This is a genomic window from Streptosporangium sp. NPDC049376 (genome assembly GCF_044466505.1).
Lineage (GTDB): Bacteria > Actinomycetota > Actinomycetes > Streptosporangiales > Streptosporangiaceae > Streptosporangium.
Map to the genome: position 1 here is coordinate 1 of NZ_JBITMT010000011.1, position 55,683 is coordinate 55,683.

Annotated in this window: 53 protein-coding genes, 1 tRNA gene and 12 pseudogenes (1 of these 66 only partly in view); 36 read left to right on the top strand and 30 right to left on the bottom strand. The window is 67.9% G+C overall.

Annotation, left to right across the window (positions count from 1 at the left end):
• Window positions 1-202: 202 nt before the first annotated feature.
• Complete coding sequence (locus tag ACIBVQ_RS25335) at window positions 203-367, bottom strand: hypothetical protein (RefSeq protein ID WP_399180396.1); 165 nt, start codon at window positions 365-367, stop codon at window positions 203-205.
• A 224-nt stretch (window positions 368-591) separates the two neighbouring features.
• Here ACIBVQ_RS25335 and ACIBVQ_RS25340 point away from each other — a divergent pair, with 224 nt between their 5' ends.
• Together ACIBVQ_RS25340 and ACIBVQ_RS25345 are read left to right on the top strand one after the other, a co-directional pair.
• Window positions 592-2,511, top strand: coding sequence for an amino acid transporter (locus tag ACIBVQ_RS25340; protein WP_399180398.1), 1,920 nt, complete (start codon window positions 592-594; stop codon window positions 2,509-2,511).
• A gap of 151 nt (window positions 2,512-2,662) precedes the next feature.
• The gene (locus ACIBVQ_RS25345; protein ID WP_399180400.1) at window positions 2,663-3,103 is read left to right on the top strand and encodes a tyrosine-type recombinase/integrase; all 441 of its coding nucleotides are present in this window, start codon (window positions 2,663-2,665) and stop codon (window positions 3,101-3,103) included.
• Window positions 3,104-3,301: 198 nt separating this feature from the next.
• On the opposite strand, the gene ACIBVQ_RS25350 is transcribed toward ACIBVQ_RS25345, so the two are convergent.
• Entirely contained in the window at window positions 3,302-3,802 is a 501-nt protein-coding gene (locus ACIBVQ_RS25350) for a hypothetical protein (RefSeq protein WP_399180402.1), read from the bottom strand.
• Window positions 3,803-4,205: 403 nt separating this feature from the next.
• Here ACIBVQ_RS25350 and ACIBVQ_RS25355 point away from each other — a divergent pair, with 403 nt between their 5' ends.
• The 5 genes and pseudogenes from ACIBVQ_RS25355 (at window position 4,206) to ACIBVQ_RS25375 (ending at window position 6,813) form a co-directional block, all read left to right on the top strand.
• The gene (locus tag ACIBVQ_RS25355) at window positions 4,206-4,586 is read left to right on the top strand and encodes a hypothetical protein (RefSeq protein WP_399180404.1); all 381 of its coding nucleotides are present in this window, start codon (window positions 4,206-4,208) and stop codon (window positions 4,584-4,586) included.
• A 237-nt stretch (window positions 4,587-4,823) separates the two neighbouring features.
• Entirely contained in the window at window positions 4,824-5,501 is a 678-nt protein-coding gene (locus ACIBVQ_RS25360; RefSeq protein WP_399180406.1) for a hypothetical protein, read from the top strand.
• A gap of 180 nt (window positions 5,502-5,681) precedes the next feature.
• Entirely contained in the window at window positions 5,682-6,017 is a 336-nt protein-coding gene (locus tag ACIBVQ_RS25365; RefSeq protein ID WP_399180408.1) for an NIPSNAP family protein, read from the top strand.
• 14 nt (window positions 6,018-6,031) lie between these two features.
• Window positions 6,032-6,376 (top strand): annotated as a pseudogene (locus ACIBVQ_RS25370) (transposase family protein); the annotation flags it as partial.
• A gap of 98 nt (window positions 6,377-6,474) precedes the next feature.
• Window positions 6,475-6,813, top strand: coding sequence for a transposase family protein (locus ACIBVQ_RS25375; protein ID WP_399180707.1), 339 nt, complete (start codon window positions 6,475-6,477; stop codon window positions 6,811-6,813).
• Between the two features lie 311 nt (window positions 6,814-7,124).
• On the opposite strand, the gene ACIBVQ_RS25380 is transcribed toward ACIBVQ_RS25375, so the two are convergent.
• The 3 genes from ACIBVQ_RS25380 to ACIBVQ_RS25390 all read right to left on the bottom strand — a co-directional run bounded on the left by ACIBVQ_RS25380 (window position 7,125) and on the right by ACIBVQ_RS25390 (window position 9,736).
• Window positions 7,125-7,472: a GNAT family N-acetyltransferase gene (locus ACIBVQ_RS25380; protein WP_399180410.1), complete on the bottom strand. Its 348-nt coding sequence runs from the start codon at window positions 7,470-7,472 to the stop codon at window positions 7,125-7,127.
• A 533-nt stretch (window positions 7,473-8,005) separates the two neighbouring features.
• Entirely contained in the window at window positions 8,006-8,365 is a 360-nt protein-coding gene (locus ACIBVQ_RS25385; protein WP_399180412.1) for a hypothetical protein, read from the bottom strand.
• A gap of 510 nt (window positions 8,366-8,875) precedes the next feature.
• Entirely contained in the window at window positions 8,876-9,736 is an 861-nt protein-coding gene (locus ACIBVQ_RS25390) for a ferritin-like protein (RefSeq protein ID WP_399180414.1), read from the bottom strand.
• Window positions 9,737-10,974: 1,238 nt separating this feature from the next.
• Here ACIBVQ_RS25390 and ACIBVQ_RS25395 point away from each other — a divergent pair.
• On the top strand, window positions 10,975-11,928 hold the full coding sequence (locus ACIBVQ_RS25395) for a hypothetical protein (protein WP_399180416.1): 954 nt from the start codon (window positions 10,975-10,977) through the stop codon (window positions 11,926-11,928).
• Between the two features lie 133 nt (window positions 11,929-12,061).
• Here ACIBVQ_RS25395 and ACIBVQ_RS25400 read toward each other — a convergent pair whose 3' ends face one another.
• From ACIBVQ_RS25400 to ACIBVQ_RS25450, 11 genes and pseudogenes are all read right to left on the bottom strand, one after another.
• Complete coding sequence (locus ACIBVQ_RS25400; RefSeq protein WP_399180418.1) at window positions 12,062-12,580, bottom strand: transposase; 519 nt, start codon at window positions 12,578-12,580, stop codon at window positions 12,062-12,064.
• The gene (locus ACIBVQ_RS25405; protein WP_399180709.1) at window positions 12,543-13,025 is read right to left on the bottom strand and encodes a WD40 repeat domain-containing protein; all 483 of its coding nucleotides are present in this window, start codon (window positions 13,023-13,025) and stop codon (window positions 12,543-12,545) included. The genes ACIBVQ_RS25400 and ACIBVQ_RS25405 overlap by 38 nt, the downstream gene beginning before the upstream one ends.
• Before the next feature lie 336 nt (window positions 13,026-13,361).
• Window positions 13,362-13,840 (bottom strand): annotated as a pseudogene (locus ACIBVQ_RS25410) (hypothetical protein); the annotation flags it as partial.
• Window positions 13,782-13,919: pseudogene (locus tag ACIBVQ_RS25415) on the bottom strand (hypothetical protein); the annotation flags it as partial. The pseudogenes ACIBVQ_RS25410 and ACIBVQ_RS25415, both read right to left, overlap by 59 nt.
• Window positions 13,900-14,304: a hypothetical protein gene (locus ACIBVQ_RS25420; RefSeq protein ID WP_399180420.1), complete on the bottom strand. Its 405-nt coding sequence runs from the start codon at window positions 14,302-14,304 to the stop codon at window positions 13,900-13,902. The pseudogene ACIBVQ_RS25415 and the gene ACIBVQ_RS25420, both read right to left, overlap by 20 nt.
• A gap of 670 nt (window positions 14,305-14,974) precedes the next feature.
• Window positions 14,975-15,277, bottom strand: a complete 303-nt coding sequence (locus ACIBVQ_RS25425; protein WP_399180422.1) for a hypothetical protein — start codon at window positions 15,275-15,277, stop codon at window positions 14,975-14,977.
• 104 nt (window positions 15,278-15,381) lie between these two features.
• Window positions 15,382-15,822 (bottom strand): hypothetical protein, encoded by a 441-nt coding sequence (locus ACIBVQ_RS25430; protein WP_399180424.1) that lies wholly within the window; start codon window positions 15,820-15,822, stop codon window positions 15,382-15,384.
• 207 nt (window positions 15,823-16,029) lie between these two features.
• Window positions 16,030-16,467: a hypothetical protein gene (locus tag ACIBVQ_RS25435; protein ID WP_399180426.1), complete on the bottom strand. Its 438-nt coding sequence runs from the start codon at window positions 16,465-16,467 to the stop codon at window positions 16,030-16,032.
• A 672-nt stretch (window positions 16,468-17,139) separates the two neighbouring features.
• Window positions 17,140-20,385, bottom strand: a complete 3,246-nt coding sequence (locus ACIBVQ_RS25440; protein ID WP_399180428.1) for an SGNH/GDSL hydrolase family protein — start codon at window positions 20,383-20,385, stop codon at window positions 17,140-17,142.
• A gap of 95 nt (window positions 20,386-20,480) precedes the next feature.
• Window positions 20,481-20,615: a hypothetical protein gene (locus ACIBVQ_RS25445; RefSeq protein WP_399180430.1), complete on the bottom strand. Its 135-nt coding sequence runs from the start codon at window positions 20,613-20,615 to the stop codon at window positions 20,481-20,483.
• 27 nt (window positions 20,616-20,642) lie between these two features.
• The gene (locus ACIBVQ_RS25450) at window positions 20,643-20,882 is read right to left on the bottom strand and encodes a hypothetical protein (RefSeq protein WP_399180432.1); all 240 of its coding nucleotides are present in this window, start codon (window positions 20,880-20,882) and stop codon (window positions 20,643-20,645) included.
• Between the two features lie 122 nt (window positions 20,883-21,004).
• Between ACIBVQ_RS25450 and ACIBVQ_RS25455 the strand changes: the two genes are divergently transcribed.
• From ACIBVQ_RS25455 to ACIBVQ_RS25485, 7 genes and pseudogenes are all read left to right on the top strand, one after another.
• A complete protein-coding gene (locus ACIBVQ_RS25455) occupies window positions 21,005-21,688 on the top strand; it encodes a response regulator transcription factor (RefSeq protein ID WP_399180434.1) in 684 nt (227 codons plus the stop codon).
• Window positions 21,678-23,390, top strand: coding sequence for an ATP-binding protein (locus ACIBVQ_RS25460; protein ID WP_399180436.1), 1,713 nt, complete (start codon window positions 21,678-21,680; stop codon window positions 23,388-23,390). Before ACIBVQ_RS25455 ends, ACIBVQ_RS25460 begins: the two co-directional genes overlap by 11 nt.
• Window positions 23,391-23,494: 104 nt before the next feature.
• Window positions 23,495-23,992, top strand: a pseudogene (locus ACIBVQ_RS25465) (recombinase family protein); the annotation flags it as partial.
• 719 nt (window positions 23,993-24,711) lie between these two features.
• A complete protein-coding gene (locus ACIBVQ_RS25470) occupies window positions 24,712-24,864 on the top strand; it encodes a hypothetical protein (RefSeq protein ID WP_399180720.1) in 153 nt (50 codons plus the stop codon).
• A gap of 8 nt (window positions 24,865-24,872) precedes the next feature.
• Window positions 24,873-25,097, top strand: coding sequence for a hypothetical protein (locus tag ACIBVQ_RS25475; RefSeq protein ID WP_399180722.1), 225 nt, complete (start codon window positions 24,873-24,875; stop codon window positions 25,095-25,097).
• Window positions 25,098-25,262: 165 nt separating this feature from the next.
• Window positions 25,263-26,120: a LysM peptidoglycan-binding domain-containing protein gene (locus ACIBVQ_RS25480; RefSeq protein ID WP_399180438.1), complete on the top strand. Its 858-nt coding sequence runs from the start codon at window positions 25,263-25,265 to the stop codon at window positions 26,118-26,120.
• A gap of 28 nt (window positions 26,121-26,148) precedes the next feature.
• Window positions 26,149-26,904 carry a hypothetical protein gene (locus tag ACIBVQ_RS25485; protein ID WP_399180440.1) on the top strand — a complete coding sequence of 252 codons (756 nt, stop codon included), beginning with the start codon at window positions 26,149-26,151 and terminating at the stop codon, window positions 26,902-26,904.
• A 185-nt stretch (window positions 26,905-27,089) separates the two neighbouring features.
• On the opposite strand, the gene ACIBVQ_RS25490 is transcribed toward ACIBVQ_RS25485, so the two are convergent.
• On the bottom strand, window positions 27,090-27,506 hold the full coding sequence (locus ACIBVQ_RS25490) for a DUF6223 family protein (RefSeq protein ID WP_399180442.1): 417 nt from the start codon (window positions 27,504-27,506) through the stop codon (window positions 27,090-27,092).
• 200 nt (window positions 27,507-27,706) lie between these two features.
• Here ACIBVQ_RS25490 and ACIBVQ_RS25495 point away from each other — a divergent pair, with 200 nt between their 5' ends.
• Both ACIBVQ_RS25495 and ACIBVQ_RS25500 read left to right on the top strand, forming a co-directional pair.
• Window positions 27,707-28,924, top strand: coding sequence for a sensor histidine kinase (locus ACIBVQ_RS25495; protein WP_386191488.1), 1,218 nt, complete (start codon window positions 27,707-27,709; stop codon window positions 28,922-28,924).
• Window positions 28,921-29,619, top strand: coding sequence for a response regulator transcription factor (locus tag ACIBVQ_RS25500; protein WP_362915413.1), 699 nt, complete (start codon window positions 28,921-28,923; stop codon window positions 29,617-29,619). The genes ACIBVQ_RS25495 and ACIBVQ_RS25500 overlap by 4 nt, the downstream gene beginning before the upstream one ends.
• A gap of 840 nt (window positions 29,620-30,459) precedes the next feature.
• Here ACIBVQ_RS25500 and ACIBVQ_RS25505 read toward each other — a convergent pair.
• Together ACIBVQ_RS25505 and ACIBVQ_RS25510 are read right to left on the bottom strand one after the other, a co-directional pair.
• On the bottom strand, window positions 30,460-31,530 hold the full coding sequence (locus ACIBVQ_RS25505) for a beta-propeller fold lactonase family protein (protein ID WP_399180445.1): 1,071 nt from the start codon (window positions 31,528-31,530) through the stop codon (window positions 30,460-30,462).
• Between the two features lie 184 nt (window positions 31,531-31,714).
• On the bottom strand, window positions 31,715-32,620 hold the full coding sequence (locus tag ACIBVQ_RS25510; protein ID WP_399180447.1) for a hypothetical protein: 906 nt from the start codon (window positions 32,618-32,620) through the stop codon (window positions 31,715-31,717).
• A gap of 483 nt (window positions 32,621-33,103) precedes the next feature.
• On the opposite strand from ACIBVQ_RS25510, the gene ACIBVQ_RS25515 reads away from it, so the two are divergent.
• The 4 genes and pseudogenes from ACIBVQ_RS25515 to ACIBVQ_RS25530 form a co-directional block, all read left to right on the top strand.
• A complete protein-coding gene (locus tag ACIBVQ_RS25515) occupies window positions 33,104-33,796 on the top strand; it encodes a helix-turn-helix domain-containing protein (RefSeq protein WP_352016566.1) in 693 nt (230 codons plus the stop codon).
• Between the two features lie 126 nt (window positions 33,797-33,922).
• Window positions 33,923-34,420, top strand: a complete 498-nt coding sequence (locus tag ACIBVQ_RS25520) for an HIT family protein (RefSeq protein WP_399180449.1) — start codon at window positions 33,923-33,925, stop codon at window positions 34,418-34,420.
• A gap of 105 nt (window positions 34,421-34,525) precedes the next feature.
• Window positions 34,526-35,644 (top strand): chromate efflux transporter, encoded by a 1,119-nt coding sequence (gene chrA / locus ACIBVQ_RS25525; protein ID WP_399180451.1) that lies wholly within the window; start codon window positions 34,526-34,528, stop codon window positions 35,642-35,644.
• A gap of 30 nt (window positions 35,645-35,674) precedes the next feature.
• A pseudogene (locus ACIBVQ_RS25530) lies at window positions 35,675-35,821 on the top strand (IS3 family transposase); the annotation flags it as partial.
• 12 nt (window positions 35,822-35,833) lie between these two features.
• Here ACIBVQ_RS25530 and ACIBVQ_RS25535 read toward each other — a convergent pair.
• Window positions 35,834-35,989: pseudogene (locus ACIBVQ_RS25535) on the bottom strand (transposase); the annotation flags it as partial.
• A 58-nt stretch (window positions 35,990-36,047) separates the two neighbouring features.
• Window positions 36,048-36,542: pseudogene (locus ACIBVQ_RS25540) on the bottom strand (transposase); the annotation flags it as partial.
• Window positions 36,543-37,038: 496 nt separating this feature from the next.
• Between ACIBVQ_RS25540 and ACIBVQ_RS25545 the strand changes: the two are divergent.
• Window positions 37,039-37,722 (top strand): hypothetical protein, encoded by a 684-nt coding sequence (locus ACIBVQ_RS25545; RefSeq protein ID WP_399180453.1) that lies wholly within the window; start codon window positions 37,039-37,041, stop codon window positions 37,720-37,722.
• 38 nt (window positions 37,723-37,760) lie between these two features.
• A pseudogene (locus ACIBVQ_RS25550) lies at window positions 37,761-37,905 on the top strand (IS1380 family transposase); the annotation flags it as partial.
• Window positions 37,906-38,028: 123 nt separating this feature from the next.
• Here the strand turns inward: ACIBVQ_RS25550 and ACIBVQ_RS25555 are convergent.
• Window positions 38,029-39,219, bottom strand: a pseudogene (locus ACIBVQ_RS25555) (IS256 family transposase).
• A 424-nt stretch (window positions 39,220-39,643) separates the two neighbouring features.
• Between ACIBVQ_RS25555 and ACIBVQ_RS25560 the strand changes: the two are divergent.
• On the top strand, window positions 39,644-40,243 hold the full coding sequence (locus tag ACIBVQ_RS25560; protein WP_399180455.1) for a DUF2637 domain-containing protein: 600 nt from the start codon (window positions 39,644-39,646) through the stop codon (window positions 40,241-40,243).
• A 149-nt stretch (window positions 40,244-40,392) separates the two neighbouring features.
• Here ACIBVQ_RS25560 and ACIBVQ_RS25565 read toward each other — a convergent pair.
• A pseudogene (locus ACIBVQ_RS25565) lies at window positions 40,393-40,476 on the bottom strand (hypothetical protein); the annotation flags it as partial.
• A 189-nt stretch (window positions 40,477-40,665) separates the two neighbouring features.
• On the opposite strand from ACIBVQ_RS25565, the pseudogene ACIBVQ_RS25570 reads away from it, so the two are divergent.
• The 4 genes and pseudogenes from ACIBVQ_RS25570 to ACIBVQ_RS25585 form a co-directional block, all read left to right on the top strand.
• Window positions 40,666-41,247, top strand: a pseudogene (locus ACIBVQ_RS25570) (AI-2E family transporter); the annotation flags it as partial.
• A gap of 91 nt (window positions 41,248-41,338) precedes the next feature.
• Complete coding sequence (locus ACIBVQ_RS25575; RefSeq protein WP_399180711.1) at window positions 41,339-41,944, top strand: TetR family transcriptional regulator; 606 nt, start codon at window positions 41,339-41,341, stop codon at window positions 41,942-41,944.
• 4 nt (window positions 41,945-41,948) lie between these two features.
• Entirely contained in the window at window positions 41,949-42,404 is a 456-nt protein-coding gene (locus tag ACIBVQ_RS25580) for a class I SAM-dependent methyltransferase (RefSeq protein ID WP_399180457.1), read from the top strand.
• A complete protein-coding gene (locus tag ACIBVQ_RS25585) occupies window positions 42,401-42,769 on the top strand; it encodes a hypothetical protein (RefSeq protein ID WP_399180459.1) in 369 nt (122 codons plus the stop codon). The genes ACIBVQ_RS25580 and ACIBVQ_RS25585 overlap by 4 nt, the downstream gene beginning before the upstream one ends.
• A gap of 132 nt (window positions 42,770-42,901) precedes the next feature.
• Here ACIBVQ_RS25585 and ACIBVQ_RS25590 read toward each other — a convergent pair whose 3' ends face one another.
• A complete protein-coding gene (locus tag ACIBVQ_RS25590) occupies window positions 42,902-43,843 on the bottom strand; it encodes a tyrosine-type recombinase/integrase (protein WP_399180461.1) in 942 nt (313 codons plus the stop codon).
• A gap of 210 nt (window positions 43,844-44,053) precedes the next feature.
• On the opposite strand from ACIBVQ_RS25590, the gene ACIBVQ_RS25595 reads away from it, so the two are divergent.
• The 3 genes from ACIBVQ_RS25595 to ACIBVQ_RS25605 are packed head-to-tail and all read left to right on the top strand — an operon-like array spanning window position 44,054 to window position 46,616.
• Window positions 44,054-45,106, top strand: a complete 1,053-nt coding sequence (locus tag ACIBVQ_RS25595) for an STAS domain-containing protein (RefSeq protein WP_399180463.1) — start codon at window positions 44,054-44,056, stop codon at window positions 45,104-45,106.
• A complete protein-coding gene (locus tag ACIBVQ_RS25600; protein WP_399180465.1) occupies window positions 45,103-46,233 on the top strand; it encodes an acyl-CoA desaturase in 1,131 nt (376 codons plus the stop codon). The genes ACIBVQ_RS25595 and ACIBVQ_RS25600 overlap by 4 nt, the downstream gene beginning before the upstream one ends.
• 41 nt (window positions 46,234-46,274) lie before the next feature.
• Complete coding sequence (locus ACIBVQ_RS25605; protein ID WP_399180467.1) at window positions 46,275-46,616, top strand: STAS domain-containing protein; 342 nt, start codon at window positions 46,275-46,277, stop codon at window positions 46,614-46,616.
• 37 nt (window positions 46,617-46,653) lie between these two features.
• Here ACIBVQ_RS25605 and ACIBVQ_RS25610 read toward each other — a convergent pair whose 3' ends face one another.
• Entirely contained in the window at window positions 46,654-46,995 is a 342-nt protein-coding gene (locus tag ACIBVQ_RS25610) for an STAS domain-containing protein (protein ID WP_399180469.1), read from the bottom strand.
• Window positions 46,996-47,333: 338 nt separating this feature from the next.
• Here ACIBVQ_RS25610 and ACIBVQ_RS25615 point away from each other — a divergent pair, with 338 nt between their 5' ends.
• On the top strand, window positions 47,334-48,689 hold the full coding sequence (locus ACIBVQ_RS25615) for a PP2C family protein-serine/threonine phosphatase (RefSeq protein ID WP_399180471.1): 1,356 nt from the start codon (window positions 47,334-47,336) through the stop codon (window positions 48,687-48,689).
• A 98-nt stretch (window positions 48,690-48,787) separates the two neighbouring features.
• On the opposite strand, the gene ACIBVQ_RS25620 is transcribed toward ACIBVQ_RS25615, so the two are convergent.
• The 3 genes and pseudogenes from ACIBVQ_RS25620 to ACIBVQ_RS25630 all read right to left on the bottom strand — a co-directional run.
• Complete coding sequence (locus ACIBVQ_RS25620; RefSeq protein WP_399180473.1) at window positions 48,788-48,979, bottom strand: hypothetical protein; 192 nt, start codon at window positions 48,977-48,979, stop codon at window positions 48,788-48,790.
• A 333-nt stretch (window positions 48,980-49,312) separates the two neighbouring features.
• Window positions 49,313-50,485: an FAD-dependent monooxygenase gene (locus ACIBVQ_RS25625; protein WP_399180475.1), complete on the bottom strand. Its 1,173-nt coding sequence runs from the start codon at window positions 50,483-50,485 to the stop codon at window positions 49,313-49,315.
• A 37-nt stretch (window positions 50,486-50,522) separates the two neighbouring features.
• Window positions 50,523-50,711 (bottom strand): annotated as a pseudogene (locus ACIBVQ_RS25630) (MFS transporter); the annotation flags it as partial.
• On the opposite strand from ACIBVQ_RS25630, the gene ACIBVQ_RS25635 reads away from it, so the two are divergent.
• Complete coding sequence (locus tag ACIBVQ_RS25635) at window positions 50,644-50,913, top strand: hypothetical protein (protein ID WP_399180724.1); 270 nt, start codon at window positions 50,644-50,646, stop codon at window positions 50,911-50,913. The pseudogene ACIBVQ_RS25630 and the gene ACIBVQ_RS25635 sit on opposite strands and share 68 nt — an antisense overlap.
• On the opposite strand, the gene ACIBVQ_RS25640 is transcribed toward ACIBVQ_RS25635, so the two are convergent.
• On the bottom strand, window positions 50,877-51,356 hold the full coding sequence (locus ACIBVQ_RS25640) for a MarR family winged helix-turn-helix transcriptional regulator (protein WP_399180477.1): 480 nt from the start codon (window positions 51,354-51,356) through the stop codon (window positions 50,877-50,879). The genes ACIBVQ_RS25635 and ACIBVQ_RS25640 overlap by 37 nt on opposite strands.
• Before the next feature lie 612 nt (window positions 51,357-51,968).
• Window positions 51,969-52,054, bottom strand: a tRNA-Leu gene (locus tag ACIBVQ_RS25645).
• 165 nt (window positions 52,055-52,219) lie between these two features.
• On the opposite strand from ACIBVQ_RS25645, the gene ACIBVQ_RS25650 reads away from it, so the two are divergent.
• From ACIBVQ_RS25650 to ACIBVQ_RS25660, 3 genes are all read left to right on the top strand, one after another.
• The gene (locus tag ACIBVQ_RS25650; RefSeq protein WP_399180479.1) at window positions 52,220-53,527 is read left to right on the top strand and encodes a M20/M25/M40 family metallo-hydrolase; all 1,308 of its coding nucleotides are present in this window, start codon (window positions 52,220-52,222) and stop codon (window positions 53,525-53,527) included.
• 214 nt (window positions 53,528-53,741) lie between these two features.
• Window positions 53,742-54,257: a hypothetical protein gene (locus ACIBVQ_RS25655; protein ID WP_362915399.1), complete on the top strand. Its 516-nt coding sequence runs from the start codon at window positions 53,742-53,744 to the stop codon at window positions 54,255-54,257.
• Between the two features lie 215 nt (window positions 54,258-54,472).
• Window positions 54,473-55,683, top strand: the 5' portion of a protein-coding gene (locus ACIBVQ_RS25660; protein WP_399180481.1) for a chaplin family protein. 607 nt of this gene lie beyond the right edge of the window; 1,211 of the gene's 1,818 nt are visible here — the first part of the coding sequence; its start codon is at window positions 54,473-54,475; its stop codon lies off the right edge, out of view.

The window sequence follows — 55,683 nt, forward strand, 5'->3', positions numbered from 1 at the left end:
ACGCATGCAATATCGGCCCGATCTGATCGACGGCTTCTTCGCCGAGACCGGCCTGACCCTCGAACTGACCTAACCCCGGGAATTCATCCTCAGTAGTCGTGGAGAACCGCAACGGCGCCGGTGACAAGATCTTCTACGAGCGCTGACGACCTCGTGCATGATCGCGATGAGGGCATGGCCGGCTGAGGTAACACTCCATTGATCACGTTTTCTGTCCTTCGAACCGGGCGGAAGCGGCCGGATGATCGGCCTTCCGCTGGTCGGGCAGAAGCGTGGCCACGGCCCGGACGCGCCGGATCCAGCGCACGACCATCGCCTGCGTCGCTCTCCTGGCGGTCATCGCGACCGTCGTCTCGTTCCGCCACATGCACGAACTCCGCCTGTGCCACGGCGAGGACCATCTGACGGGTGGCGAGTACAGGAAGCCGCGCGCTCGTTCGCGGCCGGCGGCAGGGCCCCGAGCGGAGGGGCCTGATGCGTTGACCGCAGGGCATGCCAATGGGGATCCCGTTGAGTGCGTGGTGAAGCCTTGGTGCACCATGAGCACCCATTGGGAACAAGGCGGCACTGGGTACGCGCAAGGAGACAATCATGGCAAGAACGTCGACGCCGGCGAACACAGGGCTGCGCGGGTGGTTGCTGCATGGCCTGCAGCGCTCCGATCCCAGAACCAGCGGTCCGCACCACGAGGAGCCGCCCGACCACCAGCACGCCTGGTGGCAGGTGATGTGCCTGACCGGTGTGGACTACTTCTCCACCCTGGGATATCAGCCCGGCATCGCCGCGCTGGCCGCCGGAACGCTCAGCCCGGTGGCCACTCTCCTGCTGGTGGCGCTGACCCTGTTCGGCGCGCTGCCGACCTACCGGGCGGTGGCCAGGGAAAGCCCTCATGGGCTCGGGTCGCTGTCGATGCTGGAACGCCTGCTGCCCGGCTGGCGCGGCAAACTGCTGGTGCTGTTCCTGCTCGGATTCGTGGCCACCGCCTTCATCGTGACGATCACCCTGTCGGCCGCCGACGCCACCGCGCACATCCTGCACAACCCGTTCGTGCCGGCCTTCTTCGCCGACTGGCAGGTTCCGGTCACGCTGGTGCTGATCGCCGCCCTGGGCGGGGTGTTCCTGGCCGGGTTCAGCGAGGCCATCTCCATCGCCGTCGTCCTGGTGGCCGTCTACCTCCTGCTGAACGTGGTCGTGGTGGGCGTCGCCCTGCAGCACGCGCTCACCACGCCCGGCCTGGTCACCGACTGGGGCACCGCGATGACGACCGAATACTCCAGCCCGATCGCGATGATCGCCGTCTCGGCGTACGTCATGCCCAAACTCGCCCTGGGCCTGTCCGGGTTCGAGACCGGTGTGGCCGTGATGCCCCTGGTCAAAGGTGACCTGGCCCAGCGGATCAAAGGGGCGAAGAAGCTGCTGACCACCGCGGCGCTCATCATGAGCGTGTTCCTGATCTCCTCCAGCTTCGCCACCACCGTACTGATCCCGGCTGAGAAGTTCGCCGAAGGCGGCAAGGCCAACGGTCGCGCCCTGGCCTACCTGGCCCACGAATTCCTGGGCGACTGGTTCGGCACCGCCTACGACCTGTCCACGATCGCGATCCTGTGGTTCGCCGGCGCCTCGGCGATGGCCGGACTGCTCAACATCGTGCCGCGCTACCTGCCCCGCTACGGCATGGCCCCGGACTGGTCGCGCGCGGCCCGGCCGATGGTGCTGATCTTCACCGCCATCTCCTTCCTCATCACGCTGGTCTTCGGCGCCGACGTCGAATCGCAGGGCGGGGCGTACGCCACCGGCGTGCTCGCCCTGATCCTGTCGGCCGCCGTCGCCGTCACCCTGTCGGCGTGGACCGGCGGCCGTACCCGGGCCGCGATCGCCTTCGGCATCGTCACACTGATCCTCGCCTACGCCACCGTGGCCAACATCATCGAACGTCCCGACGGCCTGGTCATCGCCCTGCTGTTCGTCCTGGCCATCGTCATCACCTCACTGATCTCCCGCGCCACCCGATCCACCGAGCTGCGGGTCACCCACATCACCCTGGACGACCTGGCCCGCCGGTACCTCAACGAGACCGGCGAGATCCACCTGGTCGCCAACGAGCCGAACGCGCGTGACGGCAAGGAGTACGTCGACAAAGCACGCGAGGCCTGGGAACTGCACCGCCTGCGCAGCAGCGAAGGCCTGCTGTTTTTGGAGGTCACCGTCCCCGACGCCTCCGAATTCGCCTCCGAGCTGCGCGTCGTCGGCGAGGAACGCCACGGTTTCCGCATCCTGCGCATGGAAAGCCCCACCGTCGCCAACGCGATCGCGGCCCTGCTGCTGCACCTGCGCGACCAGACCGGCAAGATGCCGCACGTGTACTTCCACTGGGCAGCCGAGGGCAACCCGATCGGCGCCCTGCTGCGTTATCTGGTCTTCGGCGGCGGCGACGTCCCGCCGCTGACTCGCGAGGTGCTGCGCCAGGCCGAACCCGACACCGCCCGTCGCCCCCTCGTCCACGTCGGCTGACTTTTACCCCAGCGGCCCGGCCTGCGTACCTTCACGACTTTCGCGACACCCTGCACACGCATGAGAGAAGCCGCGCAGGCCATCGCCATCACCGCCCGCACCGGCACCATCCGCCTGCACGGCAAAGGCGACCAGGCCCGGACCCATCCCCTTGCCCAAGATCGCCCGGGAACGCATCACCGCCTGGCTCGACGAACGCGGCCACCATCCCCGACCCCTGTGGCTCGGCCAGCGCGGCCCGACGACCATCTCCGGCGTCGTCCACGTCGTCCTGGCTGTGGGCGAAGCCGCCGGTCAAGCAGGACTACGGCCGCATCGTTGCCGTCACACCTGTGCCACCCGCCTACGCCAGGGCGACGCAGATCCGGCTCAAGTCCAAGCCCTCCTCGGGCTGGCACCGCTACCCGTTACTTCCGCGCCGGTCAGAGCGAACAAGCTGCGCCCATCGAGCGCGTCTTCGAGTAGCCCTTCACGTTCCCTGGTTTCTCCCGGTCTCCCTCCTCCGAAAGTCTCCAGGCGATCGGCCGTCGCCCCGCAGAACCGACCCGTAGCCGCGCGTTCGACCGCATCTCCCTGGCCCGCGCGCACCTGACCGGCGCCGACCATGTCGCCGCCGGAGCCCGACATCGTGCCGGTGCGCCACCTGCGATGTCCAGTCCTGCGAACGGCCACCGGCACCCACCGTCCGGCCACCTCGACCCCGGTGAGAGCGCCACCGCACCGACGACGCCCACACCGCCCTGTTCTTCGAGGCCGCCGACCGCAAGTTGCTACTGGTGGGCTCTCGTATTCAACTGTCGCCGGTTCCCCGCGGAACCCAGCCCGCTGGTGACCTGGTGTGGTCCCCGGGCGCATAACGGCTCCAGGTCCCTCCTACCTCGTTGCGGAGGCGACTGGTGGTCTTGTCGTGGTAGCCGAGAGCGTCCGCGACGACGGGTGCGGGGAGTTCGAGGAGTTGCTGCCGGACGGCGGTTCCGCGGGCGGCGGCGATCGGGATGCCGACCTTGTTCAGGAGCGCGGACAGGTGGTTCGATCCAAGCGGCTGGCCGGTCCGACGGTCGGGGAAGAGCCAGCGCGACGAGGGGTTGGTGGCGGTGTTCATGTTGCTGCGGGTAGCGAGGTGCTCCAGCAGCAGGGCGGCGACCGGCGCGGGAACGGGCGACGCCGGCTCGCCGAGTCGTAGCAGCACGGAGTCGCCGTCGTGGACGACGTCGTCCACGGTGAGCCGGACGACGCGGCTCAGAGGCTGGACGTAGAGAAGAACGATGACTCCGGCGACGCGGAGTCGCATCGGTATCTCCGTGTCAGTCAGCAGGCGGCCAAGGGCGGCGAGGCGTTCGTCCTCGCTCAGTGCGGGCCTGCGGGCGATTTTCATCGCGGGGATGGCCAGGGAACGTGGGCAGCGGTGGCCCTGCATGGCCCAGTTGAGGAAGCCTCTCAGGGGGTGCGGGCGTGCTCGGGGTTCTCGGCGAACCAGGCGTCGATCTCGACCTGGCCGCATGACGCGAGGGCGGTGTTCCGCTCGCCGAGCCAGTGCAGGAACTCGGTCGCGTACTTGATCTGCTCGCTGGCGAAGCGGCGGATGTTGGGTGTGATGTGGCTCCGCTCGGCGCGGGCCCGCAGTCCGGGAAGGACGTACCAGGTCGCGAAGAGCTTGATCGTCTTGGCGTGTTCGGGTCAGGGATATCGGCCAGGTGGCCGGGAAGCCAGCGCTGGAAGGAACAGAGGTGTTTGTCGACCGCAGGCAGGACTCCGCAGGCCATGAGGAGTTCTTCCAGGTGAGAAGCTGCCCGCCAGGGCTGGAGTTCGTGGAACGCGTCGTGGGTGAGCGGGATCTCGCCGATGCCGAGCCGGCGAAGCAGCTGCGAGGCGTTGCCCAGCTGTCCGCGGCGCATGTCCAGCCAGGCCAGTCCGCTTGCAGGCTTGTCCATCGTCACCAGCAGGTCGAACAGCGGGACCAACGCGAGTCGGAGACGGCCCGTGCCGTCATCGAGGAACGCGGTGAGGCGGTCGGTGAGCGTGCAGCGTTCGCAGAGCCGACCGCCCAGGAACTTGCCCTCGAAGCCGCAGCGTGAGCAGTCGAAGGTCTGCGAGAAGCCAGTGCAGGTGGTGCAGAACGCATCGACGTTCGAACTCCTGGTGTCAAGGGATGGCGGCCCTACGACAAGCAGTGGTTCCCCGAGGCCGATCCCTGCTACTCGGGGCAGCAGTCCCTCCCCGAGTTCTACGATGACCCGGTCGGTCTGGCCCACCGGGAGCTGGATGAGGCACTGGTCCCCATCGTCGCCGACGTCGACCGAAGCGGGCGGTGGTTGCTGGGTCTGCGCATCGCGGTGTGGCGGCAATACGACCAGATCGAGGGCGAGCCGGTCATCGTGCTGCCGGCTTCAACCGAGCAACTCGCCTTGGCCCGGCTGCAGGGCGGGGTGGAGGAGGTCGAGTTGGCCCTGCGGCAACTGGAGGAGGCGCGCAGGCGGCTGCGGCGGCGCGCGGCCGCAGCCAGCTCCGACGATCATCTGGGGCGCAACCAGATCGCGCGCGTTCTCAAGGGCGCCTGGTCCCGTCGGCTGGTGCTGTTCTACCTGTCCGGCTACGGCCTGATCACGATGGCCCAAGCCAGCCTTCCCCACAACTGGGCTCGGACGTCTCCCTGGGCGGAGTGGGAGGATCCCACTCTCGAGGACGGGGACCATGATCTGTACTGGTACGGCAGGCTGCCGATGAGACTCCACACCGATGGCACGGTCACGGCGCGCGTGTTCGCCGATCGCGAGCCAGACTGGAGGGAGGGCGCGGAGGACGGCGTTGACGACGAGAGCGACAAAATCGCCTGGGAGACGGCGAAGATCGTTCCGCCTGCCCTGGCCCGGGTCGGGCTGGTACTGCATGGCGCTGATGGGACCCCGGCGGATGTCGCGCGGCTGGCCATGACGGCGCGGAACCGCACGGAACTGACCTTGACTCGGCTGAAACTGGGCGAAGCGGTCTGAGAGACCGGCTCGGGGCTCCGGGACTCTCCTGACGGGTAACTACGCTAACGACCTGGTCGACTATTGAGACGGATGGTCGTCCGGCCAGCCGGGGTGATGTCAGTGCCTGCCCGTAGTCTCCATGGGTTACGGGCATGGGGTGTTGTGCCCATGAGGCCCGCCTACCGCAGGAGACTGGCTGTGATTCTTGAGATCCGCACGTACCGGCTGAAGCCCGGCACCGGCGATGAATTTGTTCGCGTGATGCAGGAGGAGTCGGTGCCCTTGCTGGAGAAGGCAGGCATCCGAGTGGTGGACTGCGGGGCTTCCCTGGTGGCCGAGGGAGGGCACGAGGAGGCATACCTGATCCGCGCATTTGCCTCGCTTGAAGAGCACCACCGACAAGAGGAGGCGTTTTACGGTAGTGACGCCTGGCGGCATGGTCCCCGTGAGGCCATCGTGTCCCGGATCGACAGCTCACACACCATCGTTCTCGATGTGCCAGAGAGGGCCGCTGAGGCTTTCCGGCACGAGTGAGGCAGCCGTGACCCATGAAGCGCCGCATAGGTTCTTCGGGTGCGAAGACGAAGTGGGCCCGTGCGGCTTTGTCCTGTCCCGCCTTCACCGGTATCTCGCAGGCACATCTCGGCAGTTTGGTCGAGGAGCTGGCCGCACCGTGGCAGGCACGTCGGGAGTCCGCGTTACACAAGCGGCGAGGCGGTGCCCGCGTGCGGGAGGCCGGGACAGGGCGCAAGCACGAGCTGGTCTTCACCGACCGCGTGCTGGTCGCCCTGGTCCACCTGCGCACCCAGCTCCCGCACGCCGCGCTCGCCGAACTGTACGGAGTGGGCCGCTCCACGGCCACCGAGGCTATCGGCGAGGTAAGGCCCCTGCTCGCCGACCGCGGTTTCGCCGTCCCCGACCAACCCGGACTGCGACTACGGACACTGGCCGATGTGTTCGCCTACGCCGGGCCGAGCGGGTCACTCTGCGAATCGACGGCACTGAGACTCAGGTGCGCCGTCCCAAGGCCCACCGGCCCGGACGCTGCGCGTTCGTGTCCGGCAAGAAGAAGCAGAACACAACCAAGGCGACCACGATCAGCGATGGCCAAGGCCGCACCCTGTGGTCCGGGGCCGACCGGCCCGGCCGGATGCACGGCCAGACCTGTCTGCGCACCGAAGGCATTGCCGAGCTGTTCCGCCAGCACCCAACTGTGAAAGCCGAGGTCGACGAAGGCTACCGAGGTGCTGGCCAACGAGTTCCCCGACCAGATCTCGGCGCCGCCAAAGAAACCGAAGGGCCTCGACGAGGACGACGCCCCGCTCGGTGAACGGTACGCATGGCGTGAGCAGATCCGTCGCCAGTCCTCGCGGCGGATCTGTGTCGAGCACGCCAATGCCGAGCATAAGCAGTGGCGTCCGCTGCAACGCTTCCTCGGGCGCCGCGAGCACTACCCGGCGACCCACCGGGCCGTCGCCGGTCTGGTCCGACCGGGCTACTCGCCGCAAGTCGAGCACCGAGCTCGTGCTCGTCAGCGCGACGGCCTGCTGAATCACCCACCAGCCGAAGCCCCAGGCCAGGACGCCCGAGCATCAATAGCCGACAACGTCGTAAGGACTGACGCGCAGCTCAGGGCGGTGGTCATGGCCCGGAGGCAGGGACTCCTTGATCGGGTAGCAGATCGGAGAGTGCGGTTCGGATGGCGGCCCGTCGCGGAAGGCCCGTCGGGTGGGCAGCCCCGCAGCATGGGCGGTTGTCGGCCAGTACCTCGGCGACCAGCTCGCGCACGCCCTCGTCGGCGGCCTCCAGCGCCAGGTGCTCGACCAGCAGGGTGCCCAGGCCACGGTGGTGCATCGTGTCGTCGATCAGGATCGCGAGCTCGGCGTCGCCGTCCTGACCGGGGATGTACTCCGCGACCGCCACCAGGCCGCCGTCCACCGCGGCGACCAGGACGCGGCCCGGGTGGTCCGGTTCGGTGACGCGGTCCATGTAGGCGTGGGCGCCGGCCTTGCCTTCGGTGAAGAACCGCAGGTAGGCCGAGCGTTCGGACGACCTGTCGACCAGCCTGTGCAGGGACGGCCCGTCGCCGGGACGCAGCGTTTTGAGGGGCGGTTGGCTGTGGGCGCTTCAGGGCCTGTGCGATGAATTCAGCATTTCCATCGAGTTGGTGACACCCGGAGACCCTGAGCATCACCTTCTCTCGCGGGTGGTGGAAGGCGATGATCTAGATGGTGTCGATGGCTGGTTCCTGGCATTTTCCCACCTACGGGCGGCCCTCTGCGAGGCCGCCCGTAGGTTTCCACCTCGACAGTGGACCGGGTATGGCATTTTCAGGCGGCAATGATCGAACTAGTAAGGTTGTCGAACCCCGCCAGCCTTAGGTCTGGATACTCTGCGTAAACACCTACGGTGTAGAAGCGGCGGCCTCGGTACCCGGCGTGTTCAAAAAGAACGTTTACACCCCAGCCTTTTACCGATGACGCGGCGTCGTTGCAGTCGTACGGCCACCAGTTGAAATTGGGTCATGTAAGCGTGAATGGAACTGCTCGCCCCGTGAAGTTGTAGCCGTGGTAGAGAATCGCGGTTCCGATCGAATATGTCTGATGCCACTCGCCGATGAGCTGCTGGTACTCGTCGGGCGACCGCTTCTCTAGTTCTCGTGCGAGGAGTTCGTCGGCCTTGGCTCGAATCGATTGGAACTGGTAGAACTCGACGGCCTTGTCAGGGTCGCTGGCCGCTTGGGCCAGGGATACGAGGCGGACCTCGACAGACTGAATCTTGGCTGCGGAAGCCGGGTCGGTCTGCGAAACATATTCTACGATCTCTTCTACGGTGCCCTCGTAGAATTCTGACTCCAGTGCGCCGGCTGTGCGAATTCCCACGACGTGTTTTTGATTTTCCATGACTTAGCCCTCTGGCTGGCGGTCGGACAATCCTCATGCATTGCGTTCCGTTTCCGCGACTACTTTCCGGGAAACTCGTTCGGCTAATTATTTAACGAGACTTGAGAGGGCTTTCCCATTGCGAGGCATCGGACAGCCAGGTTACTGCGATTTTCTGGCCGATCAGCCAGGGGTGTTGCGCGCTGCGGAGAAGAACGGCTGAGAATTTATCGGTCCGGCGGGCGGAGCGGCAGGCGATGTATCGCGGTGAAACGTTCGTTTCCGTGGTGGAGAGCCCCAGGCAGACCTCGGCAGCCAAGGCGGTCCCCTCGGTATGACGCGCGCTGTTCCATCGCAGGCCATCGATTGGCTGGCGGTACATCGCCGGCGTCACCGACGCCGACCTCACCCGGATCAAGCATGACTCAACCCGAGGCGGCTACCATTACGCCAGGTCACGAAGGAGGCCATCGTGTTTTGCGGTTGGTGACACGTCGGTCGGCAGTCCTCCTAATCCGGCGGCTGTATCCAGGTGAATTCCGGGCGGATGCCGCGTTCGATGAGGACCTCGCCTGCGCCCTGCAGCTCGAACATCGTGGACATCGCCGTATCGTTCACATCCGTCCCTGACGTCCAGCAGGACTCCAGGTCGATCAGGAGCCGGGTCAAGACGCGACGGAACTCCAGCGACAGGTCCGGCTCGGCCGTAGAGGGCTCGAAGTGATGAACCTCGGGCAAAGTGATGGACTCGCCGCTGTAGCTCCACTCGCCATCGACCTTGATCAGCCGCCGCTGCACGTACAGTTCCTTGAACAAGTAGTAGTGAGCGTGGCTTGTGCTCTCACCGGTGGGCGCGCTGGGTGAGCCGGATACCCCCTCTCCCTCGATCTTGATCCGGTCGATCGTCTCGACCGCGTCGGCGACGGTCCGGGTCGGTCGAGCGGAGGGAACCTTCACCGCGTGGGCGTTCGGATCGATCTTGGGAGGGTTCATTCGGAACGTCTCTTTGATCGAGTCGTAGAAGGCACCGATCGTCGGCGGCTGAGCCAGTAAGCGGCCCACAGGTGGAAAGTCTGGGTGCTCGATCTGCATGAACACCGCGATCTGCTCCTTAACCAGCGGCTTGAGCTCAACCGGTAGCTGCTGCGGGATGCCGCCGGGCAACTCGTCGGCAGGGTAGACGGGCAGAAAACCCGGGTGGGCCAGTGACGGCGTGCCACCGACCGCCGTCAGCAGGTTCCCCGCCAGTGCGAAATGGCGCATCTCCTGGATGACCACCCGATGCAGAGTGCGCCTGGCATGGTGGGAGATGTTCTTGACAGACCATTCCGCACACAGGTACGGCGGGATCGTGGTGAACTCCAACTGCATCGCCAGTTGCAACGCGTCTTTGAGGTCCTCTGATGCGAGGATCCCTGCCTCGACGTACTCCCTTATGTCTTCACCTGGAAGCCCCCGTTATCCCTGGCTTTGCCGCGCACCCCGAGCTTGCCGGGTTCGTACTGGATGATCGATCGCTTCTTCGGGCTCGAAGTCCCGCGAAGGCAGGGCCAGCTCCGCTCAGAGGAGTTTTCCCAGGTCACATCGGCTGAAGCGCGAGCGTGCGGTTGGCTTGCGGACCAGCGGTCAGCGCGCGGCACGGTGCCTGTGGTCCCGGCCGCACAGTGTCTGGCGATCGCCTCGTGCCAGATCTGCATCGTCTCGTCACCGAAAAGTTCGCCCAATGCTGGGCTGTGATCTGCTCGGCGTCCCGGCGAAACCGCTCATCGCGCTCTACAGGTCCAGCGCGCCTATAGGCCCAGCACTGCAATGCTGTGCGTCGGCACGACGATCTAAGGGCTTGTGTCAGGTAGCGCCTCCGGAACCCGGCCTACGCCCGGTCTGGATCGCCTTGATGACCCCTCGCACCATGCAGTGGCCTCGCGGCCGCCCGCTGACCGAGCGATGCCGCGCCCTCCAGGGAGAGCGTCGGTCTCTCAGCGCCGTCGTTCGCTGGAGTACGGCCTGTGCTCATCCACATCACCGCTCACACAGGTAAATTCCGATGCATCCGATGCGTTATTGAATGCTCACTCTCCGAGTGATTACCCGAAGTGCCCCTGAAATCTTCAGTAAGAAGGTGCGAAGCATGCCATTGGGCCCGCTGAAGTAAAGGGCTGAAAAGAGGAGGCCATACCACATCACCGAGTCGCGACTCGCGCGCTGGATGCCAGAGGGCCGCTGGGCACCACACTGAACTTGGACCCGCGCCGTCGTACAGGGAGGTGGACGCGACCAAAGGCGACGACGGGCGCTCCAGCATCCGGCATACTTTCTGCCCTTCATCGCTCAAGCTTCGTGAGCGTACGCCACCGCACATCTTCCGCTTTCAAGTTTTCTTTCGAGAAGACCTCGGTGGCGCCTCGGTTCGTTACCCTCATTTTGCCGCTGCTATACGCGTCGAAGATAGAGAATCTCACGCTTCTAATATTGAATGGTAAACCAGTATATCAGGAAAATCCGGGTCGAATTGCGGTAAAGCTAGCAAATCTCCTCTCTTTGTCGCAGAAGAGCTGGATGTATCGTTAATAAAGGAAGCTGCGCAGTCGACACTCGATCAAGGAGTGATCATGAGCAGTTCAACATCGGTAGCGGATGACACCCTTCCGCGTGTGCACGCAGAGGCGGAAGGACTGTCAGACGATCCCATCTTCGAGGCCGTCCAGGTCGCTCGCCGCCGGGAGGAACCGTTACTGGCCGCCGAACTGCGGTCACAGGTGCAGCCTCGTGGCCGGGTCACCCAGGCCAAGCAGCACCTGGTAGAGGCGATGGTCAGCCAGCTAGGTGTACAAAAAGAATACGACTACTGGCTTCAGGCTCGCCACGACTTGCAGGCTCTGCAGAGCGACACGCAGGCTGCCGACACCTCGGCAGCCGTGGCACCCGAATACGTCTCAGGCCCGCAGAAGCCCTTCACGCGAAGTGTCGGCGAGATGTGGTGGGGAGAGAGCACGGTCTTCCTGCCGGGGCTTCCCGGTATGCAAGCCGCCTTCGAGTCCGACGCCCTGCACCTTCGTGACCAGATCAGCTGGCGAGACGGTGATCTTTGGCAGGGAAACCTGCTCATCACCTCGAAGTTCGGGCTGGATCCGGCCCGGATGCCGCCAGGCGGCCCCGGCCGCTTCGTCTCCACCCCCAACTGCGACGTGACCCGACGGATCGCCGGGGACACCGGCTGGTGGTGGGGCGACAACTGGTCCAAGTGCTGGATGCACCTGGCCCAAATCGTTCTGGACGGGCCGACCGGGAACGTGATCGCGGAAGGACACGACCATCGCAACCTGTTCCACCTGTCTCAGGATGGCGAACTGGGATTCTTCCAGTTCCCCGGATTTCTGCCCTTCCCCCGGGTGGAGTTCCAGCTGAATCCGTCTCGCGTCCTGATCATCAAAGTGGAGCTCCGTCTGGACTTCCAAATGGAAGGAAGCTCTCATATCTACTTCGGCAGTCAAACGATCGGCCAGCCGCCGCAGAGAGTAGATGTCCTCTACAAGGGCTTCCAATGGTTTATCAGGCGCCTGTGATCGATCATCGGGCGAAGCGTGGGGTTGTACGGCGACCGGTGCCATACGCCTGAAATTCACCGACAGATTCATGCGATAGGTTCGGGATTCCCCCGCGCTTTTCTTCCACACGAACGGCGTGGGCTGCCGGATCCTAGTCCAGGACGTCTCCCTTCGGTGGGTGTTTGATCCTGTAGATTCCGCCTGACTTGGGCTCGGTTGATCGGCGAATACCACCCGGAACGCACCCGACAGATGCAGCCCCAGCAACAAACTCCTGGCCTCGGCCCGGTCCTGTATTCCGGCCGGACGCACCATGACCGCCAGCAGCAGGCCAAGAGTGTCGGGGGGTTTGCCCCGATGTGTGGACACGCAGGCTTCCTGGCCGGGCCCGCCTTCTTCGCCCCGGCGGTGCCGTCCGCGCGCGGGCCGCCTCCTTCACCCACAGGCGCAGGGTCTCGCGGTTGATACCCAGGCCCCGGGCCACCGACGCGTACGTCCGCGCCGGGTCAGACAGGTACAACGCGACGGCGTCCGCCTTGAACTCCACGGATACGACTTCATCGCCACGTGGAATTCCTTGTCTCCGGATTTCCATCATCCGGCACTCAAGGTGTCCACACGACAGCCCAGCTTTATCGGGATGCCGGGCAGGTGGGCTGGTACGGTGCATCGCGGATGTACTGCCGCCATTCTTCTGGTGTGAATCCGCGGCCTGCGATGGCGCACACAGCGCCAAGGAGATCCTGCGGAAGCGCGACATCCCAGATCCGCACCGTCCCGTCGTCGCCGCTGGCCAGCCGGGTTCCGTCGGGAGAGAACGCCACGGAGTTCACCCAGCCGGTGTGGCCGGTCAGAGTGGCGCGTTGGGGTCGGCTGAGCAGGGAGGCCATGCTCGCTGAGGCTTCGTCGGTCTTGGAGATCGCCCAGGCGGCGGCCAGTCGCGCCGAGAGTGCAGGGTCGTCGGCGACGGATTCGCTGTCGCTGTAGGCGGCGGCATGCCGGGACAGGATCTGGGCATTCTGGTCGAGTATCAACGTGCGCTGCTGGTCGGCGTCGCGCCCGAAACGGACTGCGGTTACCGCGGTGATGACCGCGACCACCAGCAGCCCGGCCAATGCGGCGACCAAACTCTGTCGGCGGCGCGGATGCTGGCGTGCAGGAGCTCTTCGGCGGAACTGGGCAGGTCGAATCCGTCGTAACGGCTGGGGTCGGCCCGCCAGCGGGTGACGGCTTCCTCGGCGGTCTGCAGGCGGATTCCGCGATACAGGAACGACACGTCTTGATCTTGTTGGTCCCATTCGGTGGCGTCCTGCAGGGTCTTGGTGTGCAGGCCGCGGTCGGCGCGGTCTGTAGCCAGCCAGGTGCGTAATCGTGGCCAGGAGCCCAGTAAACACGTCGTGGGCGATCTGCACCCGGTCGGCGTCGACGACGATGAGCCGTCGCCGGGCGAAGGCCTCCAGCACCTCCTCGACCGCGGCGCGCTCGGCCGCAGAGTGGCCAGCGGGCAGGGCGACGCGTTCGACGGTACGGCGAACCAGGGCGCCATCGGCCGTGACGGCGGTCAACCGTTCGAACACCCGCCGCGCTGTCTCCTGCCGGTCCGGGGCCAGGCCGGTGTAGGCGGTTTCGGCGCTGGCGGCCACCGCGTGGGTCACCCACCGGTGCGGCCGTATCCCCGGCTGGTGAGCCGGTCGCCGTCGCGGTGTTCCCAGACGGTCAGCATGGTCTGCGACAGCAGCGGCAACGCGCCCACTTCGTACCCGCCGCCCGAGGCGCGCAGTTCGCTGAGGATGGTGTCGGTCAGGCCCGGTTCGATGGTCAAGGCGGATGAACGCCTCCCGCTCACCGATGTCGGGGGCGAGGGTGAAGATCTCCTCGAACTGGTCGACGACCAGCACCAACCTGCCTCCGGCTGTGGTGGGAAGGGCATGGCGGCGGGTGTCGGCCTCGACGGCCTGACGCACCAGCAGCGGAGCCTGCCCGGAATCCTCAGACAGGACACGCGCCACATCGAGAGCGGGCAGTCCAGCCGTCGCGGCCAGGGCGCCCGCCAGGAGCCAATGGGGAGCCGGTCGGTTCGATGACCCGCACCGGCCAGTCCCGGGCCGCCTCCATCAGCTCACCCCGGCCGATCGCCGGGAGCAACCCCGCGCGCAGCAGGGAGGACTTGCCCGCCCCCGAGGCGCCGGTCACCACCACCAGACCCGGGGAGGTCAGCCGCCGCGACAGGTGGGTGACCAGTCGCGCAGTGACCATCTCGCGGCCGCGGAACACCTCGGCGTTGGCCTCACCGAAGGGCACCAGCCCCCGGTACGGGCTCCCGTCCGCCCACCGAACCCGGCCCCCACCAGGTGCGCCGTTCGGGTGTTCGCTCGCGGACAGGTCCGACACCACCGCTCCAGCTCGGTCTCCAGGTCCTGGAGCGACGGCTGACCGCTGCCAGGCCCGTTGCCGTGGTTTCCACCGAGGCGGGCGACGGTGGCCTTGACGAGGTCGGTCAGCACCTTGCCGCCGACCGCGGTGGCCGCCCCGAGCACCGCTGCCCCCGCTGCGGCGTCGCCTGAGTCCAGAAACGCTCCGAACGCCCCCACCGACAGCACCGCCAGCAGCATCGGAGGAGACCAGCGACGCGCCTCCGAAGCGGTGGTGTGCGCCAGCCGCCCCACCCGGGCCCGGCCCCCGGCTCGCATCAGCTCTTTCTGCGTCTCTTGCCTGGGGTGCTCTTCAGCGTTCACGCCGCCACTATCACCCACCCGAAGCCGGAAAATCCCCGCAATCATGGATCATCCGCCGATCAGACGGTGCGATCAACGGTGCCGTCACCAATGACAACCCGCTGGCCGCCCAGATGCAGGACTTCGAACGGGGGACCATCTCGTCTGGCGGCTGACCTGCTGCGGGGTGCGGGAAAGCGATCTGCGGGTTGTGCTCGCCGACCGCCATCCGCTCCGGTCCGGATCCGACCGAGCCGGACCCGGGTCGGTTCATCATCTCCCTGGGCCTGAACCCACAACAGCCCGACGTTCCGCACAACAGCCCGCAGGGTTGTCGGGTGCGCGCCCGGTCAGCTCTCCTTTTGAGGGTTGGAAGGGCCGGGTAGCAGGAACCGTAGCCGGTTGACCATGTCGAGTTCGCCCGCGTAGCGGGTGGCCTCTCCGGCGGAAGCCGCCATCGAGCGGGCGACGTCGCCGTACCCGTGAAGCTCGGCGTCGTCGAGGTCGGCCAGGGGGCGCTTGACCTGCCCCTGCACGTCGAGCAGGGCGCGGCGGAGGTTCGCGACGGCGCCGTCGTGCTCGATGCGATAGCCCTGCCGCCGTAAGTGCTGCGGGATCGTGCTGGGCCGGCCGTTCTCAGGGGCGCCGGACATGTCCGCTCCTTGAAATCGGTGAAGATCTCATGGGTGCCGCCCCCGTTGCGGGCTGTCCGCCTGGGTAAGCCTGTTGTACCTCACGAGAGATTCCCGGGACGCGGCTACGGGTTCGGCCCCTCCTCGGGGAAACACCGCCGGAGGACCTTCGCCCACTCGGCCAGCACCACGAACCCCCCACCGGCGGCCTTGCCGGGCGGCTTGAAGTTCGACCAGAGCGGCGAGAGCGTCAACGAACAGGGTGTCACGCTGGTCAGCGGACAGCGCCCGCAACTCCTGCCGCAGACGCTGGTAGACGGCCGGGAAGATCGCATCCGCCCACTCACCTTCTCGGCGCCTTCCTGGAGTTCCTGCGTCCGCTGGAGGCGGTCGACGTGGTCGGGGGTGTGCCAGGCATCCTCTACGCCGTCGTCGACGTCGGGCCTCTCGACCTCGACCGCATCTTCGAACCGTAGAAGGAGGCCGGTCCGGAGCACACCGGCCGCCACGGAGGCCGGGCGGACAGCCTCTGCGCCCTGCTGGGGTATCCGGAAGATGCCGATCAACGACCGACACTCCGATGATGAGGCAGATGGACAACGAGCCGGACGTGTACGCGGCGCTGGAAACCTGGCCAGGAAGCATCAGTCAAGGCGCCCGCCCCACAATTGCGGAGCGGGCACGGAGAGAAGTCTTGTCGCCGCTACCTCACTTCAGTACCTCCTTCATCAAGGAGGCGGAATCCGGCCTGGCGGATCGGCACAACGGCGGGTTCAAGAGACGGGGGTGAGGTTGACCACCGCCTTGGAGGGGTTGGGGAAGGTGAAGGTGGCCCTGCACGTTCCGGCGTTGGTGTAGGTGAACGCGGTGTTCGGGATTCCGGCGGTGACCAGGCTGGTGCCGTGGAACTTCAGCTCACGGCCGTCAGGAGAGATGGTGATCTTCGCCGGGTCGGTGCGCTGAACCGAGAAGATGCCCATGCCCGTCATGTAAGCGTCGCCCTGCTGCTCGGCCGACTTGGCGGTGCCGTCGGGGTTGAGCTGGACGAGGATGTCCCAGTTCTCATTCTGCAGTCCGCCGCCCCAGGCGACGCAGGTGAGCTTCACGGGTTTGGGCGCGTCCTGCGCGGTGCTGGCGAGCGCGGCCTGGGAGGGGAGGGCGAGGGCCGCTGCTGCGATGGCCAGGGGGGCGATGCGCTGAAAAGATCTCACTGCATGACTCCCGTCGGGTCGAGACGGTGTGCCGTGATGGCGTGAGATCACTGTCAGAGGGCCGACGCCGTGTCCACCACCCGTGGGCTGCGCGATCGGACAACGCCGGACAACGACCGGACAGACGTGGACACCGGCCGGGACCCGAGAGCAGGGACGCCCGGCGAGGAGCGGCAGACCGTTCAGCGGGGTGCGCGTCCTGTCTCGTTGAGTGCGGGCGTGTCCCGTTGCCGGCGTCCGGCGTGTCCTGACTCAGCGAGAGTGGCGTGGACGCGAGACTCTGGCCTGCGGTTCGCCACTTCCACTGAGCCGATCAGCCCCTACGAACGGTTCAGTCGAGCTGACTGTCCAGCTCCTGCTGCGCCGTACTCCTCGCCCACATCCCCGACGTACACGGTCGTCACGACACACGATGTCATCCCATCGCGGATGCCTGTCGGGCGCGCCTTGCCGGCGACGAAGGTCTCAGGAGATGCCCGGGTTGGAGCGACGGGTGTGGACCTTCAACCGGGTGATCGGTGTGGCCTGCCGGGCAGGCTGTGCCCGCGCAGGATCAGGACGATCGCGGTCGCGGCGGTCGTGGCCCTGCGGACCACGACCGCCGGTGGTCGAAGAATCATGCCGGTCAACGATCGGCGACAGTTGTCAGGAAGTCGTCAGGAGCGCATGGAGTCAGAGCCTGAACGGGTTGCCGTGGAGGGCGGCCAGCAGGAACCAGGCGGTGGCGCCGGTGTGCCGTGAGGCGTAGTAGAAGTCGCCGCCGCCGTCGACCCCGAGGCCGTCACCCGAGGCGGCGACGATGGCCTGCCCGTCGGCATTGGGGGCGCTCTGCTGGGCGGTGAGCAGGGTGGCTTGGAGCAGGCCCGCCCGGTACTCGTCGTCCGGCGCGTTGCGCTGGTGGTAGGCGGCGATGAGATGCGCGGTGCCCTCGAACCAGACCTTGGAGGTGTCCACGTTGCTGAAGCTGAGCCCGGTGAAGGGGCCGTGGGTGGCGGTCAGGTTTTTCGCCGCCCAGTCCATGGAGCGGGCGTAGCGCGGGTCGAGCGTGGCCAGGTAGCTCCAGACCTGGATGTCCCCGGGCACGAAGCTGGTGTTGAGCGTTTGGCCGTCGTCGGTGGTTCCGGTCCAGAGCCGCCCGTCGGCGTCCTGCATGCGACGGACGAAGGAGAAGGCCTTCTCCGAGTACAGCGTCCACATCTTGTTGCCGGTGAGGGTGGAGAGCATGGCGAAGAACGCGCCGACGTCGATGTTGTGCTCGGTGGACTTCCACAGGATGCGGATCATGTTGGCGCCGCTCTCGTCGCCGTTGCGGTAGCCGCCTCGATAGCCGCCGAGGGAGTCGTCAGCGGTGGTGTTCGTGACGATCCAGTTCGCCGCTTTGAGCGCCCCTTGCAGGAATCGGTCCTCGCCGGTCACGTGGTAGAGCCGGGCGAAGGCCATGCCGGCCCAGGCCATGTGCCCGGTGTAGACCGCGAACCCGCCCACGTACGGCTGGCCGGTCCTGGTGATGAAGGGGCGGGGCAGGTAGGAGGCACGAATGCGGCCGTCGGGATTGCTGTCGTTCTCCTGGGCGTACAGCAGGGCCTCCCCGAGCCGGGTGGCGTAGCGGCGGTCGTCGCCGATGTCCCGGTGCAGGTAGGCGGAGATCATCACGGCGTTGTCGTAGGTGAAGGACGACTCGTAGCCGTCGGGGCCGAACCTGCGATCGCTGAAGTACCCGCCTTCGTAGCTGGGCGGCACGCTGATCTCTCCCGGCGTCGCCCATTTGTCCTGAGCTCTGTGAAGAAAGGAGTAGGCGCCCTTGACGGCGGAGTCGGGGATCGGGTTCTTGACAGGTCTGGCGTCGAGCCCGAAGATCTGGAAGGTGCTGCCGAGCAGGTCCTGGGGGCTGGTGCTGGCTTTCACCGGCGCCTGGTTCTCTTGGCTGGCCGGAGCGAGCACCGCCCAGCGTGAGGGCCTGATCTGCCGGTTGTTGTAGCTCCACGACTGGGCGGCGTCACCGTAGCGGCACGGCTCCAGGAGGACGTTCGCCGAAGAGCCCGGGTCGGTGAGGCATTGACCGGTGGCCTTGTGGACGAGGTGCACGCCGGTGGCTCTTCCGGAGGCGTCGATCATCCAGCGTTCCTGGTTCTGCGGGAAGGCGAGCTCGCCGGAGAGTTCCCTGAGCACGGGCGTCTGGCTGGTCGCGGTCAATGTTCGGCTGCCGGCTCGGTCGAGGATGGCGAACTCGGGGGACGGCGGGAACCCGGCGCGGGGCTGGTCGGGATGGAAGGCGGCATCCAGAAGCCATCGCTGCCGGTCGGATCCGACGCACTGCTCCACTATGGGGACGGGGTCCTGCCCGGTCGGCATGGTCAGGCAGGTGTGGTTCTTGACGTTGACCAGCCAGTACGCCCCGAGGCCCGCGGAGTGGAACTGCCAGTTCTGGAAGGGGTCGGCCCAGTGTCCTCGCTGGCGCAGATAGGCGCGATTGCCCTCTACGTCGAGGGCTTGGCCGGTTGAGGACATCAGCAGCCAGCCGTTCGTTCTTCCCCGCTCCAGCCACCAGGCCTGACCGGGGTGCGTGAGTGTCGTATCGCCGTCGGGGCTCGCTCGTCTGGCCTGGAGTTCGGCGGGGACGTTGGTGCCGGCCCCCGTGGCCGGGGTGGACAGGTAGGGCCGGTCGGTGTTCGCGGCGGTGCGGATGGTGATCCGTGAGGCGAGGTCGAACGGGCGCGGCTCCACCGGCTCGCCAACCGTGGAATCCGGGAGCGGGTAGAGGCTCATCATTGTCTTGCCACCGATCGTCAGGGTCCCGCAGCCGAAGCCCCAGTCGGTGAACTTGGCGTCCAGCTTCCGCACGAGCTGGTTGAGGCAGTCGCCGAGCGCCTGCTGGCCGTAGAAGTTGGGGTGGATGGCTTCCTGCTGCTCGCCTTGGGAGCCGGGCAGGCTCGTCGCATAAGGGATCCAGCGGATCCATTCAGCGTCATGGAAGGGGACTCCCTCGGGTCCGGTGGACTGCCGGACCCGCTTACTGCACAGCTCGTGTCCTTCAGCGGCCTGTGACAGGTCGAAGAAGACCGCGCCGTGGTCGGCCGCCGCCTTACGCAGCACAGTGGTGATCCCCGGGAGGATCGTCTTGGCGGCCCAGCGGGAGGCGGTGTCGGTGAAAGGGCAGCCGCCTTTGGCGTACCGGTCGTGGGAGGGTCCGCCGGAACCGTCGGGGTAGCGGTTGTCCTCGGGGAGCGCGATCGGGTTGGGGTAGGACTGCAGGACCAGGCGGTACTCGGTGGAGGTGTAGCCCCGTTCGGCCATCGTCGATCGGATCTTGTCCAGGACGTTGCCGACCTTGTAGCCGAGGGTGCCCAGGCTGTTGTCCAACGCCGCCTGGTGGGTCTCCGGGCAGTCCTTGGTGAGCGGGTTTCTCGGAGCCAGGAAGTAGACGGTGCAGGCCTTGATGATGTCGGAGAAGCCGATGTCGTTGCCGCCGATGGAGACGACGATCAGCTTGACGTCGTTGTTCTGCGCGACCTCGTCGAGCTGGTCGATCTGCGGTTCTTCGCCTTTGAAGGTGTTGGTGAGGAGATCGTCGGTGGTGGCGCCCGAGCAGGCCAGGTTGATCGTCTTCGTCTGCCAGAGCTGGACGCCGGTGATCTCGGCCGAGGTGGAACGATGGCAGCCGTTGCCGGTGCCCGCGGAGGTGTCCTTGTTGTCCACGGTGTAGGTCTTGACGCCGCGGTCGGTGTCCCAGGCGTTGCCGCCGCCGTACTGACGGGTGTTGGCGTTGCCCGCCCAGCGACCCGCCTCGCCGGAGATGAAGCTGTCGCCCATCGAGACCACGGCAAAGGGCGCGTTGGGGGAGGCCATGCGCGCCTCGGCGCTGCCGGGCGCGCCGAGCCCGTACATGATCATGATGAGGGCTGCCGCGATCGCCGTCATCCGGCGCGGAAAAGCGCCCCCGCCGCGGACGGCGGGGGCCGGGGGTAAGTGATGCGTCATGGCGGCAACGGTTGCTGACCGCTGTTAGGAAATTGTCAGGGCGAGAACGCTTTGATCTTGCAGTCCCGTTCGACCGCCTTCCACCGGGGGGCGTCCGCCTGTTCTGGGCGGTCGTAGCTCCAGGTCGTGCCGCCGGGGTCGGCGCGGGACTTCAGGCCAGGGGCGTTCATGCACAGGAGCCAGTCGCGGAAGTTGAGTTAGGACAGGTGGATGGGTTGCCGGCCTTCGCAGGCCTTCATGGCCTTGGGGTACAGGCTCGGGTAGGTGGCAGGGTGGATCCGCTTGGCGCCCGGGACGCGGTTGAAGGGGGCGCCGTGGTTGCGCAGGCAGCGGAACCAGGCCTGGAACAGGCGGTTGAACTCGGCTTCCTGGATGTTGAGGCGCAGTTGGGGGCGCCCCGCCGTACGGGCGGTGGGGAGCGCGGTCGGCGCGGTCATGGAGAACAGGGCCGCGGCAGCGATTTCTGCAGGTATTTGGCATGAAGATGATGATGGGCAACAAATGTCAGAATGTTGTCAGTACGTAACTTTTCTCCGGTCCACGCTTTATGATCAGCCGTGTGTGCGCTCATGTGCTGATCGCCGAGGACAACGCCAAACAGGCCGACATCGTCCGGCGCTACCTGGAGAGCGATGGGCACACCTCGACCATCGTCCACGACGGCCTGCTGGCACTGGACGCCGTGCGGAGCGTGCCGCCCGACCTGCTGCTCCTCGACCTCACACTGCCGGGACTCGACGGCCTCGAAGTCTGCAGACGGCTTCGGGGGGACAAGCCGGAACTGCCGGTGCTGATGCTGACCGCCCGCGCCGACGAGGCGGACCTGCTGCGCGGCCTCGACCTGGGCGCCGACGACTACATGACCAAGCCGTACAGTCCGCACGAGCTGCGGGCCAGGGTCCGCGCGCTGCTGCGGCGCGGTGCGCGGACCAGGACGGTACGGCGGGTCGGCGCGATCGAAGTGGACGAGGAACGCCGCGAGGTGAGCGTCGGCGGCGTCCGCGTGCCGTGCACCAGGGACGAGTTCGAGATCCTGCTGGCCATGGCGGCAGAGCCCGGGCGGGTCTTCACCCGGGCACAGCTCCTGGAGCGCACCGGCGGATACGGCCGTGACTCCACCCACCGGGCCATCGACGTGCACGTGATGAACCTGCGCAGGAAGATCGAGGCCGATCCCCGGCGGCCGTGCTACCTGGTGACGGTCTTCGCCGTCGGCTACAAACTGGCCGCCGGTGCGTCGTAAGGGCCCGCCGCGGTGGAGCCTGCTGACGCGGCTGCTGGCCATGTCGGCGTTGATCTCGGTCGGCTCGACGGGGGCCACGGCGTGGCTCGCCGTCCAGTCCACGACGCGGGCGATGCGGGTGGAACAGGGGCAGATCCTGGCGCACGACACCGCCGTCTACGACGCGCTGGGCGGCTACGCGGTCACCCATTCCGACTGGAGCGGGGTACGGGAGACCGTCCGGGAACTGGCTCGTCGGACCGGGCGCAGGATCGTGCTGACCACCCGGGAGCGCGAGATGATCGTCGACTCGTCGCCCGGCTCGCCGCCGCTCACCCAGATCTCGGCGGTCATCGACCCGCTGCAGAAGGGCAAGCCCATCGACCCCCGGATCGTCGGGCCGTACCGGCTGACCGGCTGGGAGCGGAAGATGGTGCGCAAACTGGCCGACTGGCGGGTGAAATGCCTGCGCGGGATGGGGATGACCGCGAGCCGGACCGACCTGGCCAGCGGCCGGGCCTCGGTGGACGCGGGGGTCTACGGTGACTTCTACTGCCTGGCGCCCGAGATGGAACGGCCCACCCCGACCGAGGTCTCGGCGTTGAAAACGCTGACCGGCCTGGTCAAGACCTGTATGCGACGCAAGGGCGTCAAGCTGCCCTATCTCGGTATCGAGTCGGATTTCTCGTGGACCACGGGAAAACGGAAGGTCGGCTATTCCAAGATCCAGGCGTGTGTCGACGAGGGGCGGCGCGATCAGCTGCTGCCGTACGTCACGCCCCCTGCCCTGTTGTTCGTCGGGATTCCCGGCGCGGATCCGAACCCGGCCTTCGATCTGTCGCCCGCCAACATCGCCCGGATCGTCGGGGTCTCGCTGCTGGTGCTGTTGGTCACCCTCTCGGTCACGGCGCTGTTCGCGGTTCGGCTGGTCAGGCCGTTGCGGGCGTTGACCAGGGCCGCCCAGCATCCGACCGGGCGGCAGCCGAGGGTCAGCGTCCGCAGCCGTGACGAGGTCGGTCACCTGGCGATGGCGCTCAACGAGCTGTCGGAGCGGCGCGAGCGCGCGGAGGAGCAGCGCAAGGCGATGGTCAGCGACGTCGCGCACGAGCTGCGCAACCCGCTGACCTGCATCAGGGGCCTGCTGGAGTCGGCCGGGGACGGGCTGGTCGAGCTGGACGACGAACTGGTCGCCTCGCTGCTGGAGGAGGCGGGGCTGCTGCAGCGGGCCATCGAGGATCTCCAGGTGCTGGCGGCGGCCGACGCGGGCCGGTTCCGGCTGGAGCGGGAGCGGGTGGATCTGGTCGCGTTGCTGGCGCAGGTGGCCGCGGCGCATCGCGGTCCGGCCAGGGTGGCGGGGGTGACGTTGTCCGCGCGGGCGCACGGCGAGGTGACGCTGATCGCCGATCCGGTACGGCTGCGCCAGGCGGTCGGCAATCTGGTGTCGAACGCGCTCCAGCACTCGCCGCCGGGCGGCCGGGTGGCGGTCGAGGCCAGGCGGGAGCGCGGCCAGGTGGTGATCGAGGTGAGCGACACCGGCACGGGGATCGGACCGGCCGATCTGGACAAGGTCTTCCAGCGGTTCTGGCGGGCGGACGGCTCCCGGACCGGGAGTGGGCTGGGACTGGCGATCGTCCGGCAGCTCGCCGAGGCGCACGGGGGGACGGTCGAGGTGGCCAGCGCGCCGGGCGAGCTGACCGTGTTCGTCATGCGCCTGCCCGGGTGAGCGGGCCCCAGGCGGCCATTGAGCTGATCATGTTGATGTTCGGCGGGACCAGCAAGGGCGAGCGCAACCGGATCTAGATGCGTGTGCGCACCACCATGGAAGCCATGGCCAAGATCGAGGGGCGCTTCCTCGGGGGCCGCCCGCCGTACGGCTACCGCCTCGTGGACGCCGGACCGCATCCCGATCCGAGCAAGGCGGCCGACGGCAAGCGTCTGCGCCGGTTGGAGCCGGATCCGGCGACCGCTCCCGTCGTGGAGCGGATCTTCTGGGAGTTCCTGCACGGCCAGGGCCTCTACCTGATCGCCGAGGGGCTCACCAGGGACGACATTCCATGCCCCTCCGCCTACGACAGGGCCAGGAACCGTCATCGCAGCGGGATCGCCTGGTCGAAGTCGGCGGTCCGGGCCATCCTCCTCAACCCCCGCTACACCGGCCGTCAGGTGTGGAACAAGCAGCGTGAGCAGGAAGAACTGCTGGACGTGCACGACGTCACGCAGGGGCACATCACCGAGCTCAAGTGGAACCCCGCCGACCAGTGGGTCTGGTCGGAGAAGGTCGTGCACGAGCCGATCGTGGACACCGAGATATTCGAGCGGATCCAGGCTCTGCTGTCCGTGCGGGAACGGCCCGCCACGGAGCGGAAACCGCGCGGGACCCCGCGTCCGTACGTGCTCTGTGGCCTACTGCACTGCGGCGTCTGTGCCCGGCGGACGGAAGGCAACTGGAACAACGGTTGCCCGCACTACCGGTGCAGGTTCCCGGACGAGCACGCGGTGGCCAACAAGATCGAGCACCGCGCACAGTCTACGTCCGGAAGGACCAGATCCTCGACGAACTGGACCCCTGGCTCTGCCAGATCTTCACGCCCGCCAACCTCCAGCGAACGGTCGAGACTCTGCTCGACACTCGTAACAGCGAGGCCGTCCGCCTCGCCGTCGAGACGGCCAGGCGGACCATCGACGACTGTGATCGCCGGATGGTCCGCTACCGGACGACTCTGGACGCGGGTGGCGATCCTCAGGAGGTCGGCAGGAGCGTCCCGGCGGACTGCCGCTTGGGAAGAGGCGCTCGTGGCCGTCAGGCGGGCGGGATCGAGGGGCGACGGTCGTCGAGCTCGTTCTGCTCGCGCCCCTGTTGATCCTGCTCGCGCTCTTCACGGTCGCCATGGGGCGCCTGGCCACCGCCCGGCTGGAGGTGAACAACGCCGAGCATCAGGCTGCCCGGGCAGCGTCGATCGCCCGTAGTCCGGGTTCGGCGTCAGCCGCTGCCCGCCGCAGCGCTCACCTTCAGACACGTCACGTGCGCCAGACGCGAAGTCAACGTGAGACTCGGTTCCTTCCGGCCGGGCGGCAACGTCACCGTGACGGTCACCTGCCGGGTGCGGATGACCGATCTCGCGATGGTCCGTCTTCCGGGTTCCGCTGCTCTGACATCGACGTTCGTCGTGCCGATCGACTACTGGAGGTCGCGGTGAGCGGATTCGTGGCAGGCATCATTGGGGCGTTGATCCTGCTGGCCGGAATCGTCGTGGACGGCGGGCTGGCGCTCGGGGCCCGAGTCCGTGCGATCAACGAGGCCCAGGAGGCCGCACGGTCGGGAGCACAGCAGCTCGACCTCGCGGCGTACCGGCGCGACGGCAGAATCCGGCCCGAGCCCGTAACGCCGCTCTTGCCTATGTCGCTGCGACGCCGGACACCGCCACGGTGAAGGTCTCCGGCGAGACGGTGACGGTGGTCGTCCACGCTGTTCAGCCCTCCCAGATCCTGGGCCCTGCCGGAGTGCGGTCCTTCCGGGTGTCAGGCCGGGCGACGGCGGTGGCGCAACGCGGTGTGACGGGGAGGCTGAGGTGAACGACCTGCTGAGGATCTCCGCATGCTCGCGGTGACCAGCCTGCTTCTGATGATCGGAGCCGGTGTTCCCGCGATGCTGGTGCGGTTCGCAGGCTGGCCGTTCCCGGAGCGGGTTCCTTCGTGGGGCGACATCGAGAACACGCTTGTGAGCCCGATCCCGGAAGAGGTGCTGCTGAAGGTTCTCGCCTGCCCGTTGTGGTTGCTCTGGGCGGCGTTCACGGTCTCGTTGCTGGCCGAAACCGTCGCCGCCATCCGCGGCGTGCAGATCCACGTCCCCATGCTCGGGCCGATGCAGGCATCGGCAGCGGGGCTGATCGGTTCGCTGGTCATCGTGGTTCTGCCGATCGACGCCCGCTCGCTGTTCGCTCCGGTGGAGCTGTCCGCGACTCCGGTGGCCGCTGTCGTGCACGAGCCCTCCCGGGCGGATCTCACGCCTGAGATCGTCGACCGGGTGCATGTGGTCAGGAGCGGCGACACGCTGTGGAAGATCGCGGCTCGCAAGCTGGGGAGCCCGCAGCGATGGGGACGGATCTGGAAGCTCAACGCCCACAAGGTGCAGGCTGACGGGCAGGTTTTCACCGATCCCGACCTCATCAATCCCGGCTGGCGGTTGCGTATGCCGTCATCGCGAACGGCTGCCCATAAGGCGCCACCCGCGCCACAGCCATCGAGGCCGTACACCCCGATACGTCCGCAAGCATCCAAGTCATCCATCGCACCACCATCACCGGCTGTCTCGTCGAGGCCTTCCCCACCGTGGAGGTGCCGTCCGGTGGTGTGGTCTCCATGGCGTTCGCGGCCGGACTCAGCACCGCCTACGCCGCCTCTCGGTTTCATCGCCGACGCCGTCGTGTTCCACCATCGGCCTCCGCTGAGATAACCATCGAGCGGAACCCGAACCTCCTCCGGTGGTCAAGGCCATGCGCAATGCTCACCTGCGAACGTACGCGGACAGGCGGGAGGAGCCGCCGTCTGACGCCGACCTCATGCGGGAGTCGTTCTCCATCGATGTCCCAGGTGAACTGGTCGTCGGTCACCGTAAGGACCGGACCGGTGTCGACATCCAGGCCGCAGGACTGAGCCTCGGTCTGACCGGTCCGAGAGCCGACGACGCGATCCGCGTGATCGTCCTGGATCTGCTGCGCCAGGCTGACCGTTTCCGGGTTGAGGTCATTCTGAGCGCCCCTGACGGGCAGCGCCTGTTCGCCGTCTCCGCGGAGGAGTTGAAGGCCGTACCGGGCCTGATCGTCACCGGAACTTCGGATGCCGCCGTTGACCGTCGGCTACGTGGACACCGGGCGTCGCGATGCCCCCTTCGTCAAGGCACACGGCCGGACGTACCGCATCGACTTCAACCTGGTGAGCGTCGACCTGTGGGACTTTCGGAACGCGATCAGCGCAGCCCGTACCGCCGGCGACAAGGCGGCACGAGTCATCGCTCTCAGCTCTGTCGCGGGGTGCTCGCCGAAGGGCTCACCTGCGAATGGATCGACGAGAGACGCAGCCCTCAGACGCGGATCCAGGCCGACGTGCTCAACCACTCGCCGAACTCCAGGAACGGGACGATCCGGAAGCCGCTCTCGACGTCCTCGAACGGATCATCGTCCTCAACCCGGACCCGGAGGAGACCTGGCGGCGCATCATCCGCCTCCAACTCCGCCTGAACCGCCGCGACCAGGCACGAAACACGGCGGCTCTCCTACGGGGGCGCCTGCAGGAGTTGGGAGTGAGGCCTACTCGCGAGACGGAGAGGCTGTTCTCGGAGCTGTGATCGTTCCGATACGACACGTCCGGGGTCGAGCACGAACCAGGAGGTGCCGTTGAAGAACGACACGGGCACTGGCCCGGGTCAGGCTGTGTGACGGGAGCGTGCCAGAGCCAGCCCACCGAGGACCACGGCGATCAGCCCGATCGCCAGATCCACGAAGCCCCCGACTATTCCGTAGCCGGTGCCGGGACCACCTTCGGCGGCGGCCACGACCAGCCCGCCGATGACCATGCAGGCCAGCCCTGCCACCAGGGCCACGATGGCCCTCTTTCTCCCGGTGTCGGCACCGATACGACCGGCGGAGCGGGCCAGAGCCAGCCCGCCGATGACTACGCCGGGCAGTCCCAGCAGAGCGGCCACCACAGTCCAGAGACGCCCGGAGGTCAAGGTGTAAGCACCGACGGGCTGGACTAGGACGTGCGCGGCTGCCGGTGTGGCGAGTCCCACGATTCCGATTAGGGCGGCTGCGGCGGTGGTTAGCGAGTGACGGATGGACATGAGGATCCTTTCTGTCGGTAGCGTGTTCAGCGCTCGCGGAATCGATCATCGTGCCGTCGAGGCGGTCGCGGCCTCCGACAGCGGACGGCAGTGTCTACGCAGTTCTGCGTAGACACCTCGTGCCTGGCTACATCCGTCGTCGTATGCGGGCGCGCATCTGGGCGGAGTGGTCTCATGTGCGGGAACCGTAGGATCGCGGGATGAAACACCGCGTGGTGTCGTTGCGTCTGCCTGCGCTGGTGCAGGAGGTGTTGCTCGCGCTCTTCATCACCGTGACGCAGGTTCAGGGCACGATCGTCCGAAACGCCGGCGAGGTGGTGCAGCGACCCCTTACCGACCTCGGAAACCTGGGATATGTCCTGCTGGTCGTGAGTGGCGTGGCCGTCGCCGCCCGCCGCCGATGGCCGTTGCCGGTGTTCGTCACCACCGCCCTCGCCAGCTTGGTGTACTACGGCCTTGACTTCCCGGACGGACCTGGCTGGCTCGGGCTCTACGTCGCCCTGTACACCTTGGCAGCCTATGGGGACGGGCGCCGGTCGCTGGTGATCGCCGGTGTCGGTACTTCGGTGCTCGCCATCGCCTGGCTGGTCGCCGCGGCTGACATCGAGCCACGCGCCGCCATCGGCTGGGTGTGGTTCCGGATCGGCGCGTCGGTCATGAGCGCGGCCCTTGGCGAGTCCGTCCGGTCCCGACAGGTCATCGCGGCCGAAGCCAAGGAGCGCGCTGAACTGGCCGAACGGACTCGCGAGGAGGAAGCGCGGGCGCGTGTGGACGCCGAACGGCTCCGGATCGCGCGCGAGGTCCACGACACCGTCGCCCACGCCATAGCGATCATCAACGTCCAGTCCGGTGTCACCGCGCACGTACTCGACAAGCGGCCGGAAGTGGCGCGCGAGGCGCTGCGAACCATCGAGCAGACCAGTTCCCGGGCGCTGCGGGAGATGCGGGCCATTCTCGGGGTGCTCCGTGACGACGACGGTGACGGTGACGGGCGGGCGCCGTACCCCGGGCTGGGGCAGATCGACGAACTGGCCGCCAAGGCACGTGAGGCCGGACTCGACATCACGCTTGAGGAGACCTTGCCCTCGGTGCCGTTGCCCAGCGCGGTGGGAGGTGCCGCCTACCGAATCCTTCAGGAATCGATCACCAACGTGATCCGCCACGTCGGTCCGACTCGGGTGACCGTAGCGCTGAGCCCCGGGATCGACGCCTTGGAGATCCGCGTGACGGATGAAGGCCGCCGTGCCGCCCGGCATCCGAGCGGCACGGGCGACTCGGCCGAACCCGGCCGCGGGATCGTCGGCATGCGCGAGCGCTGTCAACTGCTGGGCGGAGAACTCGACGCCGGGCCCCTTCCAGGCGGCGGGTTCGAAGTCAAGGCCCGACTGCCCCTCACACCGACCGGGTCACGCCTATGAACACAGCGGCCGTCTCACCGTTGACCAACGCTCCGATCAAGGTGTTGCTCGCCGACGACGAGGGTCTCGTGCGATCCGGGTTCAGGGTTCTGCTCGACCTTGAGGACGACATCACCGTGGTGGGAGAAGCCACCAACGGTCACGAAGCCGTCGAGCGGGCCCGCGCCATCCGCCCCGACGTCGTGCTGATGGACATCCGCATGCCCAAGGTGGACGGGATCCAGGCCACCGCCCAGATCGCAGGGACGCACGGGTTGGAGCAGGTCCGGGTCCTCATCCTCACCACCTATGACACCGACGCTTATGTCTTCGACGCCTTGCAGGCCGGTGCCAGCGGCTTCCTGCTCAAAGACGCCGGACCTGCCGAACTCCTGCATGCCATCCGGGTGATCGCCGCCGGAGACGCGCTGCTCGCACCACGGATCACCCGACGCCTTATCGGCCAGTTCACCGCGCGACGAACGGCTGTCCGTGCCGCGGAGGACCGGCTCGCAGTGCTGACCGAGCGCGAGCGCCAAGTGCTTGCCCTGGTGGGGGAGGGCCTGAGCAACCATGAGATCGGTGCCGAGTTGTTTCTCAGTCCGGCCACCGCGCGCACCCATGTCAGTCGCGCGATGGCGAAACTGGGTGCGCGCGACCGTGCGCAACTGGTCGTCATCGCTTACCAAACAGGGCTGGTCAGCCCTGCGGTGTAGGGCACGGCCGCGCCGCGCTCGTACAGCGACCGAGCGTAGATGATCACGTCGTTGTCGAACGCCGGGGACGCCCGCCGTCGCGGCCGCGCTCGCGGTCGGCGGATGAGAGAACGTGGCGTCTGACCGGTATTTCTGCGAGATCGAACGCTAAGGGTTGTTATCGCAGATAGTGAATGATTGCCTGGGGTGACGTCGATCCCGTCCTGGGATTTAACGGGGCGATTCTCGTTGCTTGTCTGCGATAGCCCGTGGGAGGGCACCGGGGGGTCGCTCCACCGCCTGTAATCGCCGTCGGCCGCTCTGGCGCTGGAAGCGGCGGGTGCGTTTCTCACTCAGGTCGCCAACGCCAACGCTGCCCGCGTCTACAGCATCGCCTTGCGCGCCCTGGTCGCCGAACGCTTCGAGACCGCCATGCCCAACGTGCGGGCGGACCGTGGGCACTGCAGCGGTTGCGCCACTCCGCTCTTACCCACGCCGCCGAAGACGGCGCCAACACCTCCACTCTGCTGGTCTACTCCGGTCACACCTCGGTCGCCTTGCCGGCCCGCTACGCTCGCGTGTCCCCGAGGCGATGGCCCGTTGGCAGGCCAACCGGGGCCTGGCGACGCGACGCCGGTAACACCCACGACGCCGAAACCCCAATTCCGGGGCAGGGCCATGGCTCCTGTTCGGCACGCCGATCACTCGATCTTCATGCGGTGCCTGGCCGGTGGGGGAACCGGACGTCCGCCGCGCCCGGCCATGAAGTCGTGGGGCCGGGTACGGCGGGTACGTCCCTGGAGGGGCTGGGTTACGGTCCCCGTGCATCGTCAGATGGAGTGCCCCTTCTGCGGGATGGGGTCACCGGGCGAGGGTGAGTACCGAGACGCTGTGGGAGCCGGTGTTGGTGACGTAGAGGAAGGTGCCGCCGGGGCCGGAGGCGGTCCAGCGGGGGTCGTCGCCGACGGCGACCTCGCCCAGGACGGTGTTGGTGCGGGTGTCGAAGGTGAAGACGCTGTCGGAGCCGGAGTTGGCGGCGTAGGCGATGCGGTTGCCGGTGTGCAGGGCCAAGCCGCGCGGGTTGGCGCCGACGGTGATGGTCGCGGTGACGGCGTTGGTGCGGGCGTCGATGACCGAGACGGTGCCGCCGATGGTGTTGCTGACGTAGACGGTGCGGCCGTTCGGGGTGACCAGGACGCCGCGGGGCTCGTCGCCGACGGTGATGGTGGCGGTGACGGTGCGGGTGGCGGTGTCGACGACTGAGACGGTGTCGGAGTCGGAGTTGGCGACGTAGGCGGTGCGGCCGTCGGGGGTGAAGGCGATGCCTCTGGGGGAGCGACCGACGGTGATGGTGGCGGTGACGGTGTGGGTGGCGGTGTCGATGACGGTGACCGCTCCGGAGCCGGTGCTGCTGACGTAGGCGAAGCGGCCGTCGGGGGCGATCGCCACCCAGCGGGGGGCGTCGCCGACGGGGATGGTCTTGATGACCTTGCGGTGTGCGGTGTCGATGACGGACACCTCGTCGGAGTCGCGGTTGGCGATGTAGGCGAAGGCGCCGTGGCGGACGAAGCCGACGCCGTAGGGGAAGGCACCGACGTCGATGGTGTCGATCACGGTGCGGCGGCGCACGTCGATGACCGAGACGGTGTTGGATCCGGCGTTGGCGACATACGCCTGGCGCCAGCCGGGGGTGAAGGCGACCGCGCGGGGGTTGAGGCCGACGTCAATGGTGGCCAGCACCACGGGGCGTCCTGGGCCGGGGTGGGTTTCGACGTGGCCGTTGGCCGTCACGCCGGACAGCGGGCCCGCTGGTGTGGTCGCGGTGACCGCCGCGGCCGGTGTGCCGACGGTGATCAGGGCGGCGCAGGCCAAGAGGGGCGGCAGGAGGCGGCGGGCGATGTTCTGGCGGGGACCGAGACGGTCAGGTGACATGGGTGAGGTGACCTTTCGTGAGGAGGGAAGGCTGCGGGGCCGGTCATAGAGGACGCAGTGGCCGGCCCGGCGGCTCGCCGTACCAGGAGGTGAAGCGCGCATGTCTGGGGTGGCGAAATCGGCACCGACGGTTCGGTGATCGGTGCGGCGGGTGGGCGGGACGAGGAGCGGTCAGGGGAGCGGGTCAGGCGGGGGCGCCGGGCTCCGCCGTAGTCGGCGGGGACAGCGGTTCGGTGCGGGTGCGGGTGCGCGCCAGGGCGTAGGCGGCGGCGCTGACATACAGCGTGATCGGCAGCACGTAGTCGCCGTCGCGTTCGACGAACTGGAACCACTCCTGGCCGACCAGCGGACGCAGCAGTTCGGTGCCGAGTTTCCAGACCAGGACGAACAACAGCAGCGACCGCCACGGCTTTACCAGGATCGCCAGGCCGAGCAGGATTTCGAAGGCGCCGACCAGCACCATCAGGTTGGCCGAGTCCACGGCTGTCTTGCCGAGGCCGAAGAAGGCGAAGAAGTCATACCAGTAGCGTTTGTGCTCGAAGGCGCCGAAGCCGCCGTGGCCGATCAGCAGCAGGGCCAGGCCGCCGCGCATGGCCCAGTGGATGGCGATGAGGGTGCGGTCGGAGATGGCGGCGGGCTCATCCACGCGCTGCAGCCAGCGGCGCAGTGACCAGCCGCCCCAGCCGGCCATGATCAGCAGTGCGAGTGGCATGCCGTAGTTGCCGCCGCGTTCGAGGAACTCCCACCAGCCTTCGCCGACGGTGGGGCGTAGCAGGGCGGTGAAGATGCCCCACACGGTGGTGTGCAGCAGCAGGATGCGGGCGGGCCAGAACAGGATGAGCAGCCCGATGGTGATGTCGATGGCGCCGGTGACGTACATCAGGTAGTTCAGGGCGACGTCGGAGGAGATGCCGAACAGGTCGTAGTAGGGCAGCCAGGCCCGTGAGCGGCTCAGGCCCGCCCAGCCGTGCCCGATGAACTCGATGCCTACCCCGATGCGCAGCAGCCAGTAGAGCTTGGTGGTGACCGAGGCCTCGGCGATGGTTTCGCGCAGGGATTTTCGGCCTGGAGAGAAGAGGGTTTGGCTCATCACGGACGCCCCAATCTTGGACGGTGGGGGTGATATCCGAAAAATAGTCTTAAGAGATGAGCAGGGAAAGAGGGAAATTGCGCATATTTTTGCGGAAGCGTGCCACGTCTTTCGAATCAAGGCGCGCAAAATTCGCCTCTGAGCTGCAGCTTCCGTCGGCGCGTCAATATGACGCCGGGCGGGGCCGATCGCGCGACAAATCGCCTGTACCGATGGCTTCGCGGTGCGGCAAAAGGCGGGGATTCTATTTTTGGTCCCATTTTTTGCGAGTAGGGGAAATAAGAAATCCTTTCCGGCGTCATGTCGCTGGAGTGCATGGGGTTGCCGGTGGCCGTCGACGACCGGGTGTCCATGCCGTGAACGCCTTGGGGCGCGGGTCCGACGGCCCCCTGAGGGTGTCGGCGAACGGGGTGCGGGGGGTGCGGGGCGTGGTGATCAGGTGCGGCGTTGACTCATGAAAACACCTCAGCCACCATTGACTCAATGGACATTGAAGGAAGGGTGTCGCCCGAGCGCCTCGCCCTGCACCAGGCCCTGGCCGACCCGGCCAGGCTGGCGATCATCGACGCCCTGGCCGTCGGCGACCTGTCGCCTGGAGAGCTGGGCCACGCCCTGGACCTGCCGTCCAACCTGCTGTCCCACCACCTGCGTGTACTGACCCAGGTGGGCCTCATCACCCGCGGCCGCTCCCACGCCGACCGCCGCCGCGTCTACATCCGGCTGATCCCCTCAGCCCTTGAGGCCCTGAACCAACGCCGGGTCGTCACCGCGCCGCGGGTGGTGTTCGTGTGCACCCGCAACGCCGCCCGCTCCCCCCTGGCCGCCGCGCTCTGGACATCCCGCAGCGCCGTCCCGGTCACCTCCGCCGGCACCCAACCCGGTCCCCGTCTCAACCCCCGCGCCATCGACACCGCCCGCCGTCACGGGCTGAGCCTGGAGCGGCACGGCACCGCCGACGTCCGCGACGTGCTCACCCCCCACGACCTGGTCGTCGCCGTCTGCGACAACGCCTACGAACACCTCGCCCCGGGCCTGCGGCAGGTGCACTGGTCGATCCCCGACCCCGGCCCCGTCGACACCGACGAGATCTTCGAGGACGTCCTGGCCCTGCTCGCCGAGCGCGTCGACCGGCTGGCCACCCTGACCGGGCCCACGACGGCGCCCGGCCCGCCGTGAGCGGCGCCCGCCAGATGATCGGCGCTGATCGCCGCAGAACCGGCCCGCCGCACCGGTCCCGCTGTGCACCTTGCCCCGCGTTTCCCCTCATGCTCGGCGAGCATCGACCCGTCTCCAGGAGGAGCCATGACCGGTGAGCGCGAATGCCCCTACTGCCACCTGCAGGAGGGCGGCCAGGACCCGATCGGCGGATGGGTTCACAGCGACGAGCACTGGCTGGTCGGGCAGGGGCCCGCCGAGACCACCATGCCCGGCGCCCTGAAGATCATCTCACGGCGGCACTTCATCGACTTCGCCGAGATGACGCCGGACGAGTCGGCCTCCTTCGGCGCTCTGCTCACCCGGCTGGACACCGCGCTGCGCGCCACGACCGACGCCGAACGCGTCCACCTGGTCTCCACCCGCGACCGCGTTCAGCACTTCCACGCCTGGCTGTATCCGCGCCCGGCCTCGCACGCGCTGCGTGGCACCGCCTTCCTCAACGCCCCGCAGCACAGCGATCCCGCCGACGCCGCCGAGACCGCCCGAGCCGTCCGCGATCATCTGGACCACACGATCACGGCCCCACCTCACCGGCCCCCTGACCCGACAGCGAACACCGATAACCGATATCGGCCCGTGTAAGAAAGACACCGGTTTCCCGTGAGCCCGCAACCACCCAGCCCGAACGGCACCTCGAACGACCCAGACGACCCCGACCGCGAAGCAGCCCGGCGCCGCCTGAGGGAGGTGACGCTGGTGTTCCTCAAACTGGGCACGATCGCCTTCGGCGGCCCGGCCGCGCACACCGCGATGATGCGCGACGAGCTGGTGCGCCGTCGCGGCTGGGTCAGCGACCAGCGGTTCGTCGACCTGATGGGCGCCACCAATCTCATCCCCGGCCCCAACTCCACCGAACTGGCCATCCACCTGGGCTACGACCGGGCCCGCTGGCGCGGCCTGCTCGCCGCAGGCGTGTGCTTCATCCTCCCTGCCGCGCTCATGGTCACCGCATTGGCCTGGGCGTATGTCACCTACGGCCACACCCCCGCCATCCAGGGCATCCTGTACGGCATTGTCCCGGTGGTGATCGCGATCATCGCGCACGCCCTGTTCAGCCTGATCCGCACCGTCGTCAAGAACATCTGGCTCGGCGCGCTGGCGGTCGCCGCCCTGGCCGCCTACCTGCTGGGCGTCAACGAACTGCTGATCCTGGCCACCGGCGCCCTGTCGGCTGCGGCCGTCCGGCTGGTCCGCCAGCTACGCCGCGATTCCCCCCAAGGGATGCTGGCCCTGCCGCTGCTCGGCCTCGGCGGCTCCCCGGTCTTTCCCGATCCAACCGGTGGGCAGCTGGCGCAGTTGTTCCTCACCATGCTGAAGATCGGCTCAGTGCTGTACGGCAGCGGGTACGTGCTGTTGGCCTTCCTGCGCGGCGACTTCGTCGACCGGCTTGGCTGGATCACCAACCAGCAGCTCATCGACGCCGTCTCCATCGGCCAGGTCACCCCTGGCCCGGTCTTCACCACCGCCACCTTCATCGGCTACCTGGTGGCCGGGCCCATCGGCGCGTTCCTCGCCACCGTGGCGATCTTCCTGCCCTCCTTCCTCTTCGTCGGCCTGCTGACCCGGCTCACCGACTGGCTGCGCTCACGGGCCTGGACCGCCGCCCTGCTGGACGGCCTCAACACCGCCGCGCTCGCCCTGATGGCCGGAGTGTCGTATGAGCTCGGCCGGACCGCGATCGTCGACGGGTTGACTGCGGCCATCGCTCTGGCCACGCTGGTGCTGCTGTGGAAGACCCGGCTCAACAACGCCTGGTACATCGCGGCAGGTGCCCTGATCGGCTTTGCCCACACCCTGCTCAGCTGAGAGCCTCGACCGGAGCCAGGTCCCCTTCATCACACCTCCTTCCGGTTCACCACCCATCTGCTGGCGGCCGGGATCGATGCCTCCGTCGGTACCGTCGGAGATGCGCTCGACAACGCCCTGATGGAGGCACAGATCGGCTTGTACAAGACCAAGCTGATCAAGCCTCAAGGGCCTTGGCGAAGCCTGGCCGACCAGCACCTGAAGCAGCAGCCCGAGCGTGTCCACGACGATGTGCCGCTTGCGGCCGTTGATCTTCTTGCCGCCGTCGTAGCCGCGCGTCGCGGACCGGACCGAGGCGGCGGCCTTGACCGACTGCGCATCGATGTTGCCCGCGGTCGGCTCCACCGCCCGGCCCTCGGCGATGCGGCGCCGTGCGCAGCCGGTCGTGGAACTCGCCGGCCAGGCCTTGGTCGCGCCAGCGGCGGAAGAACGCGCAGACGCAGGTCCAGGCCGGGAAATCGGCTGGCATCGCCCGCCACTTGATCCCGTTGCCGACTGGGAAGCGCACCGCGTCGACCATCTCCCGGTGGCAGTACGCCTCCGGCTGCCCGCCCCGCCCTTCCAACCAGGCGGGCACCGGCAGCGCCGCCCGCACGACCCGCCACTCGGCGTCGGTCATGTCCGACGGGTACACGCGTGCCCGGACCGGCCGGTCGTCCGCGTTCCCGTACATGTGCGCGAGGCAGTCACACTCACGGTGGAACGGACCGGACTCGCCCGCCGCGACCGCGTACAACCGTGGCAACAGGGCCTCCTGGACCTCCCGTTCGGCTTCGACAACCACTGAGATTCCAAGGGGGCCTGCTCGCATGCGCGGACAGCACAGAAATCGCCCTGCCAGGAAACCAAGTCCTGTAACCCGACGCCGAGGTCGGCACGACAACGGCTTCTCAGGCATCCGTCGATCAGGTCGCTGCGGTACTGGATTTCGCGGAGTCCCGCCGAAGGTGACGGACGAACTGATCGGTGTCGGTAAATGCGGTGTTGGCCTGCGAGCTGCGCCGGAGCAGCGACCTCTCCAGCACCGCGAACAGGTCCGCGCGCAGTTTGGGCCTGGCCCCGGTCCGCGACGCCGCCAGTTTCACAGTCCCGTCGCCAGCCGTCATCGCGCATGTACCACGCCTGTGGTCGCACCTCATCGGACCGGGAGCCTACGTCCTGCGTCTGACAACGCCGCGACAGGTCTGGACCTCGGGATCGACGCCTTCGGCAGCAGGGCTCGGACGGATCGTGACCTGCGACGGGCGACGCTCGGATGAAGGAACTCGGAGAAGTGACCTTCACTCGGATCGCCCGTCAGCATGTTGTCGTAGCTGTGAGGGAGGATCACGGCAGCTATCGAACGCTGCGGCGGCGACCACCCGCCGATGACCCCACTGCCGAAAGGGAGAGGCATGTTTCTCGAATCGCCCACCGCAAACTGGGATGCCGTGCCGGTTGAGGAGGCGCTGGAGCAGTACGACATGGCCGAAGCGAGCAACCGCACCAGCTGGGATGTCGACGACTATTTCGGTGAGGAACCCGAGCATTTCTACGTCCACCGCGGTGACCTGACGATCGACGGTGCGCTGGCGTTGGGCAACACGCCCTGTGAGGACGAGGACACGGTCTACGTCATCGATGGCGATCTGACCGTCAGCGGTCCCATCACCTTTTGCAACGCGGATGTCTACACCTCGCTCTACGTCACCGGCTCGGTCGTGGCACAGGATCTGGTGTGCCTCTGGGACAGTTGCCTGTTCGTCGGCCGGTCTTTGACCGTCCGGAACCTTCTCGCGACTTCGCTGTACGACCCGGCTGCCCTCGTCGTCAAAGGGCCGGTGTCTGCGCATACCTGGCTTGAGATGGGCGGCCGGGGCTGTATCTACTTCGCCGACAAACCAACGACCGACACCTGTGTTCGCGGGCACCTGGACGAGTACGCCGAGGGAGCCAATGCCGCTGTCTACCTCGGCGGGGAAGGCAAGGTCGCCAGCGTGGCGGAGGCGATCCTGCCTGAGTTCCTCGAAGAGGACGGAATCTGCGACAGCCTGAAGATCCTGAAGGCGGTGCTTGAGGGCAGGCCCGTCCTGCGGTAGGCACCCGCCCAGGCGCGCTGTTGTGCCGGTTCGGGGTTCCCGCGAGCGCGTGGACCCCGACCGTCGAAGCCGACGGCACCGTCGGCGAGGACGGGTGGGACGGGGCTGGTCGTGCGGAAGGAACGCCCGCACCCCGGCGCCCGATTGTGGGCCACCGACGTGGACGTAAACCGCGTTCGCTGCGAACACCCCTGGGCTCACCAGCGGAAACGCAGGAACTACATTCGGTAAGAGAACGGCTTTTAAGGGGTCACGTCCAGCGAAGTGGTGTATGAGCTGACCTTCGCGTGATCCTGTTTCTGCAGGTTAAGCGGTAAGTGTCTGCGGTAGTGGGTTGTGAGCCGGTGTGTCGCCGGCAAGGGCGCGCATTCGGCATTCGGCCAGGATGTCGAGTCCCATGGAGCGGCGGGCCTCGGTCCACTCATCGGTCTGCTCGGCCAAAACCGCACCGACGAGCCGGACGATCGCGGCCCGGTCCGGGAAGATGCCGACCACGTCGGTGCGGCGGCGGATCTCCTTGTTCAACCGCTCCTGCGGATTGTTGGACCAGATCTGCCGCCAGGTCTCCTTCGGGAAGGCGGCGAAGGCCGGCAGGTCTTCGCGGGCGGCTTCCAGGTGCTCGCACGCGGCCGGAAACTTCGCCTCCAGCGCGTCGATCACCCAGGCATGCTGAGCGCGTACCTGCTCGGCGGCAGGCTGGTCGAAGACGGTGCGCACCAGGGTGGCCACCCACGGCTGCGCCGACTTCGGGACGGTGGTCAGCAGACTGCGCAGGTAGTGGGTGCGGCATCTCTGCCAGGACGCGCCCGCCAAGGTCGCGCCGATCGCCTCGACCAGGCCAGGATGGGCGTCGGAGACGACCAGCTGCACCCCGCCCAGGCCGCGGGCCACCAAGCCCCGTAGGAACGTCAGCCAGCCGGCGCCGTTCTCGGCCGAGGTGACCTCCAGCCCGAGGGGTTGCCGCCTGCGTTCACGGCGGTGGCGACCAGGACGCGCACGTTGACGATCCGGCCGCCTTCGCGGACCTTCTGGGTCAGGGCGTCCAGCCACACGAACGCGTACGGCCCGCCGTCCAAGGCGCGGGTGCGGAAGGCCTCCACCTGGGTGTCGAGCACCTTGGCCATCTGGGAGACCTGGCTTTTGGAGATGGTTTTGATGCCGAGTTGCTCGACGAGTTTGTCGACCCTGCGGGTGGAGACGCCCAGCAGGTAGCTGGTGGCCACCACGCTGATCAGGGCCTGCTCGGCCCCCCGCCGGCGCTCCAGCAGCCACTCGGGGAAGGTAGGAGCCCGAGCGAAGCTTTTGGGAATGGCGAGCTTCACGGTGCCGGCGCGGGTGTCCCAGCCGCGGGAGCGGTAGCCGTTGCGGCGGTTGGTGCGCTCCTCGGTCCGCTCGCCGTATCCGGCGCCGCACAGGCTGTCGGCCTCGGCCGACATCAACGCTTCGGCCATGGCCTCCCGCCATGGGCCGCAACAGATCCGGATCGCCGGTCTCGATCTACTCCGCCAGCCAGGAATCGGGAGCCACACTGTTGTCTGCGGCCATCGCCTGGTTCTCCTTCGAACTTGATCTTCGCTACTCGAAGGATCACGTGATGGCCGTCACCATTTCCCGGCGCCACTCTTGTGACCAGGTCAAACTCGTACGCCACCTCCGTGGACGCAACCTTGGGTGATGCTGTCCGGGTGCTGAACGAAGCCGACCCCGAGCGGAAGGCCAGGATCTACGCCGCTTTGGGGATGCGGTTGACCTATCGCCCCGGAAAGCGAAAAGTCTGGTCAGTGCGAGCACTGACCAGGACGATATCGGCCAAGGGCTTGTGTCCGAGGGGGACACCCTCGATACGTACATGCCGTTCGCGGCGTCCACCACTCTCATTCTCCCTGGTCGGGAAGGCTGAGCCATGGTCGGACCACACGACATGCGAGCGGTGCGTCGGATCCAGCGGACGACCATCGCCTGCGTCGCCCTTCTGGCGGTCATCGCGGCCGTGGTCTCGTTCCGTCACATGCACGAACTGTGCCTGCGTCACGGTGAGGACCGCCTGGCCGCCGTGCTCATCCCGCTGACCGTCGACGGCATCATCGTGGTCGCCTCGATGTCCATTCTCCTGGCCAACCGGTACGGCTCCCGCGGTGGCGCCCTGGCCTGGGCCCTGCTCGTGGTCGGCAGTCTGGCCAGTCTGGGCGCCGACATCGCCGTGGCCGAACCCGGTCTGATCGGCCGCGTCATCGCCGCCTGGCCAAGCGTCGCACTGATCGGCAGCTACGAACTGCTCATGTCCCAGATCCGCCGGGTCTCCTGGAACCCGGACGGCAACCCTCTGAGCCTCAGCAGGACGGGGATCAGGAACCGGAAGACGAGCGTTCCCGAGAAGGTGTGGTGGTCTTGCATCGTGAGGCGTGGCGGTGGGCGAGGGAGAACCGTCAGCCAGATGGGACGCTCCCTTCGGGAAGGGCGATCGCCGAACGCTTCGAGCGCAGTCCCCGCTGGGGCCGCTGGATCAAACGAGCGGGCCTGACCGGAAACCTGGAGTGAGTGGTCTTGACCGGACGGGTGGCGACACCGCTCCGGCCGCCAACGTCGATAGACACCTGAAGTCTCGACGGGGCCGTGGGCGGGGCGGTTGGCTAACAGTCCTCCACACCAGCCATCTGAGATGATGCGGCGGACGGTAGCCGCGGAGATCCCGAACCGTGGGGCGAGTCGGCGCATGGTGAGATCGGTGCGGTGGCGGACGACTACCAGGAGCACCCGCTCGGCCAGGGCCGCCCGCCGCCGGGGCCGTTTCCGCCTCGTTCTCGCACTATCCGCAACAGCCGGTCAAAGCCGTCTCCACGCCTCCTGAAGAGGACTGAGACAGCCAGCGCGACCGCCACGGAAAAGCAGCCGTTCGGCAAGCGGGGACGGCCGTTCGATCGGAGGTCGCCGTTCTATGCGGGCATGACGGCCGCGGCGGGGGTGGCCGTCACCTACGGGGTGATCCTGCTGCTGGGGGCGGCCAAGGATGTGCTGGTTCTCCTCGGGTTGGGGTCGTTCGTCGCGATCGGGTTCGACCCGGCCGCCGACTGGTTGGTACGGCGGGGCCTGCCTCGCTGGGCGAGCGTGTTGGTCATCGTCGTCGTCGCGACGCTGGCGCTGTTCAGGGGGTTCCTCGCGCCGGCCATTCCGGTGATCGTCAGCCAGGTGGGGCAGTTCATCCACGAGGTGTCCGTCCATCTCCGGGAGGCCACGAGACAGAACACGTTCATCGGGCGGCTCAACGCCCGGTTCGATCTGGCGCACGTCATTCAGGATCTGGGTACGGGGAAGAACGAGTTCTCTCTGGTCGGCGGACTTCTGGGGGCGGGCAAGATGGCGGTGGGCGCGGCCGCCTCGACGGTGATCGTGCTTGTGCTGACCGTCTACTTCCTCGCCGACCTGTCCCGCATCAAGGGCCCCGCCTGCCGCTGCGTACCCAACTCCCGGCGCCCCGCGATCCTCATCGGCGAGGACGTTCTGAACAAGGTCAGCATGTTCGTCTTCGGCGACCTTGTCACCTCCGTGGTCGCCGATGTCCCCTACGCACTGATCCTGTCCCTGTTCGCCATCATCGGACCTGACCGCCCAGGCCAAGATCCGCAACGCGGCCATCGCGCACTTCGCCCGGGACGGCTTCCAGAAGACCAACCTGCGCGCCATCGCGACCACCGCCGGAGTGAGCCCCGGCCTGGTCATCCACCACTTCGGCAGCAAGGAAAAGCTCCGGAGCGTCTGCGACGACCATGTCCTGCGCATCTTGGTCCAGCGGGCCGACAACGCCCGCCCGAGCGGCATGCAGGACCTCTTTCGCGAATACCTCTCCAACCCGGAGGAATACCGCCTCCAGGTGCGGTACATGCTGCGCGCGATCGAGGAGGACACACCCGCCGCGGCCACGTTCGTCGACACGCTGGTGGAGGAGTCCGAGGAGATCCTGCGGGCCGGTATCGCCGACGGCTCGATGCGACCGTCCTCCGACGTGCGGGCGCTGGCGGTGCTGAGCGTGCTCAACAGCGTGGCCACGCTGACCATGCCGCCGCCCCCGGCCCGGGCGCTGGGCTACGAGCGGTTCGGCCCCGACGTGCTGCGTCGTCTCGCGCTGCCCACGCTGGAGCTCTACACCCACGGGCTGTTCACCGACGACACCGCGCTGAAGGCCACCCGGGCCGCGCTGGACGAGTCACCACAGAAAAGGGACTGACACGATGGCCATCGCCCTCCCCGACCTCACCCCGCTGGAGAACACGCTCTGGCTCACCCTGGCGGGCAAGGCGCTCGACTACCAGGCCAAACACCCGATCCTGCACGACAAGACGGCCGACGACATCGTCAGGAGGCTCGACTACGACGCCGGGCGGTTCAAGCTCTCCGCCAGTCCCGTCGTGGGCATCGCGCACCGCTCCCTGGTCATGGACAACATCGTGCGGCGGTTCATCGCCAAGAATCCCGACGCCGTCGGACTCGACCTGGGCGCCGGACTCGACACCCGCGTCTACCGCGTCGACCCGCCCGCCACCGTCGAGTGGTACGACGTCGACCTGCCCGGCGTGGCCAAGGCCAGACGACTGCTGCTCCCGAGCGCCCCCACACCCACACCATCGGCTCCGACCTCAACGACCCCCGATGGATCAGCGATGTTCCGGCCGACCGCCCCGCCGTGATCGTCGCCGACGGCCTGATCGGGTTCCTGTCGAAGGAGGAGCTGGCCACCCTCCTCGACCGCCTCATCCGTCACTTTCCCACAGGCGAGATCTGTTTCAACGGCTACACGAGGTTCCACGTGTGGGCGGCCAGGAAGTACGCCGGCACCCAGTCCGTCGTCCCCTTCCTGAAGTCTCCCGGCTTCGACACCCCGCAGGACATCGAGCGCCTGGAGCCTCGCATGAAGCTGGTACGCGAGATCTTCCTGGGTCGTGAGCCCGAGGTCGCCGACTATCCGTGGACGACCCGCCTGGCCAGCGCCCTGACCGCCTGGAGCACCTCCGTCTCGCGCAAGGGCACCGCCGTCCAGCACTACCGCTTCTAGAGCGGTCCTGTACGGAGCGGAGACCAGAGGGTAGGTCCGGCGCTCGGGGCGACGTCACGTGACAAAAGCGGTGGCGGCGACCGTGGATTTCGCCGCCGTTGACCGCCGTTTTCGGCGCTGCCCAAGTCCGGCTCAGCGATCGGTGATGAGAGCGTCCAGGGCGGTCGCCTTGTCGGCTTCGGTGGGCAGGGCGTAGCGGCGGGTGGTGTCCAAAGAGCCGTGACCGAGGAGCTCGGCGGCCAGGATGGGGTCCTTGCCGCCGCGGACGAGCTGGGCGGCGAAGGTGTGGCGCAGCACGTGCGGGCCGAAGGGCTCGGTGGGGTCGTCGTTGACGCCGCAGGCCTCGCCGAGGCCGGTGATGATGTCGCGGGCGGCGCGGTCGGTCAGGCGGCCGCCGCGCTGGTTGAGGAAGACCGCACCGCTGTGGGCCCCTTTCCAGCCGGCACGGGTCGTCAGCCAGTCGGTCAGGGCCTGGTGCAGGTCGGGATGGACGGGTAGGCGGCGAATCTTGCCGCTGTCGCGGCCTTTGCCGCGGATGCGCAGCTCACCCGCGTCGGCTGACAGGCGCACGTCGGCCACGTCGAGGCCGACGACCTCGGAGATGCGCAGGCCCGCGTAGTAGGGCAGCAGGGCGATGGCCTTGTCGCGTGGGGTCGCGGTGAGCTGGACGTGGCGGATGTAGCGGCGGGCGCGGCGGGTGTCCAGAGTGCGGGGAGCGGCTCGGGCGGTGTCGCGCTCGCGGTGGGCCTGGGGCTTGCCGAGGCCTCGGCGGGCGTAGAAGTCGTCGATGGCCGACAGGTAGGTGTCGATGGTGTTGGGAGCGCGACGGCTGTTCTTCAGGTGGTGGCGGAAGTCACGTACCGCGTCGGTGGCCGCGGTCGGGTCGGTGAGCGGGTCGCCGTCCAGGGCGCCGGCGTCGGCCTGGCCGGCCAGCCAGGCCAGGTAGCCGCGCAGCCGGGAGGTGTACTTGGTCTTGGTGGAGTCGGCCAGTGGGGAGCGCCCGAGCGCGGTGACGTACTCGGCGAGGATCGTCGCGTACGAACCGGGGAGCGGGACGGCCCGCGACCTGGTCATGTTTCCGGACGATTCTCCGGCCGGTTCCGCGATCTCTGAGAGTGAGTTTCCGGAAGTCACCCTCGCAGTTTACTTCCGGAATTATGGAATTCCGGAAGTAAAGAGTAGAGTGGGGACACCGAGGTCTTTTCGAGCGTTGGCATTCAGGTCGGCGTCGCCCCCGGCGAACCACCACCGGCCTCTTCGGGGGCCCGGACAGGTCAGGCGACCATGACGCCAACACTTCTTTCTCAACCCACACCACTCAGTTCCACCTCGTCCGCGATTCCCCGGGTCGACTCCGCGCTGCGGCTCAGTCTTCACCCGGTGCTGGACCGGCGAGCCGTGGTGGACGGGGCCTGGTGGCCCTACTCCCACGACGCGACCGCTGAACTACCCGGCCTCATCGCCGCCGTGGACCGGCTGCTCGGTCGAGTCACGCTCCGCGTCAGCCTGCACGGTGATGCGTGGCAGAACATTCCGCGCCGGATCCCGGCACGAGGGAGGCAGGTCCGCGTCGGCTGGTTCCGCCACACCGACCCGCGCCTGATCACTCTCATCTTCGCGGCCGGCGAACCGGTCGTCCTGCTGGTCATCCCGCCGGACACCGCCGCCGCTCCCGCCGAGGCCACGCTCAGGCGCACTGCTCAAGATCTCACCGCCCGGGAAACCACGGGTTCGAGCGTTGACGGCGCTCAAACCGGCGGCGGCTTGCCGCCCGTCCTCGTTCCGCCTCCGCGTGGGACGGCCGCTGACGACACGGCCCGCTGGGAGAACGAGGGCGGGCCGGTCACCGGCCAGAAGGAGCCCTCCTCACCAGACGGCCGTCGACGCCGGCGTGCCCCGCGTGTTCTCTGTCGGCAGGGTCGAGCGGTTCCGGGACCCGCTCGACCTGGCGGCAGACCGATCTTCGGCCGGCAGGCATCTCATCCCGTTCCCGCCTCTCCAAAGGAGACTTCCATAACCGTCATCGACACCGCGCCACTCGGCGTGGCCGACCCATCGAAGCCGACCGTCGTCCACCTGTCCGGCGAGATCGACATCTTCACCAGCGCGGAGCTTCGCCGACACCTGATGGACACGCTACGCTCCAGCACGAGCCTGCTTGTCCTCGACCTGTCGCAGGTGTCGTTCTGCGACGCCGGCGGTCTGGCCGTCCTGGTCGGCATCCAGCGCCGCGCCCGGCCGATGGGCATCACCCTGGCTCTGAGCGCGCCCCGCCCGTTCATGTCCCGGCTGCTGCGCATCACCGGCCTGGACCGAGGCCTGCCGATGGTGGCGTGATCGAGGTGCTCGCCCAGGCCCCGGCATACGACGGGAGATCCCCGTTCCCGCACGTCCGGCAGCGCGTCGGCGACCATGCCGGGCAGGTGGCGCTGACAGCCGCGACCGTCATCGCGCCGTTCGTCGCGCTGGGCGTCGGCGTCTGGCTGGCCTGGGGAAGCGGGGTCACTCTCACCGACCTGCTGCTGGCCGCCGTCTTCTATGTCGTGACCGGGCTGGGGGTGACGGTCGGATTCCATCGGCTGCTGACCCACGGCTCCTTCACCGCCCGTCCCTGGCTGCGTGTCGTCCTGGCCGTGGCCGGGTCGATGAGCTTTCAGGGCAACCTCATCGACTGGGTGGCCACCCACCGACGGCACCACGCCTTCACCGATCAGCCCGGTGACCCGCACTCCCCCTACCGCTACGGCACCGGTCTCGGCGGGCAACTGCGTGGCCTGGCCCACGCCCACCTGGGCTGGATGTTTTCCAGCGAGCCCACCTCGGCCGCGCACTATGCCCCTGACCTGCTACGCAACGATCCGGCCATGCTGCGCGTCTCGCGTGCCTTTCCCGCCTGGTGCGCCGCCTCGCTGCTACTGCCGTTCGCAGCGGGCTGGGCGATCAGCGGCACCCTCCACGGCGGGCTGACCGCGTTCATCTGGGCCGGGCTGGTCCGCATCGCCCTGCTGCAGCATGTGACCTGGAGCGTCAACTCCCTGTGCCACATGCTCGGTGAGCGGCCGTACAGAACCCGCCGCCACGACCGCTCCACCGACCTGTGGCCGCTGGCTTTGCTGTCCTTCGGGGAAAGCTGGCACAACGGCCACCACAGCCAGCCCAACTGTGCCCGGCACGGCCGCGGCGCCGGCCAGATCGACCCCTCCGCCGCGCTCATCAGCCTGTTCGAACGCCTGGGCTGGGCCACCAACGTGCACTGGCAGCCCCCTGACTTCCTTCAGCACCATCGCGCGGTGGCCGGCAAACACACCCTGCACACCAGCGCCCGCAGCCCTGACAGTTCCCGCGCCCTTCCGGCCCACCAAGGGAAAGGGACCTCATGTCCCATCAAGCCGGGCAGACCCCAGACGATCAGCCTGCCTCCTCAGCCGGCCGCGCCCGATGGCCCGGACGGGAAGCGAAACTGACCTTCACCGTCGAAACCGGTGCCCCCGGCACGCCGATGGCGGTGGTGCACGTACACGGCCCGCTGGACTACGCCACCTCCGCACGGCTGGAGACTGAGATCGACCAGCTGTGGGAGCGGGTGAGCGGCGGCTACCTGGTGCTGGATCTGCAGCAGGTGACGTTTTGCGACTCCACCGGCCTCAGCCGCCTCATCACCGCCTTCGCCGACGCCCGGCAGCGACAGACGACCCTGCTGCTGGCCGCCCTGCCGCTGTTTCTGCACCGCACTTTGGAACTGACCGGCCTGACGCCGTTCCTGCCGGTCCGCGAGAGCCTGGCCCAGGCGCTTTCCGAGGCCAAGGCACACTGCGCGCACACCGATGGCCAGCAGCCCTTCTCGTAAACACTCGGGCCCAGAACGGGAGCGTTTCGGGGCCACCCTACGCGCGCAGATGCGCGAGGGACTCGGCAAGGGTGGGGTGGATGGTGAACAGCGTGGCCAGCCCGGCGGTGGCCAAGCGTTCGAGTACGGCCTGACGCACGCCGATGAGCAGGAGGGGGACCTGGGCGTGGCGGCCGTGGCGGTCAGCGTGCAGGAGCTCGGCGATGCCCATCGCGCCGCACAGGGGCACCGCGGACAAGTCGATGATCACAGCGTGGGTGTGCGGGATGCGCAGGGCGGTGTCGACCTGGTCGCGAAAGCGCGGAGCGTAGCGGCCGTCCAACTCGCCCTCGGCGCGGACGACCACCACTCTGGCCGGGGTGTCGGCGAGCAGGAACACAAACGGTAAGGAGGCGTCCATCATTGTGGTGATCAGCTCTTCTCTGAGCGGTGCCTACCGGATGGATCGCTGTCCAGACGGACTCCTTGGGATCTTTACCTGATTATGGGCCCTTGTAACCTGCCGCAGGCCCGCGACGGTCGGCGGCCTGGGGACGAATACATAGGCAGGCGTTCTCGGCTCATCGGGCAGACGGTCGTAAAATGGTCACCGGTGTGAGAGACCCCGGCCTCCGGGCAGTCCGCCCGGCACCGCCTCGCAGAGTCAACGCCCGGATTCGAGGGGCCGGAGACCATCGTGAAGGAGCCCGGTCGTCGTCGCGGATTCAAGGCGGGCAGGTGGAAGCAGTGGTGACGGTGAACGTGATCCGGTTCAAAGGGCCGGACGATCTTCCCCCGCGGGTGTTCGACCCGGTCCGGCTGGCCGCGGTGCGCGCCACCGGCCTGCTGGACACCGGCCCGGAGACCGTCTTCGATGACCTGGCCCATCTGGCGGCCTCGGCCACCGGTGCCCCGATGGCCTTCATCACCGTGGTCGACGAGCGGCGCTCGTTCTGGAAGAGCGTCATCGGCCTGGGAAGCCTGGGACTCGACGAGCGGCAGAACGCGGTGGAGGCGAGTCTCTGCCATCTGGTCGTGGCCGCGGACGAGCCGTTGATCGTCACCGATGCCGCCGCCGACCCAAGGGTCAACGACATCTCCTCCATCACCCGGATGGGCATCGGCGCCTGGGCCGGCTATCCCATTCACGCCCCCGACGGCCAGGTACTGGGCACCGTCTGCGCGGTCGACACCGTCCCGCGTGCCTGGAACGAGCAGGAGATCCGTACCCTGGCCACCCTGGCGCGCGCCGTCACCGGTGAGATCGCCCTGCGCGAGGCCGTGCGGCGCATGAGCGCCCAGATGGCCGACCTGCGCACCACCTTCCGGGAGTCGCAGGCACTGGCCCGCAGCCTGCAAGACAGCCTGCTGCCGCCGGTCCTGGCCGCCCCGCCCGGCCTGGACACCGCCGCGGCCTATCTGCCCGCCGGGCACGGAGCCCTGGTGCTGGGCGACTTCTACGACCTGTTCGCCGTCGGCCCCTCCTCCTGGTGCGCGATCTTGGGGGATGTGGCCGGACACGGGGTGCAGGCGGCCAAGGTCACCGCGCTGGCCCGCTACACCGTGCGCGCAGACGCCCCCCGTCACTTCTCCCCGGCCCAGGTGCTGGCCCAGCTCAACAGCGCCCTGATCGCCCAGCAGATCATCGACCAGCAGTTCCTCACCGTCGTCTGCGCGATCTTCCGCGATCAGAAGAACGCCGAAGGGATCGGCGTCACCGGGGTGCTGTCGACCGCCGGCCACCCCTCGGCCCTGCTGCGCCGTGCCGACGGACAGGTGGAAGAGGTGCGTTCGAACGGAGCGATCCTGGGGGTCTTCCCCGACGCAGGCCTGGGTTCGGCCCGCTTCACCCTGCATCCGGGGGATGCGCTGCTGCTCTACACCGACGGCGTCACCGAGGCCCACCCACCCCGCGACGCAGCCACCATGTTCGGCGAGGAGCGCCTGACCGGCCTGCTGGCCGACTGCCACGGCCTGGAGGCCGCCCAGATCGTGGAGCGCATCAGTCACACCGTGCTGGACTTCTGCCATCACGACAGCGCCGACGACATCGCCCTGCTCGTCCTACGCGTCCCGCCCGCACCCCGGAACTGACCTTTCCTGAAGGGGTACAGCGTCATTGGTTTGGCGCGATCACGGACGGTCAAGCGTCCCCGGTCTCCCGAGCGTGTCCCCGCACCTGTCTCCCCTGGTCAGCCAGTGCGGCGGATGGTGTCCAGCCCGCCCTCCGACAACCCGAACTCCCGCACCTTGCCCTGTTCGACCAGTTCGGCGACAGCGCCGACGACGTCCTCGATCGACTCGGCCTCGCCGGTCCCCGAATCGGTGTAACCGTGGGACATGCCCAGCCCGATCGGAACCACGTCCAGATCGCCCAGCCTCACATGCTTTATGGCCGGCCTCCCTCGTGTGGTCAGGCCCCGGTCGCTGACCTACCCCCGCCGGGTCAGCCCGGAATCCCTGGGCTGCCGTGACCGGGCAAACGCTTCTTCGTCCGGTCTCGCGGACGTGCACGATCGGCCTTCTCCAGGCGAGGGCCTCCAGCGAACCCCTCACCAGTACCTGGGCGGCCTGGGGCTCCGGCTCGTCTTCGTCGACGAGTCCGGCCAAGGCCTGAAGCCGTACCTGGGACCGTACGGGACACACTCCGAGGCCGCCGGTGCCCTACCGCGGCTCGGGCCGGATCCCGATCGCCACGTGATCCCCGGCTTTCTTTCTCAGTAGACAGGCAGTTCGAAGTCGTGGGCCGCGGGGACGAGGAAGCGGCGCACGACCTGGCTGACCGGCGGTGTGGAGGCGGTGCGCAGGACGGTGTGCAGAACCCTGATGCCCCGCTGGGTGCGAGGCAGCGCCAGACGAGGGGTGCCGGGCGGCAGATTTTGTGCCTGCGCGACATAGGGGCGCAACGTGCTCTCGTAGGTAGCGAAGGCGTCGCGGTGGTCGTCGTGCGTAGCCAGTTCCCCTGCCGGGATGTAGGCGCCGACCAGGGCGAGGTTGGTGCCCATACCGCTGAGGGGCGAGGCGCAGTAGGCGGCGTCACCGACGGCCGCCACGCGTCCCCGAGACCATCGGGGCATGTGGAGCTGGGCCACCCCCTCCAGGTAGAAGTCGTCGCAGGCGCGCATCTCCCTCAACATCCTGGGGACCGGGCCACCCAGTCCGGCGAAGGTGCGGCGCATGAGCTCCTTCTGTTCCTCCAGGTGCAGGCGGTCGTAGCCGTGGGGCGGCGACAGGAAGGACATCAGCGCCCTGATGGTGCCCAGGTTGTCGGGACGGAGAGTGACGTTCTTGCCGCCGGGGAAGTTGTACCAGCGTGCCCAGTCGTCGTCGGAGGGATGGCGGGGAATGGTGAAGTAGGCGGTGTAGAGCCCACATGATCTGATGCGCGTGGTGTCGCCGAAGACGAGGTCACGGGTTCGCGAGCGGATTCCGTCGGCGGCCACCAGCAGGTCGGCCTTACGCTCGGCACCGGATTTGAAGGCCAGGCGCAGGTGGTCGGGCTCCTCGTGCACCTCGCTGATCTCATCGCCGAAGACGTACTCGGTGTGCCGACGGGTGCGCTCGTACAGCAGGGCGGACAGCTCGCCGCGCAGGATCTCCAGTTCGGTGACGAACCCTCTGCCGCCGAAGGCGGCGGAGGAGAACGCGGCCCTGGTGCGGTCGGCGGCGTCCAGGAACCGGATTCCCTCCTCGCCGGTCGAGCTCGCACGGATCGCCTCCTCGATGCCCATCAGCCGGGTGACGCTCTGGCCGGCGCCTCGGATGTCCACGGTCTGACCACCCGGCCGCAACCGCGGGAACCGTTCGATGACGACCGGGTGCATGCCATGGCGGTGCAGCCAGAAGGCCAGGGCGGGCCCGGCGATACCGGGCCAGGATGAGCAGCCCACCGCCCGGTGCGAGCCCGGCCAGCAGGCTGGTCACGCCGAAGACGACGACGCCGGACAGGAAGACCCGCCGGGCGCCGAGGATGTCGGAGTAGCGGCCGGTCAGCAGGAGCAACGCGGCGAAGACGATCGCGTAGGACTCCTGGATCCACTGCGCCTGGGTGGCGTTGACCTTCATGTCCTCGATGATCGACGGGATGATCACGTTGACGATCGTGGTGTCCACCACGATCAGCGCGACTCCCAGCGCGATGGCGATCAGACCAAGCCATCGGCGGGCGAGGGAATGCGTGGACATGCGGAAAACTCCGAACAAGGAAAAGGGCATGCTTCAGGACCGGTTCGCGCATGGGCGCGACCGGGCAGGCGTGTGCCGCGGTGAGGCGGCGGGGGCTCAGGACGAGGTCATGCCCTCCGCGGCGGCGGTGTAGATCTGGACGACACCGGCCAGGAAGTGTTCGATGACCTCCCGTTCGGCGCCGCTGAGCTTGTCGACGCGCTCACTCACCCCGTCAAGCAGGGGAGCGAGGTGTTCGAAGAGCCGGGCCTTCGAGGTGTCGGCGAGCACGACAAGAACCTTGCGACGGTCGGTGGTGTGTGGCTGCCTGGTGACGTGACCGGCCCGCTCCAGGCGGTCGACGATGTGCGTGCTCGCCGCCGTCGACACCTGCAGCCGATCAGCCAGGTCCTTGGCGGTCAGTGGACCGTCGGTGATCAGATGCTCGATCGCCGACAGATCGGTGGAGTTGATGCCCAGAACCTGACTCAGGCGCTGTTCCACCAGGCGGGTCAACAACCCGATCAGCTGCAGGTTTTCCATGACGGGGCCGTCGGTCGCCCGGTTCTGCGCGGTGGGCGTCGTTCCACTGGTCACAGAGCGATACTGCTACATAGTTTGCTAACTAGGTTAGTTATCTAACTATGGTGGAATCCAGTCGCCCAACCTTCATGATCGACTTGCCTCCTCGGTGGCGCCTGGCCCGGGCATGCGGCGTTCCAGTCGGGCCACGCCGTCTTGTCCCCGGTCGAGTACGACGTTGGCCAACAGGATCGACCACCCGCGCACGGTCTACGTCCGGGAGGGCCAGATCCTCAACGAAACGGACCCTTCACGCCCGCCGACCTCCAGCGAACGGTCGAGACGCTGCTCGACACCTGTAACGGCGAGGCGGGCCGTCGACGATTGCGATCGTCGGATGGTCGGCTACCGGACGACTCTGGACGCGGGCGGCGATCCCCAGGAGGTCGCCGGGCCGAGCGGCTGAAGGCGGAGAAACAGCTGCGGGCCGCCACCGGGAAGAGGGAGATCGGCGAAAAGGAGATCACGGAGATGACCCCTTGATTGACCGAGATGGTCGAGGTCATCGGGAAGGCGAACCCCGCCGACTGGAACGACCTCTACACACAGATGGGCCTGCACCTCGTCTACAACCCCTCAGAGAGGGAGGTCGTAGTTGAGGCCAGGCCCAACATGTACCAGAGTGTGTGTCCGAGGGGGGACTTGAACCCCCATGCCCCGCAAAGGGCACTAGCACCTCAAGCTAGCGCGTCTGCCTATTCCGCCACCCGGACTTGGTGCCTGCACGCGGGACCGTCATCCCGCGTCGGCGGAATCAGGTTAGCAAACTCTTGAGCTTGCGTCATATCGGTATGCGGGCAGGTCCGCCGGGGATGCCGAGACGTGTCCGGCGACGGCAGGATGGGAGGCGCAGGCCGTACGAGATTTAAGGAGTCGCCATGACCACGCTCAACGGTGAGGACGAGGTCGCGGGGCTGTGCCGTGATCTGATCAGGATCGACTCGACCAACGCGGGCGACAACTCGGGTCCCGGGGAACGGGCGGCGGCGGAGTACGTCGCGGAGAAGCTGGCCGAGGTCGGGCTTGAGCCGCGCATCCTGGAATCCGACAGCCGCCGGGCGAACGTGGTCGTGCGCGTCGAGGGGGAGGACCCCTCCCGTGACGCGCTGCTCCTTCACGGTCATCTCGACGTCGTCCCGTTCGACGCCGCCGACTGGACCCTCCACCCGCTCAGCGGGGAGATCGCCGACGACTGCGTCTGGGGGCGTGGCGCCGTCGACATGAAGAACATGGACGCGATGATCCTCGCGGTCGTCAGGCAGCGGATCAGCGAGGGGCGCAGGCCGCCGAGAGACGTGGTGCTGGCGTTCACCGCCGACGAGGAGGCGGGGGGCGAGTACGGCGCGCAGTGGCTGGCCGCCGAGCACAAGGACCTCTTCGAGGGGTGCACGGAGGCGATCGGCGAGGTCGGCGGGTTCAGCGTCTCCATCGACGACGCGCGCAGGCTCTACCTCATCGAGGCCGCGGAGAAGGGCATCGCCTGGATGCGGCTGACCGCGACCGGCAGGGCGGGGCACGGCTCCATGCTCAACGCCGAGAACGCCGTGACCGAGCTCGCCGAGGCGGTCGGTCGTGTCGGGCGTTACCAGTGGCCGGTACGGCTGACGCGGACGGTGGAGACCTTCCTCACCGAGACCTCCCGGGCGCTGGGGTTCGACTTCGACCCCGACGACCCCGAGGCGACCGTGGCCAAGCTGGGCCCGCTGGCCAGGATGATCGGCGCCACACTGCGCAACACCGCCAACCCGACCATGCTCCAGGCGGGTTACAAGGCCAACGTGATCCCGCAGACCGCCACCGCGCACATCGACGGCCGTTTCCTGCCCGGTTACGAGGAGGAGTTCTTCCAGACGCTCGACGAGCTGCTCGGGCCCAACGTGACCAGGGAGTTCGTCTATCACGACGTCGCCCTGGAGACCGGGTTCGACGGGCCGCTGGTGCGGGCCATGGCCGACGCCCTGGTGGCCGAGGACCCGGGGGCGCTGGCGGTGCCGTACACGTTGTCGGGGGGGACGGACCTGAAGGCGTTCAGCGTGATGGGGGTGCGCGGGTTCGGGTTCGCGCCGCTCAAGCTGCCCGCCGACCTGGACTTCTCCGGGATGTTCCACGGGGTCGACGAGCGGGTGCCCGTCGACTCGCTCAAGTTCGGGGTGCGGGTGCTTGACCGTTTCCTCGACGCCTGCTGAGAGGTTCTTGGCCAAACCCTCAGGAAACCTCTCACGTTGACTCCCCGTGCTGATAGCGTAACGCTCCGTTGAGGGCCGGGCTTTGCCTTGGGCTGGTCCGGCTGGGAGCTTCGGGGAGGTTCGCGTGGCGCGTGTGCCGCATGGTCGGTGGAGGGTCCTCCCGTCCGCTGTCCAGCGCGCGTGCGTGACTGCCCCCGTTGTCCGGGCTGACCGGATGGCACGGTTCGTGGCCGGTGCCCGGACAGTCGTCAGGCGGGTTCTCGCGCTCGGCGGCCTGGTGGCCGCCGGGTGGTTGCTCGCGCTTGTCTTCGGGCTTCTCGGTGCCGCTCCGGCGATCGCGGACACCACCGCGGTCACGGAGACGGCGCATCTCGACGTTCTCGATCCGGCCGCTCCCGGACCGGCCTTCCAGGCCGGTGTCTTCCCCACGGGCGGCGGCGGGTTCTCGGTGTCAGGAGACGCCGAGGCCATGGCGGGGCGGGGTGTGGACGGGCTCACCAGCCAGTCGAAGCCTGCTTTCCCGACCCCCGCGTCGGCCGACCACAACTCGGGCGCGAACGGTTTCGTGCCCCAGGGCGGTGGCGGTTCCGGTCTTTCCTGGCCGGGCGCGGGGGACGTCACCCGGTTCGTTCACGACCCGCGGGTGACGGCGCGGCGTGCCCCTGCGGCCCGCGCGTTCCCCCCGGTCGTCCGCACAGCGGCGGACGACCCCTCCATCTCCCCTGACTGAGTTCCCCTGGCCCCAATCCGGGCCTCTCGCGCGCTCGTGCCGGGCTCCGGCCCGGTGGTCGCGAACTCAGATCATTCCGCCGGAGAACACACATCCCTCGTGACGGTCGCCGCCGTACGGGCGCTCAGCCGACCCCGCACGGCCTCCAGCCGATCACGAAATTTCCGGCATTCCCCTATTAAGCACCGATAAATAATCGCATAGGAGCATAAATCATGCGTATGTGGGTCAAGGGCACCGCCCCGGCGGCACTGCTCGCGCTGGGCGTCATGTCCCTGGGCAGCGGTACGGCCCTCGCCGACACCGACGGCAGGCACTCGGTCGGTGGCGGCAACCAGATCCAGGCTCCCGTCACCCTGCCCGTCGACATCAGCGGGAACGCCGCGGCCGTCGGAGGCACGTCGACCGCGGTCTCCCAGGGTGGCGCCTCGGCCGCCGAGAAGGGCGGTATCCCCGGCAAGACCTCGGGCAGGTCGTCCGTGCTCGGTGGCAACCAGGTCAACGCGCCGGTCACCGCTCCCGTCAACGCCTGCGGCAACGCCGTCTCGGTCGTCGGCGGTTCCTTGGCAGCCTGCCGGGGCGGCGCCTCGGTCGTCAAGCGGGGCCGGGGCGCAGGCGGGGCCGGTGGCAACCGTACCGACGGGACCTCCAGCGTCCTGGGCGGCAACCAGGTGACGGCGCCGGTGACGGCGCCGGCGAACGTCTGCGGCAACGCGATCGCGATCTTCGGTGACGCGGTCGCGGGCTGCCGGGGCGGCGCCTCCGTGGTCGGGTCCGGCGGTCGCGGCGGGGCGGGCGGCAACACCACCTCGGGCAGGTCGTCGGTGCTCGGCGGCAACCAGGTGACGGCGCCGGTCACGGCCCCGGCGAACGTCTGCGGTCTCGCGGTCGGGGCGGTCGGCAACGCCTTCTCCGGCTGCACGGGCGGTGCCGAGGTCCCCGGCGTCCCCGCCCGTCCGAACACCGGCTACGCGGGCACCGGCCGCCCCGGCGCGGGAGGTAACACGACCTCCGGCACCTCCGGTGTGGCGGCGGGCAACCAGGTGACGGCGCCGATCACGGCCCCGGTGAACGTCTGTGGCACGGCGGTCGCGGTGGCGGGCGACGCCGCCGCGGGCTGCGTCGGCGGCTCCTCGATCAACGGGTTCGGCGCGGGGCGGGGCGCGGGCGGCAACACGACCTCCGGCAGGTCCGGTGTGGTCTCGGGCAACCAGGTCACGGCGCCGGTCGCGGCCCCGGTGAACGTGTGCGGTACGGCGGTCGCGGTGGCGGGCGACGCCTTCGCCGGGTGCCGGGGCGGTTCCTCGGTCGGCGACGGTTACGGCCGGGGCGCGGGTGGCAACCGTACCGACGGGACCTCCGGGGTGGCGGCGGGCAACCAGGTGACGGCGCCGGTCGCGGCCCCGGTGAACGCGTGCGGCAACGC

What these genes read in the sequence shown, in the direction of transcription:
- ACIBVQ_RS25335 (WP_399180396.1), bottom strand. Translation starts at nt 367, where the DNA reads ATGTGGCGGAACGAGACGACGGTCGCGATGACCGCCAGGAGAGCGACG.
- ACIBVQ_RS25340 (WP_399180398.1), top strand. Translation starts at nt 592, where the DNA reads ATGGCAAGAACGTCGACGCCGGCGAACACAGGGCTGCGCGGGTGGTTG.
- ACIBVQ_RS25350 (WP_399180402.1), bottom strand. Translation starts at nt 3,802, where the DNA reads ATGCGACTCCGCGTCGCCGGAGTCATCGTTCTTCTCTACGTCCAGCCT.
- ACIBVQ_RS25380 (WP_399180410.1), bottom strand. Translation starts at nt 7,472, where the DNA reads ATGGACCGCGTCACCGAACCGGACCACCCGGGCCGCGTCCTGGTCGCC.
- ACIBVQ_RS25390 (WP_399180414.1), bottom strand. Translation starts at nt 9,736, where the DNA reads ATGCAGTTGGAGTTCACCACGATCCCGCCGTACCTGTGTGCGGAATGG.
- ACIBVQ_RS25395 (WP_399180416.1), top strand. Translation starts at nt 10,975, where the DNA reads ATGAGCAGTTCAACATCGGTAGCGGATGACACCCTTCCGCGTGTGCAC.
- ACIBVQ_RS25400 (WP_399180418.1), bottom strand. Translation starts at nt 12,580, where the DNA reads ATGCACCGTACCAGCCCACCTGCCCGGCATCCCGATAAAGCTGGGCTG.
- ACIBVQ_RS25425 (WP_399180422.1), bottom strand. Translation starts at nt 15,277, where the DNA reads ATGTCCGGCGCCCCTGAGAACGGCCGGCCCAGCACGATCCCGCAGCAC.
- ACIBVQ_RS25440 (WP_399180428.1), bottom strand. Translation starts at nt 20,385, where the DNA reads ATGACGGCGATCGCGGCAGCCCTCATCATGATCATGTACGGGCTCGGC.
- ACIBVQ_RS25445 (WP_399180430.1), bottom strand. Translation starts at nt 20,615, where the DNA reads ATGAACGCCCCTGGCCTGAAGTCCCGCGCCGACCCCGGCGGCACGACC.
- ACIBVQ_RS25450 (WP_399180432.1), bottom strand. Translation starts at nt 20,882, where the DNA reads ATGACCGCGCCGACCGCGCTCCCCACCGCCCGTACGGCGGGGCGCCCC.
- ACIBVQ_RS25480 (WP_399180438.1), top strand. Translation starts at nt 25,263, where the DNA reads ATGCTCGCGGTGACCAGCCTGCTTCTGATGATCGGAGCCGGTGTTCCC.
- ACIBVQ_RS25490 (WP_399180442.1), bottom strand. Translation starts at nt 27,506, where the DNA reads ATGTCCATCCGTCACTCGCTAACCACCGCCGCAGCCGCCCTAATCGGA.
- ACIBVQ_RS25495 (WP_386191488.1), top strand. Translation starts at nt 27,707, where the DNA reads ATGAAACACCGCGTGGTGTCGTTGCGTCTGCCTGCGCTGGTGCAGGAG.
- ACIBVQ_RS25500 (WP_362915413.1), top strand. Translation starts at nt 28,921, where the DNA reads ATGAACACAGCGGCCGTCTCACCGTTGACCAACGCTCCGATCAAGGTG.
- ACIBVQ_RS25505 (WP_399180445.1), bottom strand. Translation starts at nt 31,530, where the DNA reads ATGTCACCTGACCGTCTCGGTCCCCGCCAGAACATCGCCCGCCGCCTC.
- ACIBVQ_RS25510 (WP_399180447.1), bottom strand. Translation starts at nt 32,620, where the DNA reads ATGAGCCAAACCCTCTTCTCTCCAGGCCGAAAATCCCTGCGCGAAACC.
- ACIBVQ_RS25515 (WP_352016566.1), top strand. Translation starts at nt 33,104, where the DNA reads ATGGACATTGAAGGAAGGGTGTCGCCCGAGCGCCTCGCCCTGCACCAG.
- ACIBVQ_RS25520 (WP_399180449.1), top strand. Translation starts at nt 33,923, where the DNA reads ATGACCGGTGAGCGCGAATGCCCCTACTGCCACCTGCAGGAGGGCGGC.
- ACIBVQ_RS25545 (WP_399180453.1), top strand. Translation starts at nt 37,039, where the DNA reads ATGTTTCTCGAATCGCCCACCGCAAACTGGGATGCCGTGCCGGTTGAG.
- ACIBVQ_RS25560 (WP_399180455.1), top strand. Translation starts at nt 39,644, where the DNA reads ATGCGAGCGGTGCGTCGGATCCAGCGGACGACCATCGCCTGCGTCGCC.
- ACIBVQ_RS25580 (WP_399180457.1), top strand. Translation starts at nt 41,949, where the DNA reads ATGGCCATCGCCCTCCCCGACCTCACCCCGCTGGAGAACACGCTCTGG.
- ACIBVQ_RS25590 (WP_399180461.1), bottom strand. Translation starts at nt 43,843, where the DNA reads ATGACCAGGTCGCGGGCCGTCCCGCTCCCCGGTTCGTACGCGACGATC.
- ACIBVQ_RS25595 (WP_399180463.1), top strand. Translation starts at nt 44,054, where the DNA reads ATGACGCCAACACTTCTTTCTCAACCCACACCACTCAGTTCCACCTCG.
- ACIBVQ_RS25650 (WP_399180479.1), top strand. Translation starts at nt 52,220, where the DNA reads ATGACCACGCTCAACGGTGAGGACGAGGTCGCGGGGCTGTGCCGTGAT.
- ACIBVQ_RS25655 (WP_362915399.1), top strand. Translation starts at nt 53,742, where the DNA reads ATGGCACGGTTCGTGGCCGGTGCCCGGACAGTCGTCAGGCGGGTTCTC.